A 57,671-nucleotide genomic window follows, 5' to 3' on the forward strand; every position below is an offset into this window, starting at 1 on the left:
CAAGGCCGGCACCCAGGCGATGGCCCGGACCCGGACGGTGAAGAGCTACGACGAGGGCCGTCCGACCGACGGCACCGCGAAGGTCAAGGACCAGGCCACCACCACCGTGACGGGTGGTCAGCTCCGCTCCTGGCCGGACCTGTTCGTGGAGACCAGGACCGACAAGAGCGTCTACGACTGGGCGATCGGCGAGGTCACCCAGAAGGTGGAGGACGCCGGCGGGCTCAACCTGACCACCACCACCGGCTACGACACCCAGGGCCGGATCACCTCCACCGCGCTGCCGGCCTCCAACGGCTCGGACGCCGGCACCACCCGGACCACCTACTGGTCGGCCACCGGCACCGGTGCCTGCAACGGCCGCCCGGAGTGGGCCGACCTGGTCTGCCGCACCGCCCCCGGCGGGGACGTCACCGGCGGTGGCACCAACCCGGTCCAACTGCCCGCCAAGACCACCGAGTACGGCCAGTTCGGCCAGGTGGCCCGGACCGACGAGACCGCCAACGGGGTCACCACCACCACGGTGATCACCTCCGACCCGGCGGGCCGTCCGGTCACCACCACGGTCAGCGGCGGCCTGGGCGCCGCGGTGCCCAACACCACCGTGACGTACGACCCGGTGACCGGTGCGCTGACCAAGCAGACCTCGTCCACCGGCGGCACGATCACCAAGGCCTACGACGCGCTCGGCCGGGTGATCTCCTACACCGACGCGGACGGCGGGACCACCACCACCGAGTACGACGCGCTGAACCGGCCCACCAAGGTCACCGACAGCGTGCCGTCCACCACCACCTACACCTACGACACCGCGATCGAACCGCGCGGCGCGGTCACCTCCGTCACCGACTCGGTGGCCGGGACCTTCACCGCCCGGTACGACACCGACGGCGACCTGGCCACCCAGGGCCTGCCCGGCGGCTACACCCTGACGGAGCTCCAGGACCCGGCCGGCACGGTCGTCTCCCGGAACTACACCCGGGACTCCGACGGCACCGTGCTGGTCGCCGACGCCGTCTCGGAGAGCGTGCACGGCCAGTGGCTCGGCCGCACCGGGACGCCCGGGGTGACCGCCTCGCAGACCTTCTCCTACGACAAGGCGGGGCGCCTGACCAAGGTGCAGGACACCTCGGCGGACGCGATCTGCACCACCCGCGGCTACGGCTACGACCGGAACAGCAACCGGCTGACCAAGTCCACCGCGGCCGCCGCGCGCGGCCAGGAGTGCTCCGGCACCGGTGCGACCACCGTCACCAGCGGCTACGACAGCGCGGACCGGCTCACCGACGCCGGGTACGCCTACGACGCCTTCGGCCGGACCTCCGCCATGCCGGGGAGCTCCTTCTCGTACTACACCAGCGATCTGGTGCAGCAGCAGGTCGCGGGCACCAACCGGCAGACCTGGACCCTCGACTCGGCCCAGCGGCTGCGCGGCTGGACCACCGAGGCCAACAACGCCGGCACCTGGAGCGTCACCGGGACCAAGACCAACCACTTCGACGGTGACGGCGACAACCCGCGCTGGATCACCGAGGACGCGGCGGGCAACCTGACCCGCAACGTGGACGGTCCGGACGGCAACCTCGGCGCCACCACCACCAAGACCGGTGGCACCGTGCTCCAACTCGCCGACCTGCACGGCGACATCGCCCTCCAGCTGCCGCTGGACGGCTCGGCGCCGACGGTGCTCGACTACGACGAGTACGGCAACCCGCGGGCCGGCCAGGCCGCGAGCCGGTACGGCTGGATCGGCGGCAAGCAGCGCTCCAGCGAGACCCTGACCGGGCTCACCCTGATGGGCGTGCGGCTCTACAACCCGGCCACCGGGCGCTTCCTCTCCACCGACCCGGTGCCGGGCGGGAACGCCAACGCCTACGACTACTGCAGCGGCGACCCGCTCACCTGCTTCGACCTGGACGGCCGGTGGAGCTGGAAGAGCATCTCCAAGGTGGTCGGCAAGACCCTCGGCCGCGCCTCGGCGATCGCCGGGGTGGCCGGTCTGGTCTGCGTCCCGTGCCGGGCGGCCTCGGCCGTGCTGGGCGTGGCGGCGGCCGGGGTGTACGCCTCGGGCGGCCACTACTCGGCGGCCGGGCGGCAGCTGCGGTCCACCGCGATCAGCGTGGCCACCGGTGGCTTCGGCCGCTTCCGGGCCGTCACCGGGCTGGCCGGGCGGTACAACCGGGCCACCCGCTCCTGGCGCGGCGGCATCGCCTCGCACATCAAGCGCAGCCGCGCCGCCTACCCCAAGAAGAGCGGCCGGTACCGGTTCCACACCTACTCCGGCTGGGCGATCAAGGGCGGCGGCCAGTACATCAGCAAGTACGAGTACGTCCACTACGGTTGGTGGCGCAGGCCCATCGACCGGGCCCGCAGCCGCTTCCACCGCTAGGCGGAGGCACTGACCGGATGGCCGGGCCCGTCACGGGCCCGGCCATCCGGCCTCTCGCACCGTGGAGGTGACGATGGATCGGTACGGACCGCTGCGGCGGGACGGGGACCGGGCGGTGCTCGGCGGCCGCGAGCCGGCCGGGTACACGCCGTACTTCACCCCGGAGGGGGTCGGACGGCAGGCGTCGGGGCTGATCCCCTGGGCCGGGGTCCGCACCCTGGAGGTCGAGCTGGCGGCGAGCCCGTGGAGCAGGGCGCTGGAGGGCGCCCTCTCGGTGGCCGGCTCGCTGGGCTCCGCCCCGGCCGGGTCGCTGCTGCGCAGGGACTCGGTGCTCCGGATCGGGACGGCCGGCGGCGAGCGGCTGGCCTGGTGGTTCGGCGTGCCGCGGGTGGAGGAGCGCTGGCACCCCGCGGTGCTGGAGGAGCTGTTCACCGCGCTCGGGGCCGCGGGCCGGCTCGCGGCGCTCGGCGGACCGGAGCTCGCCGGGGTGCTGGCCGGGCTGCCGGGGGTGCGGCCCTTCCCGCCCGGCCGCCGCCGGAGCGGCCTCCGGGAGGTACTGGAAACGGCCCTCATTGGGCCTTCATGAAACGCGCGTAGCCTCGCCGGGCTATCGTCCTTCGGAGGACAACCGGGGGACAGGCAGACCGGGAGGCGGATCTACGGTGCACGGGACAGCGACCAGGGCCACGGGCCAGCCGGCCGGCACGACCGGCGGTGAGGCGTACCTGCTGGTGGTGGACGACGAGCCGAACATCCGCGAGCTGCTCTCCGCCTCGCTCCGGTTCTCCGGGTTCCGGGTGGAGTCGGCGGCCACCGGTGAGGAGGCGCTGGCCTCGATCGCGGCCGAGCGCCCCGACCTGGTGGTGCTCGACGTGATGCTGCCGGACCTGGACGGCTTCACGGTGGTGGAGCGGCTGCGCGAGCAGACGCAGTGGCCGCAGCCGGCCGACCACGTGCCGGTGCTGCTGCTGACCGCCAAGGACGGCACCACCGACAAGGTGCACGGCCTGGCGGCGGGGGCGGACGACTACGTCACCAAGCCGTTCAGCCTGGAGGAGCTGATCGCCCGGATCCGGGCGATCCTGCGCCGGGCCGGCGGCCCGACCGAGGACGGGCGGCTGACCGTCGCCGACCTGACGCTCGATCCGACCGCGCACGAGGTGACCCGGGGCGGGGAGGCCGTCGGCCTCTCCCCCACCGAGTTCAAGCTGCTGCACTACCTGATGGCCAACGTGGGCCGGGTGGTCTCCAAGGCGCAGATCCTGGACCACGTCTGGGCCTACGACTTCGGCGGCGACCTCTCCATCGTCGAGTCGTACATCTCCTACCTGCGCCGCAAGCTCGACGCCGGCCCGGCGGTGCACGGCCCCAAGCTGATCCACACCGTGCGCGGCATCGGGTACGCCCTGCGCAGGCCGCCGCAGTAGCCGCACCGCCGTGTTCTCCAAGGTCTCGCTCCGCACCCGTCTGCTGGTGCTCGTCCTGCTGCTGGCCGCCACCGGACTGGCCGTCAGCGACGTCGTCGTGCTCGGCACCGTCCGGGGCAACCTGGTCGGCCGGGCCGACCAGCAGCTGAAGCGGTTCGGCGACCAGGTCTCCCGGCGGCCGCCGGACAAGGTGCTGGACGGCGGCCGCCCCCTGGGCGAGCGCCGGGTCGCCCTGGCACTGCCCAGCCAGTACGCGCTCCGCTACCTGGAGGCGGACGGGCGGGTGCAGCCCGAGAACAAGATGCCGATGGGCGAGGACGTCCCGGGGCCCAGGGTGACGGGGCTCGGGACGGTGGGGCAGGCCTTCGACGCGCCCGCCCAGCGCGGGCACGGCAGTTGGCGGGTGCTGGTGCTGCCGCTCAGCAAGGCAGCGCTCGCCTCCTCCGCGTCCGGCAGCTCGTCCACCGGCTCGTCCGCCGGCTCCGAGGCACCGCGCTACGTGATGGTCGCCATGTCGCTGGACGACGTGGAGGACACCGTGGACCGCCTGGAGGCGGCCTTCCTGGCGATCGGCGCGGTGGTGCTGGTGCTGATCGCCGGGATCGGCGCGTTCGCGGTCCGGGCCGGGCTGAAGCCGCTCAGCCGGATCGAGCAGGACGCCGAACTGATCGCCGAGGGCGGGCTCTCGCACCGGATGGCCCAGCCGCCCGGCCGGACCGAGGCGGCCCGGCTGACCGCCGCGCTCAACAGCATGCTCGCCCAGCTGGAGGCGGCCTCCGCGGCCCGGGCCCGCTCCGAGGCGCGGATGCGCCGCTTCGTGGCGGACGCCTCGCACGAGCTGCGCACCCCGCTGGCCGGCATCCGCGGCTTCGCCGAGCTGCACCGGATGGGCGCGCTGCAGGACGTGGACCGGGCGATGGACCGGATCGAGTCCGAGGCGGTCCGGCTCGGCACCCTGGTCGAGGACCTGCTGACGCTGGCCCGGCTGGACGAGGAGCGTCCGCTCGACCTGGCGCCGATGGACCTGCGCACCCTGGCGGCGGACGCCCTGCACGACCTGACCGCGCTCGACCCGGGCCGTCCGGTCACCCTGACCGGCCCGGGCGGCGGCACCGTGCCGCGGCCCGCCCCGGTGCTCGGGGACGAGGCCAGGCTGCGCCAGGTGATCACCAACCTGGTCGGCAACGCGGCCAAGCACACCCCCTCGGGCACTCCGGTGCGGATCGGGGTGGGCCGGACGGAGGACGGCTGCGTGCTCGAAGTGGCCGACGCCGGACCGGGCCTGACCACCGACCAGGCCGAGCGGATCTTCGACCGCTTCTACCGGGTGGACGCCTCCCGGACCAGGCAGGAGGGCGGGGGAGCCGGGCTGGGCCTGGCCATCGCCTTCGCGCTCACCCAGGCCCACCGCGGCGAGCTGACCGTCAGCTCGGAGCCCGGTGAGGGCGCCGTCTTCCGGCTGCTCCTGCCCGCGGTCTGACCGAGCGTCAGTCGGTGTGACACCGACCACGTACCCCCGGTGTTCGAACCCCTGTAAGCATCGGGGATACTCACCTTGTGAACGTGTTCACGTTCACAAGCGGGCAAGCTTTGCCGGTTTTCCTGGGGCGACCTGGTAAAAGTGCCTTTTGTCCGTTATGTGAGCATCGGTCAGGAAGAAGGCGAAGTGGACCTAGCAGTCGCTCACGAGACCATCGCGCGGTGGCAGTTCGGTGTGACCACCGTCTACCACTTCCTCTTCGTGCCGCTGACGATCAGTCTGGCCGCCCTGGTGGCCGGTCTGGAGACCGCCTGGGTGCGGACCGGCAAGGAGAAGTACTTCCACGCCACCAAGTTCTGGGGCAAGCTCTTCCTGATCAACATCGCCATGGGCGTGGTCACCGGCATCGTCCAGGAGTTCCAGTTCGGGATGAACTGGTCGGACTACTCCCGCTTCGTCGGTGACGTGTTCGGCGCCCCGCTGGCGATGGAGGCGCTGATCGCCTTCTTCTTCGAGTCCACCTTCATCGGCCTGTGGATCTTCGGCTGGGACAAGCTGCCGAAGAGGATCCACTGCGCCTGCATGTGGATGGTGGCCCTCGGCACCGTGCTCTCCGCGTACTTCATCCTGGCCGCCAACTCCTGGATGCAGCACCCGGTCGGCTACGCGATCGACCCGGTGACCGGGAAGGCCCAGCTCACCGACATCGCCCGGGTGCTGTTCCAGGACACCACCGTGGTGGTGGTCCTGCACACCCTGACCGCCGCCTTCCTGACCGGCGCGGCCTTCATGGTCGGCATCTCCTCGTACCACCTCTGGAAGGCCAAGCGGACCGGGGAGAACGACCCGAAGAAGACCGCCGTGATGCGCACCTCGCTGCGCCTCGCCCTGGTGGTCGCGGTGATCGCGGGCCTGGGCACCGCGCTCAGCGGCGACAGCCTGGCCAAGGTGATGTTCCGTCAGCAGCCGATGAAGATGGCCTCGGCCGAGGCGCTCTGGGACACCGAGGCGCCGGCCCCGTTCTCGATCTTCGCGGTCGGCGACGTCAACGAGGGCCACAACAGCGTCGCGCTGGAGATCCCGGCCATACTGTCCTTCCTCGCCAACAGCGACTTCACCTCGGCCGTGCCCGGCATCAACGAGACCGCCGCCAGCGAGGCGGCCAAGTACGGCGGCCAGCCGCAGGACTACATCCCGAACATCTTCGTCACCTACTGGGGCTTCCGCCTCATGATCGGCTTCGGGATGACCTCCTTCGTGGCCGCGCTGATCGGGCTCTGGACCACCCGGAAGAAGTTCTTCCTGGACCGGGCCCACCGGACCGGCGACGAGGAACCGCCACGGCTGATGCTCTGGAAGAACAAGGAACTGGGCCCGTTCCTCACCAAGTGGAGCTGGCGGATCGGCATCCTCACCATGGGCTTCCCGCTGTTGGCCAACAGCTTCGGCTGGATCTTCACCGAGATGGGCCGTCAGCCCTGGGCCGTCTTCGGCCTGATGACCACCGCCGACGCCGTCTCCCCCAACGTCAGCGTCACCATGCAGGTGGTCGCTCTCACCACCTTCACCACCCTCTACGCGATCCTCGCGGTGATCGAGGTGAAGCTGCTGGCCAAGTACGCCAAGGCCGGCCCGGTGACCAGCGAGGAACCGCCGGCCAAGGACCCCACCCTGCGCGGCGGGGACCCCGAGGACGCCGACAAGCCGCTCGCCTTCGCCTACTGATTCGCTGACTGGGGATCTCGGATGCAACTCCACGACGTCTGGTTCGTGCTGATCGCCGTGCTGTGGATCGGCTACTTCTTCCTCGAGGGCTTCGACTTCGGCATCGGCGTGCTGACCAGGCTGCTGGCCAAGGACCGGACCGAGCGCCGGGTCCTGATCAACACCATCGGCCCGGTCTGGGACGGCAACGAGGTCTGGCTGCTCACCGCGGGCGGCGCCACCTTCGCGGCCTTCCCGGACTGGTACGCCACCCTGTTCAGCGGCTTCTACCTGCCGCTGCTGATCATCCTGGTCTGCCTGATCGTCCGCGGCGTGGCCTTCGAGTACCGGGTGAAGCGGGACGGCGAGCGCTGGCAGCGGAACTGGGAGCAGGCCATCTTCTGGACCTCGCTGATCCCGGCCTTCCTCTGGGGCGTGGCCTTCGCCAACATCGTGCAGGGCGTGGACATCGACGCCGAGAAGAACTACGTGGGCGGCTTCTGGGACCTGCTCAACCCGTACGCCGTCCTCGGCGGGCTGGTCACCCTGGCGCTCTTCACCTTCCACGGCGCGGTCTTCGCCTCGCTCAAGACCCTCGGCGACATCCGGGACCGGGCCCGTGGCCTGGCCGTCCAACTGGGGCTGCTCACCGCCGTGCTGGCGCTGGTCTTCCTGGTCTGGACCCAGGCCGAGGGCGGCAACGGCTGGAGCCTGGGCGCCATGGTGCTCGCGGTGCTGGCCCTGGTCGGCTCGCTGGCGGCGATCCGGACCGGGCGCGAGGGCTGGTCGTTCGCGCTCTCCGGCGTCACCGTCGCGGCGGCCGTGGCGATGCTCTTCCTGGTGCTCTTCCCGGACGTGATGCCCTCCACCCTGGACCCGGCGTACTCGCTCACCGTGGAGAACGCGGCCTCCTCGCCGTACACCCTGAAGCTGATGACCATCGTGGCGGCGGTCTTCACCCCGCTGGTACTGCTCTACCAGGGCTGGACCTACTGGGTGTTCCGCAAGCGGATCGGCACCCAGCACATCCCCGCCGCGCACTGACCCTTCCGCCCTCCTGGAGAGCCGAGCCATGCCGAAGGACCGCCGAGGGCCCGTCGATCCCCGACTGCTGCGGGAGGCCCGGGCCACCCGGGTCTTCCTGGCCGGGTCGGTCCTGCTCGGCGGGGTCGGGGCCCTCCTGACGGTGGCCCAGGCGAGCCTGATCGCCGAGATCGTGGTGCGGGCCTTCCAGCGGGGGGAGTACGGGCTGACCGGCCCGCTCCTCCTGCTGGCGGCCACCGCGCTGGGCCGGGCGCTGGTCGCCTGGCTCACCGAACTGACCGCCCACCGCTCGGTCGCCCGGGTCAAGTCCGAGCTGCGGCGGCGGCTGCTGGAGCACGCCACCGCGCTCGGCCCGGCCCACCTCTCCACCCGGCGCACCGGTGAGCTGGCCACCCTGGCCACCCGGGGGATCGACGCGCTGGACGACTACTTCGCCCGCTACCTCCCGCAGTTGGCGCTGGCCGTGGTGGTGCCGGCCGTGGTGCTGCTGCGGATCCTCGGCGCCGACCTCACCTCGGCCGCGATCATCGCCGGCACCCTGCCGCTGATCCCGCTCTTCATGGTGCTGATCGGGATGGCCACCCAGAGCCGGATGGACCGTCAGTGGAGCAGCCTGGCCCGGCTGAGCCACCACTTCCTGGACGTGGTGGCCGGGCTGCCCACCCTCAAGGTCTTCAACCGGGCCAAGGCCCAGGCCGAGACCGTCCGCCGGATCACCGACGAACACCGCCGGGCCACCCTGCGGACCCTGCGGATCGCCTTCGTCTCCTCCTTCGCGCTGGAACTGCTGGCCACCCTCTCGGTCGCCCTGGTCGCGGTCGGCATCGGCTTCCGGCTGGTGAACGGCTCGATGCCGCTGGAGACCGGCCTGCTGGTACTGGTGCTGGCCCCCGAGGTGTACTTCCCGATCCGCCAGGTCGGCGCGCTCTACCACTCCAGCGTGGAGGGCCTGAGCGCGGCCGACGAGGTCTTCGAGGTACTGGAGACCCCGCTGCCGGCCGGCGGCACCCGGCCCGCCCCCGACCTGCGCACCGCGGTGGTCTCGCTGGACGGACTGACCGTCAGGGACCGCCTGGCACCGGTCTCGCTCGCGCTGGAGCCCGGCACCGTGACCGCGCTGACCGGTCCGAGCGGGGCCGGGAAGTCCACCCTGCTGGCCGCGCTGCTCGGCTTCGTGCCGGCGGACGGCGGCACCGTCCGGGTCGGCGGCGTGCCGCTGGAGGAACTGGACCGGGCGGGCTGGCACGCCCAGATCGCCTGGGTGCCGCAGCACCCCTACCTGTTCGCCGGGACGGTCGCCGAGAACCTCCGGCTGGCCCGCCCCGACGCCACCGACGCCCAGCTGCGGGCGGCCCTGGCGGCCGCGTACGCCGCCGACTTCGCCACCCCCGAACTGGTCCTCGGCGAGCAGGGCGCCGGCCTCTCGGCCGGCCAGCGGCAGCGGCTGGCCCTGGCCCGGGCCCTCCTGACGGAGCGTCCGCTGCTGCTGCTGGACGAGCCCACCGCCAACCTCGACGGCGCGGGGGAGCAGGCCGTGGTCGACGCCCTCGCCACCCTCCCCGCCACCGGCCGCACTGTCCTCTTCGTCGCCCACCGCCCCGCCCTCCTCGCCATCGCCGACCGGCACCACCACCTGACGGCGGCTCAGCAGACGGCTGCGCCGGGCCGGGGTGCTCTGGACGAGGCTGCGCCGGGTGCGGGTGCGGGTGCGGGTGCGGGCGGCGTGGAGTCGGCCTCGGTCGTTCCCGCAGGGGTTGCGCCGGGCCCGGCGGAGCCGGTCGCCCCGGTCGGGGCGGGTGCCGTTGTTTCACGTGAAACCGAGCCCGCGCCGGAGGCGCCCGCGGAGCCCGTCCGGACCTCCGCCGTGCGGCCCCGGCTCACCCTGGCCACCGTGCTCGGCAGCCTCGCACTGGGCTGCGCCGTGGCGCTGATGGCCACCTCCGGCTGGCTGATCTCGTACGCCTCCGAGATGCCGCCGGTGCTCTACCTGATGATGGCCGTCACCTCGGTCCGGGCCTTCGGCATCGGCCGCTCCGTCTTCCGCTACGCCGAGCGGCTGGTCTCGCACGACGCGGTGCTCCGCGCCCTCGGCGCGGTCCGCACCACCGTCTACCGCCGCCTGGAGCGCCTCGCCCCCACCGGCCTGCCGGCCTTCCGGCGGGGCGACCTGCTCTCCCGGCTGGTGGCCGACGTGGACGCCGTCCAGGACCACCACCTCCGCTGGCGGCTCCCGGCCGCCGTGGCCGCCACCGTCTCCCTCCTGGCCTCGGTCGGCCTCGGCCTCTTCCTGCCCGCGGCCGGCCTGCTGCTGGCGCTCGGCCTGCTGCTGGCCGGGGTCGCCGTCCCCGCGCTGTCGGCCCGCCTGTCGGCCCGGACGGAGCGTCAGCAGGCGCCCGCCCGGGGCGAGTTGGCCACCGCCGTGGTGGACACCCTGACCGGCACCGCCGAGCTCACCGTGGCCGGGGCGCTCCCGGCCCGGTTGGCGGTGGCCCGCGAGGCCGACCGGAAGCTGACCGCGCTGGCCGCCCGGTCGGCCGCCGCGCTGGCCCTGGGCAGTGGCCTGATCGCCGCCGTGACCGGCCTGACCGTGGCGGCGGCCGCCGCCGTCGGCGTGCACGCGGTCTCCACCGGGGCGCTCGCGGGCGTCTGCCTGGCCCTGGTGGTGCTCACCCCGCTGGCCGCCTTCGAGGCCGTCTCGGGCATGCCGCTCGCCGTCCAGGCCCGGGCCCGCAGCCGGGGCGCCGCCGCCCGGTTGGACGAGCTGCTGAGCGCCGAGCCCCCGGCGGCCGAGCCCGCCGACCCGGTGGTCCCGGCCGCGCCGGGCTCCCGGGTGACGGTCCGCGGTCTGACGGTCCGTTGGCCCGGCCGGGACGGGGCGGCCCTCGACGGCGTCGACCTCGACCTGGCCCCGGGCCGCCGGGTGGCCGTGGTGGGGCCGTCCGGCTCCGGCAAGACCACCCTGGCACTGGCCCTGCTGCGCTTCCTGGAGCCGGCCGCCGGCCGGGTCGAGCTGCACTGTCCACAGCCTGTGGACACCCGGCGGATGGACTCCGACCAGGTCCGCCGCTCGATCGGCCTCTGCGCCCAGGACGCCCACCTCTTCGACAGCTCGCTGCGCGAGAACCTCCGGCTGGCCCGCCCCGGTGCCACCGACGCCGACCTGCGCGCCGCCCTCGCCGCGGCCCGGCTGCTGGACTGGACCGAGGGCCTCCCGGACGGCCTGGACACCATGGTCGGCGAGCACGGTGCCCGGCTCTCCGGCGGCCAGCGGCAGCGCCTCGCGCTGGCCCGGGCGCTGCTCGCCGACTTCCCGGTGCTGGTGCTGGACGAGCCGGCCGAGCACCTCGACCTGCCGACCGCCGACGCCCTCACCGCCGACCTGCTGGCCGCCACCACCGACCGGGCCACCCTGCTGATCACCCACCGGCTGGCCGGGCTCTCCGAGGTCGACGAGATCCTGGTGCTGGACGGCGGCGAGGTCGTCGAGCGCGGCGGCTGGCGGGAGCTGACGGCCGATCCGGACGGTCGGCTGACCGCCATGTGGCAGCGCGAGCAGCTGGCCGACGGGGCCCCCGCGCGGATTCCCGGGACCCGCCACGAGCCTGCGCACACCGCTCTGCAAACCGCCACAAACTAGTCTCAAACCATGGAGAATCCGGAGCAGAGCACCGACCCGACCGCACACCGCGTGCCCGAGATCGCCTCCCTCGGTCTGGACACGCTGGTCACCGAGGTCTCCGAACGCCTCCAGTCGGCCGCCGCCGTCACCGACCGGATGCAGCGCCTGCTGGAGGCGGTCGTCTCGGTCGGCGCCGGGCTCGACCTGCACGCCACCCTGCAGCGGATCGCCACTGCCGCGGCCGAGCTGGTGGACGCCCGGTACGCCGCCCTCGGCGTGATCTCCCCGCACGCCGACGGGCTCTCCGACTTCATCCACGTCGGCATCGACGACGAGGACGCCGCCGCGATCGGCGAACTCCCGGCCGGGCGCGGCATCCTGGGCGCGCTGATCGAGCAGCCGGAGTCGCTCCGGCTGGCCGACCTCTCGGCCGACCCGCGCTCGGTCGGCTTCCCGCCGCACCACCCGCCGATGAGGTCCTTCATCGGCGAGCCGATCCGGGTCCGCGGCGAGGTCTTCGGGAACCTCTACCTGACCGAGAAGAAGTCCACCACCGGCGCCTTCACCCCCGAGGACGCCCAGGTGGTGCACGCCCTGGCGGCCGCGGCGGGCGTCGCGATCGAGAACTCCCGGCTCTACGAGGAGGGCCGCCGCCGCGAGCGCTGGATCGCCGGCGCCTCGGCCGTCACCACCGCGCTGCTCTCCACCGACCGGGCCCAGGTCGCGCTCACCGTGGCCGCCGAGCAGGTCCGCGAACTGGCCGACGCCGCGCTCGGGATGATCCTGCTGCCGACCGGCGACGGCCAGATGCGGGTGGCGCACGCCTCCGGGGAGAAGGCCGAGTTCGTCCAGGGCGAGCTGCTGCCGCCCAGCAGCTTCGCCGCCGAGCTGCTGCGCGGCGAGAGCGTCCACCTCGACGACATGTCCACCGACCCGACCGTGGTGATCCGGCTGGCCCGCTCCTTCGGGGCCTCGATGGCGGTGCCGATGATCGCGGCCGGCCGGGTGCTGGGCGGCCTCTCGGTCTGGCGCAGCGCCGGGGTTCCGCCGTTCACCGAGTCCGAGAAGCAGCTCGCCGAGGCCTTCGCCTCGCAGTCCGCGCTGGCCCTGCGGCTGGCCGAGGGCCAGCGCGACCAGCAGCGCCTCGCGGTCTTCCAGGATCGCGACCGGATCGCCCGCGACCTCCACGACCTGGTCATCCAGCGCCTGTTCGCCACCGGGATGATGCTGGAGGGCGCCGCCCGGCGGGCCCTGGTGCCCGAGGTGAAGGTCGGCATCGGCAAGGCCGTGGACGAGCTGGACGCCACCATCCAGGAGGTGCGCACCACCATCTACGCCCTCCAGCACGACGACCACGGCGACGAGCCCGACAACCTGCGGACCCGGGTGCTGCGGGAGGGCAGCCAGGCCGCCGCCGCGCTCGGCTTCAAGCCCTCGATGACCTTCACCGGCCCGGTGGAGAGCCTGGTCGGCGAGAAGACGGGCCGTCAGCTGCTGGCCGCCCTGCGGGAGATGCTCTCCAACGCGGCCCGGCACGCCCGGGCCTCCCGGGTCGGTGTGGAGATCGACGCCACCGTCCACCTGGACGCCGAGGGCCACCCGCTCTCCGGCGACCCGGAGGCGGCCGACCGCCCCGGCTGGCCCGCCGTCCTGCTCACCGTCACCGACGACGGGGTGGGCATCCCGGACGGGGGGCGGCGCAGCGGGCTGAAGAACCTCACCCGGCGGGCCGAGGTGCTCGGCGGCGACGCCTGGCACGAGCCCGGCCCGGACGGCCGGGGCACCCGGGTCCGCTGGTCGGCCCGGCTCTGACACCCGGATCCGACGGGCCGTCAGCCGAGTCCCAGCAACTCCTCCACCACCCGGGCCACGCCGTCCTCCTCGTTGCTGAGGGTGTGCCGGGCGACCGAGGCCAGCACGTCCGGGTGGGCGTTGGCCACCGCGTAGGAGCGGCCGGCCCAGGCCAGCATCTCCAGGTCGTTCGGCATGTCGCCGAAGGCCACCACCTCGCTGCGGTCGATGCCCTGCTCGGCGCACCAGCCGGCCAGCGTGGTGGCCTTGGTGACCCCGAGCGCGCTGATCTCCAGCAGCGCCACCGGGGCGGAGCGGGTGATCTCGGCGTACCGGCCGGCCACCGCCCGGGCCTTGTCCAGGAAGACGTCCGGGTCCAGCTCGGGGTGCTTGACCAGCACCTTGAACAGGCCGTCCACCCGGCCCTCGGCCAGCAGCCGCTCGGCCGGGGCGACGGGGTGCTCGTTCTGCGAGTCCCACATGAAGAGCGAGTACTCCGGCTCCCGGGCGAAGCCGCCGGGGAACTCGAAGGCGAAGGCGCTGCCCGGCAGTTCGGCCCGGAGCAGCTCGACCACCCGGAGGGTGTCGGCCGGCGCCAGCGGGAAGCTCCGCAGCAGCTCGCCGCGGTGGACGTCCACCACCGCCCCGCCGTTGGAGCAGATGGCCACCCCGTGGCCGCCGATGTGCGGGCTGACCTGCTCCATCCACCGCGGCGGCCGGCCGGTCACGAAGACCACCTGCACCCCGGCCCGCTCGGCCGAGGCCAGCGCGGCGGCGGTCCGTTCGGAGACCACCCCGCCCGAGCAGAGCAGCGTGCCGTCCAGGTCGGTGGCGATCAGCCGGGGCGGGCGGGGCAGCGGGCGGGAGGAGTCGGTCACCGCTCCATCTTCGCTCACCGCCCGCCCTGCCCGCCCGCCCCGGCCGATCGCCCTGCCCGCCCAGCCGCTCCCGGGACTACGGGTGCCAGACCTCGCGGATCTGGGTGATCTTGCCGCTGCCGTCCAGCGCGATCTCGTAGATGCCGCCGGAGCAGCTGTACGGGTCCTTCACCTGGGCCCGCTCCACCAGGCAGTCCCCGATGTGCTGCCACAGCTCGCCGACCGGCACCGTCTTGGCGTTGCCGGCACCGGTGGAGATCTGCGCCTTCACCGTGGTCGCGAACATGTAGGTCTTCTCGGCCCCGGCGCCCTCGTAGTGCCCGTCGTTCGGGTCACAGACGAACTTGGCGTCCTTCACGTAGAGGGTGTCCTGCTTGGGCGGCTTCACCGCCTGGACGTACTTCCAGTTCGGCTTCGGCGCGGGCGTGCTGCAGCCCTCCACGTCCTCCCCGGCGTCGGTGCTCGCCGCGGCGGTCGGGCTCTTGCTCGCGCCCGCCTTCGGGGTGGCCTTCGCACTGCCGGTGGCGGTGCCCGCGCCGGTGGCGCCCGATGCGGCCGAGGGCGCGCTGCTCGCCGTCTCCGGGGCGGCGGCGACGGTCTTCCCGGCGCCCTCGTCCTTCTTCTGGCACCCCGTCAGCCCCAGCACCAAGGCCGAGACCACCGCAACACCCGTCACCAGTCCACGAGCTGACATACCGACGACTCCCCCGTACTTCCATCCACGACGTCCGACGACCGGACAGGCTACCCACCACCCCGGACGCCCGCGTCCGGACCCCCGGTTCTGCCTCAGCCGATGTGTGCGGAGACCACGATGTTGTCGACGGCCCTCACCCGGAGCCGCGTGAAGTTCAGGTCGTAGGTGATGCCCTGCCCCGGGACCAGCACTTCGAGTTTGAGACCTTCCTGCGCGGCCAGCGTGCGTGCGGCGTCCAGGGTGAGGCCCAAGTAGTGGCAGGAGCTGCCGCGGAATCCGAGGCTGGGCGCGTTGGCCGGGATGCCCACGGCAGTGCTCCAGCAGGGCATTTCCACGACGCTGGGGCCGACCGGGGCGGGGCCGGCAGGCGGTGCGGCGGCCGGGGTCACGGACCCGGCCGGGCCGAACATCAGCAGAACCGCCGCGGTCGCGGCGCAGAGGGTGACCAGCCCGGCCGCGCCGGTCCGGGCCCGGCGACGCCTTCGGATCCGCGCGACGATCAGGTTCGTATCGGCTTCCAGTTGGCCGGCCTGCTCCGCCGCGTCGGACAGCAGCTGCCGGGTCGTCGTCGACTCACTCACCTTGATCCACCCCTTCGAGACGGGCGGGCCCCAGGGCCTCGCCCAGTTTTGCTGCGGCGTCGCTCAGGTGCCGCTTGACCGTTCCCGTGCTGCATCCCAGCCGCCCCGCGACCTCGGGCACTGTCAGGTCTTCGTAGAACCGCAGGACCGTGCAGGCGCGCTGACGCGGCGTCAGGATGGAGAGGGCGCTCACCACGTCCAGCCGGTCGCCGGTGGCCGGGCTGAAGTCGGCGGTGGTGTCCGGTGCGGCGAGGCGCGGGAGCAGAAGGCTCCACCGGGACCGCCTGCGGTGCTGGTCCAGGTAGCGGTTGAGCATCACGCGGCGGACGTACGGCTCCGCGGCGTCGACCGTCCAGTCGCGCCGGGGCTGCGTGAACACCCGGACCAGGGCGTCCTGCACCAGGTCGTCCGCCTCGCTCCGGTCGCCGCACAGCAGGTACCCGTACCGCTTCAGCGCGGATCCCCGGGTCTCCAGCAGGTCGGACAGCACGTCGTGCCAGCTCACCCCACACCTCTTTCGCTCTCACCGGTTCCCACGAACGAGTGCACGGTTTCGTTGGGGTCGGCTTCGCGGGTGGGGGACGGCCGGGCGGAGGGTCACGGGGCGGGGCGCCCTCCGCCCGGGTGGGTCAGCCGAGTTGGGCCAAGCCCTCGGTGGCGATCCGTTCGAAGACCGCGAGGTCGTTGGCGAAGATCGAGTCCGGCACCGGCCAGTGGATCACCAGCTCGGTGATGCCGATCTCCCGGTACCGGCCCGCCCAGTCCACGAAGGCGTCCAGTGACTGCAGCGGCTTCTCCGCCGTCGACCCCTGGAGCAGCACCTTCTCCAGCTCCGCGACGTCCCGCCCCTTCGCCTCGCAGGCCGCCGCCAGCTTCGCCAGCTGACCGGCGATCACCTCGGGTGCCTGCTCCACCGGCACGTCCGCCGGCCCGCGCGGGTCGCCGTACGTCACCCAGCCCTGCCCGTACTCGGCTGCCAGCCGCAGCCCGCGCGGCCCGGTCGCCGCCACGTAGAACGGCACCCGGGGCGTCTGCACGCACCCGGGGACGTTCCGCGCCTCCACCGCCGAGTAGTACGTCCCCTCCCGGGTGGTGGCGTCCTCCCGCAGCAGCTCGTCCAGCAGCGGCACGAACTCCCCGAACCGGTCCGCCCGCTCCTTCGGCGACCACGCCTCCTGCCCCAGCGCCGTCGCGTCGAAGCCCGACCCGCCGGCCCCGATGCCCAGGGTCAGCCGCCCGCCGGACACGTCGTCCAGCGTGATCAGCTCCTTCGCCAGGGTCACCGGGTGCCGGAAGTTCGGCGACGTGACGAGGGTCCCCAGCCGGATCCGCTCGGTCGCCGTCGCGGCCGCCGTCAGCGTCGGCACCGACCCGAACCACGGCTCGTCGCGGAAGGACCGCCAGGACAGGTGGTCGTAGGTGTAGGCGGCGTGGAAGCCGAGGTCCTCGGCCCGCCGCCAGATCTTCTGCCCCTCGCTCCACCGGTGGATGGGGAGGATCACCGTGCTCAGTCGCATGCCTGCGACCCTACGACGGCGAAAGCCCGACAGGGTCGCATACCGGCAGTATGCTTGCCTCATGGCGGCCACCACGCGCATCACGGTCACTCTGCCCACGGAGCAGGTGGCCGAGCTGAAGAAGCTCACGGACAACATCTCCGGCTACGTCGCCGAGGCGGTGGCCCGGCAGATCAGGCACCAACTGCTCGGTGAGGAACTCCGCCGGTACGAGGAAGAACACGGCGCATTCACGGAAGAGGAACTCGCTGCCGCACACACGAGGATCTTCGGTTCGTCCGAGCCGGGCAGCGGAGCAGCCGCCGCGTGAGTGCGCGCATCGAGACCGTCGTACTGGACTCCCAGGGAATGTCCGCCTGGATCTCACAGGACCGGCACGTGCTCGCGATGATCAAGGCTTTCCACTCGATGGGGGCCGGCCTGGTGATCGGCGCCAACACCATCGTGGAGATCTCGCACGCCAAGGCGAACACTGCCCGGCTGAACTGGGTGCTCTCGCAGGTCAGGATCGAGCCCGTGACCGAGCACGCGGCCAGCGTCTCCGCGGCGTTGCTCAAGCAGGCCGGTCTACACGGTCACAAGTACGCCATCGACGCCACTGTTGCCGAGATGGCGCTTCGCCAGCCGGGGCCGGTGGCCATGCTGACCTCGGACGTCGACGACATGGCCAAGCTCTGCGGCAGCCGGATTCGGCTCATCGCGATCTGACTCCGAGCGGAGCCGGAACGCTTCTGGTGGGTGTCTCGGCAGGTCAGGCTGCGATAGGTGAACGAGGCTTGACTGACGTGACGAGGGTCCCCAGCCGGATCCGCTCGGTCGCCGTCGCCGTCGCCGTCGCGGCCGCCGTCAGCGTCGGCACCGACCCGAACCACGGCTCGTCGCGGAACGACCGCCGGCTCAGGTGGTCGTAGGTGTAGGCGGTGTGGGAGCCGAGGTCCTCGGCCCGCCGCCAGATCTTCTGCCCCTCGCCCCATCGGTGGATGGGGAGGACAACGGTGCTCAAGCACATGGGACGACGACACGCACGCCTTTCGGCGGACCTTCGCACCGCTCGCGCATCGGCACGGGCAGGTTGGCTAACGTGGCGCCATGGGCACGTTGAGCAGGCGAGAGCTGGACGCGTTGGTCGATGAGGCGACGGTCGACACCTACGACGAGCACGAGCAGGTGTCGGCTCTGTTCGCCGCCGTCGAGGAGAACCTGGCGGTGCCGTTCAGCACTTCGGTGCTGGGCGTCGAGGTGACCGTGCACGGCATCGACCTCTCACAGGACGGAAGGATCGTTGCCCTGTGCACCCGCGGCGGGGCCCGGCAGGCGATCGGGCTGCTGGACCTTCCACTGCCGGACCCGGCTCCGGACGGAGCAGAGTGGGTCGAGGCGTACCGTCACCACTGGGCGCAGTGAGCGTAGGAACGTTCGTGTCCGGGAGGGGTCACATGGCTGTGGGCGTACGGAGCGAGGACGAGGCGTCGTTGCGAGATCTGATCGAGCGCTGTGCCGAACTGAAGGGCGAACTGGTCGAGTTCGCCCAGAGTGCGCGTTTCGACCGGTGGTTGACGCCCCTCCTGCTGGAGGCGGCAGGCCCTGAAGGGCTGCTGGACGAGGGTGACGCGATCCGGATCATCGACAACTTCATTCTCCGTTACCACCTGCCGGACGGTGCGACCGTGGTGGACCGGTTCGTCGCCGGGCGAAGGGACTTGAGCGAAGCCGATCGGGCGATGCTGCTGGGCTGGCGTGACCCGGTCGAGGGCGTCTTCGAGATCCGGCGCAAGGACGGGGAAGCCGTCGTCCTGCTGAACCTCGTCGACGACCTGGAGTACCGCACGTATTCGAACGTCGGGCGGGCGGCCTTCCGCGGAGTCTCCAAGGGCGGATTCCTCCTCGCCTGCCTGGTGCCCGTCCACCAGGCCGACGGCGTGTGGCTGGTTTCCGGGATGATGTCGTCCTACCCGAAGTCCAGCGCCACCGAGATCGCGCAGGCCGCACTCCAACTGGCCACCAGCTACCCCGAACTGGTCTTCCGCAACCCCGAGAAGATCCAGCGGGGATGGGAGTCGATGCGGGAGGACCGGGCCGCGTTCGTCGAGTTCTGCGGCAGCGACGAACTGGTCCTTTCCCCGGCCGAAGCCGAGGAGCGGCTCAACGCCTACTACCGGCACCGGCAGGAGGCCGCCATCGCCCAGCACCCGGAGTGCACGCGGGGCAGGGAGCTTCCGGACCTCGACTTCCCGGCCTTCGAACTCCTGCAGGACCTCGCGGACTCGGACACCGTCGGTGTCATCTACGACGAGGTCGACGGACTCAACTTCTACGCCGACTACGGGAAGCTGCGGGACCTCTTCGCCGACCCGGCCCTCGCGGGCCGCAAGCAGCACCAGGACCTGCTGCGCGTGTACCTGCGCGAGGAGTCGATCGCGCCACTGCCGATCCGCCGACTGGCCGCCGCCTACCCGGAAGCCGCTGACGCGGTGTTCCGGAAGCTGCTGCGGAAGCCCGGATTCACCTGGACCGAGCACGGTGAGGAACTGCTGCGCCGGCGCAAGCCCTGGTACTACGAGAGCGAGCCCCGCCCTGGCGTCTCCGTGATCGGCGAGCGCCTCAGCGAACTCGCCGCCGGCGGCCGACGGCCGAAGCTCAGCAGAGCGCGGCACGTACCGCACCGGCCCGATCACCGGTAACCGCACACCCGGCCTGCGGCGATCAGTAGCGACCCGTGTGCGGCATGGTCCTCTCCGCCGGCTCGACGATCGCCTGTACTTTCGGAAAGTCTCCCCTGGCCTCCTCGGGGGAGACCGGCGGAGCTTCGGCAGATCGGTGTTCGCCCTCGTTCCGGCGGACACGCATGCGACCGAACGGCGGAGGCCAAGTGCTGCCGCGCCCGGGCCAGTTGCGCCTCTGCGTGTTCTGTCGGGGAAGGACCGCCAGGACAGATGGTCACAGGTGTGAGCGGTGTGGAAACCGGTCCGGCGGGACGGGAATCCGGGCAGCCGGGGTTGGCAACGGTCAAGCGGAGGTAGGGAATCGGACAGTGCACAGGCCACCACGGCTTCTGCACAAGGGACTTGATGACGTCGGTGCCGGGCCGGACCGGCCCGAGCTGCGGGTATACCGGTTCTGAACCCTCAGCGAACCTCCGCACAACTACCCGGTGTCAGGCTGTGTCACGCGGGTGCCGTGCTCGAACGGGGGCGGACCGAACGGACGGGGGTGGGAGATGGCACCGGCAGAGCTGGTCGGGCTGCGCCCCGTCCCCCGTGCCGGGCCGCCCGCCGGCCTCGCCGTTGCGGGGGAAGGCCGGGAGCGGGCACGGCAGTTGACGCCCTCTCCGGCCGCCGCGGGACGGTCCCAGCCCGTGGGGCGAAGGCGGTGCCGTACCGCGGCTTGACCGCTGCCCGATGCACCGCTGCCCTACGCACCGCGCCCACCGTCTTTCCGGCGGCCACCGCCGGGGCCGGTCCCCTTCGGAGGAGGAGATTCCTTGTTCGACGCGATGTCCGAGGCCTTTGCCGACGAGCAGTTCTACGCTCCGCTCGGCACGATGGCCGACCCGGGCCGGCGCTTCGCCCCCGCCCGGGTGCCGGACGGCTGGCGCGGCACCGACCGGGACATCTGGACGGGGTGGAGCCGCCCCGGTGTCCGCCGGGCCGGGCAGGGCTGGAAGATCCACGTGTCGGCGCGGCTGGAGCGGGCCCAGGAGGTCCTCGACGTGGTGGCGGCCAGGTGCTTCGCCGAAGGGGTGCCGTTCAAGCACGTGTCGGCGCACTTCTTCTACCTCGCGCTGCACCACAAGCACGCGGCCCGGCCCCAGTCGGGCAAGTTCTGTGCCGTCTACCCGCCGGACACCGAGGCCGCCGGGCGGCTCCTCGCCGCCCTCGCCGAGGACCTGCGCGGCGAGGAGGGCGCGTACGTCCTCACCGACCGCCGGTACCCCGACTCGCGGACCGTGCACTACCGGTACGGCGCGTTCGGCCCGCTGAGCCGGCTGCTGGCCGACGGCACCTCGGAGCCGCTGGTGCGGGACGGGCACGGCCGCGAGGTGCCGGACGTCCGACTGCCGTTCTTCACCCTGCCCGACGGGATCACCGACCCCTTCGTGGCCCAGGAGCCGGCCCCGCACCGGGGTGCGATCCGCATCCGGGACTACGAGGTCGTCAAGGTGCTGCAGCCGAGCAACGCCGGCGGGGCCTACCAGGCCCGCGACACCCGGACGGGACGCCTGGTCCTGGTCAAGGAGGCCCGTCCGCACAACGGCTACACCTGGGACGGGGTCGGTGCCCAGGAGCGGTTGCGGCGGGAGTACGAGACCCTCACCGCCGTGCACGCGGCCGCTCCGGGCGTGTGCCCCGAACCGCTGGACCACTTCACCGAGTGGGAGCACGACTTCCTCGTCATGGAGCTCGTCGAGGGGCTCCCGCTGGTGAAGTGGATCAACCGCAGTTCGCCCGCCCTGCTGGCCGGCCGGCCCGCCGAGGACTTCGACCGGTACCACGCCGCCTGCCGCCGCCTGCTCGCCTCGCTGGACGGGGCCCTCGGCCGCCTGCACGAACTGGGGCTCCGGTTCGGCGACATGAACCCGGGGAACGTCATCGTCACCCCCGCCGGGGACGCCAGGCTGGTCGACTTCGAGACGGTGAACCCCGCGTCCGCCGCCCCCGTCCGGATGGGCACGCCGGGCTTCGTACCGCCCCGGGACCTCGTCGCCGGGCACCCCGACCCCCTCCTCTCCGACCACTACGGCATGGCGGCCGTGGCGCTCACCCTGCTGGTGCCGTTCCCCAACGCGCCGCAGCTGACCCCGGCCAACTTCGCGCTGCTGCGCCGCGACCTGGCGGCCGTCTCGCCGGTGCCCGACGACCTGTGGCGACGGGCCACCGCCTTCCACCGGCCGGGCACGGACGCGGCCGCGGGCCTGCCCGACCCCGAGGAGGTGGAGGCCGACCCGCTGGGCTGCCTGGCACGGCTCGCCGAGCGGACGGCCACCGGCCTGCTCGACCTGGCGGCCCCCGAGCGGACCGACTGGGTCTTCCCGCCGTCGCCCTCGGCGTTCGGCACCAACACGGTGTGCCTGGCCTACGGGACGGCGGGTGTGGTGCACGCCCTGCACCGGGCCGGCCTGCCGGTCCCCGAGGAGGTCGGCAAGCGGCTGCGGCGGGACGCGCTCGCCACGGCGGACGCGCTGCCGCCCGGGCTGGCGGTCGGCTCGGCCGGTGTCGCGCGGGTGCTGGCCGAGGCCGGGCACCTCGACGAGGCGGCCGACCTGCTGCGCACCGCCGACGACCACCCACTGACGCGGACGACGAGCACACTGGCGGGCGGTCGGGCCGGGGTGGGCCTCGCCTGGCTCGCCCTGCACCGGCGCACCGGAGACCCACGCCACCTGGACCGGGCGGTCGCCGCCGGGGACGCGGTCCTGCACACCGCCGACCCGGTGCCGACGCTCGGCGCCCACGACGCCCGCGGCCTGTTCCACGGCCGCTCCGGGCCGGCGCTCTTCCTGCACCACCTGGCCGACGCCACCGGTGAGCAGCACTACCGGGCGGCCGGACTCGCCCTGCTCCACGAAGAGTTGGACCGCGCGGTGGAACTGCCGGACGGCTCGCTGTCGTTCGCCGACAACGCGGTGAACCGGCGGGTCATGCCCTACCTGGCCACCGGGTCCGCCGGCATCGGAACGGTCCTGCTGCGCTACGCGGCCGGCCCGGCTGCCGACGAACGCTGCGCCACCGCCCTGCCCCGGGTCGTCGCGGACGTCCGCAAGGTCAGCGCGGTGCAGCCCGGCCTGCACGACGGCTTCGCCGGCCTGGTCCACCTGGCCGTGGAGCACGCCGACTTCACCCGGGACGACGCCGACCGCGGGCACGCGGTGCGGCTGGCGACCGGGCTCCTCAAGTACGCCGTCCCGCACGGGGACGGCGTCCGCTGGCTCGGAACGGGCTCGCTCCGGTTCAGCGCGGATCTGGCCAGTGGCAGCGCGGGGATCCTGCTGGCACTGTGCCGAGCCCTCCATGGCCCGGGTGACGACTGGTTCACCCTGGATCCCGCCAATCGATCGCAGAGAGAAGGGAGTTGACGATGACCGAGGTTCTCGCCCTGCAGCAGCTCGCATTCGAGGACGAGGAGGAGTCGGAGGACCGACTGTTCCCCTGCTTCAGCATCTACGAGAGCACCATCACCCAGTCCGACTTCTGATCACCGGGGTCGGCCCCGTCCCTCCCGAGAGGAGTCCGTCCGATGACCGAGGTCCTCGCCCTGCAGGTGCTCGCGCCCGAGTCGGAGCCCGAGACCGAGCTCGACGCGAAGTACCCGTGCTTCAGCGTCTTCGCCAGCCACTACTACGAAACCATGTAGTACGGCTCTGACCGCCGCGCCGCCGACCCCCAGGGGCCGGCGGCGCAGCGGTGCCCGCCGGGCCGCCGGCCCCTGCCGTCCGCGTGACCCGGGCCGGGGCGCCGGCGGGCGGGGGTCCGTTGCGGTTCGGTCACGGGGTGTCCGGTTGGGTGGGCATTGTGACGGATCGTCGGGGAAAACGGATTGGGGGGTGGGGGGAATGCGAACCATAATCCGTGCTGTCACACGCGAGGGCCGGTATCGGTGGGAAGCCGGGGTCCCGCGTTCCGTTCTTCCGGGGGAGTGCCTTGTCCGCGTCCGAGCACGCGTCAGCACCCGTGCCCGAAACCGCCTCCGTGGAGGCGGCCGGGCCTGAGGGTGGATCAGGTGGGACGGCCGGTGGCCGGGTGCCGAGGGCGCTCGGGGTCGGTCTGGCGGTGGCCGGGCTGGTCGCGGTGACCGCGGCCAGTGCCGCCGTCACCGTGGCGGTCGGGAAGCCGAAGGCGGTCGTCGCCGCGGCGGCCCCGGCGAGCCCGAGCCCGAGCGCGAGTCCGACGGTGAGCCCGAGCCCGAGTGCGTCGGCGACTCCGTCCGCGAGCCCGACGCCCACGCCGAAGCCCACGCCGTCGTCGACCCTGCACGGCACGGTGGACGGTGCCACCCACGGTGGTGACCTGCGGTTCTTCCTGCTGCCGATGCCCGAGGGCGCCGAGTCCTACGGCCCGGCGGAGGGCGTGAAGCTGAGCACCGAGGAGGTGTCGGCGCAGTTCTCCAACGCCGACGAGATGGGCGAGGTGCTCGCCTCCTACGGCTACAAGAACGACGCGGCGACGCGCCGCTACCGCACGGCCGACGGCCGCCAGGAGGTCAACGTCCGGCTGCTGCGCTTCAAGTCCCGGCAGATGGCGAAGGACTTCGCCGAGGGCATGAAGATCAGCAAGGGCGACAGCTTCGGCATCGAGGGCGACCCCGACGGCCGCGGCATCATGCTCAAGCCCGAACAGGAGGCGTGGACCGGGAAGATGGTCGGCATCTCCTCCGTCGGCGACGTCGAGTACCAGGTCACCGTGTACGTGAAGGGCACGCCGGACAAGGCCGCGCTGCACGATGCGATGAAGCGTCAGCGAGAGAGGTTGTCCTCCGGTGGCTGAACCGATCAACACGCCCGAGGGCACCACACCCGAGACCGCCGCGGCCGAGGCCACCACGCCCGGGACCGCCGCAGCCGGGACCACCGAGGTCGAGCTGCTCGGGGCCGGCGGCGAGCCGGAGCCCGCCGCGCCGCGCCGCCCGGTCTCCACCCCACGCCTGCTGCTGGCCGCCCTGCTGGTCGGCCCGCTGCTGGGCGGGGCGGTCGGCTACGCCGTCCAGGCGGGGAGCCCGCCCACGCCGCTGCCCGCGCTGGCGGTGCCGTCCCCGACCTACCCGGCCACCCCGGCGGACCCGCAGGCCGTGGCCGAGGCGGCGGTCGCGCCGCTGAAGATCGACGGTGACCTGCGCACCCTGCTGCTGCCCCGGCCGCAGGGCACGGAGGAGTGGGACTACGACTACGCCTCCGGCTCCGGCTGGTTCACGGTGGGCGGGAAGGCCCTGTCGGTCGGCAACTCCGCCTCGTACTTCCAGTCCATGCTCCAGGACGGGTTCCGCCGCGACGCGGTGGCCACCTGGCGCAAGGGGGACGTGAAGTGGCGGGTGGAGCTCATCCAGTTCCACTCGGACCGGGCCGTCGCCGCGCAGCGCGAGGTGGAGGACCACGGGCCGGGCGCCCTGCCGCTGGCGGGGGTCTCCGGTGGCGTCTACCAGACCGACACCAAGGCGCAGACGTACGTGGACAGCACCGAGCAGTACTACTCCGGGGAGGCGCTGGCCCGGCGCGGTGACGTGGTGATGCGGATCGTCGTGTTCTCGCCCTCCCAGGTCGACCGGGACGAGCTCGCCGGCATCGCCAAGCAGCAGTGGGAGCGGCTGGTATGAGCATTCTCGAGAACTCCGGAACCCCGGAGCAGGACGAGCGGGTGACGGACCGTCCGGCGGGGCGGAACCCGGGCCCGGCCCGGCGCACGGCACTGCGGGCCGGTGCCGCCGTGGTGGCGGCCGCGCTGCTGGGCGTCGGCATCGGGATCGGCATCCTGCGCACCCAGTACCCGGAGGGCGGGGCCGTGGCGGCCGCGCCGTCCGGGCAGCCGTCCGGAACGGCGGCCGCCTCGCCCTCGCCCTCGGCCTCGCCGAGCCCGTCCTTCGGCACCAGGGAGAACGGCAGCCACTTCGGCTCGCTCCGCGACCTGCTACTGCCGCTGCCGGACGACCACCGGGTCGGCCCGGACGCGGGCGCGTACGGGAACGACACCGAGCTGACCGAGGACCAGCGCAAGGGCTGGGTCGAGGACCAGCTGCACGGCCTTCCCGAGAAGCTCCGGGACGCGCTGCGCAAGGAGTGGCAGGACCAGCCGCTGACCGGCGCCGGCGTGCGCAGCTACGTGGCGTCCGACCGTTCGTACGTGGTGACGATCTGGCTGCTGAGGTACCACCAGGAGGCCATCAAGGCGGACACCGCCTGGCAGAACGTGCTGGGCTCGGACTCCGGCCTGTACCGGATCGGCCCGAGCGTGCCGGGGCACGACAAGGCGCGCTGCTTCCTGCCGTACGCCGCCCCCGGGGCGAAGATCGACCGGCTGGTCTGTTCGGCGGCCGAGGGTGACCTCCGGGTGGAGATGGAGGTGGAGGGGATCGCCCCGCTGCCGAAGGAGAAGACCGTGGAACTGTTCAGCCGTCAGCTGGACCGGCTGGCCCGCCCGGGAGCGTCCGCATGACCGAGCAGAACACGCAGCCGGAGCAGCCGGAGCAGCCGGTACGGACCGAGCAGCCCCTCGCCCCGCCGCCCGCCCCGCCGCTCGTTCCGGAGGATTCCACCCCGCCGCTCACTCCGGAGGAGTCCGCCCCGGCGGAGTCCCCGGCCGCCACCGAGGTGCTGGTCGCGGAGCAGCTGCGCCGCCCCCGCCGCAAGGTGCGGGCCCGCTGGGTGGCCGCCGTGCTGGTGGCGGTGCTGACCGGCGGCGGTACCGCCGCCGCGGTGATCGCCCCCGAGCGGACCGAGCTGCCCGGGCTGGAGACGCCGAACGACGGCCGGTACGCCTTCCCGCAGTTGGCGCTGCCTCCGCTGCCCTCCGGCAAGCCCGCCCCGAGTGCCAGTGGTGCGGGCAACCGGCACCACGCCGACCTGCGGCAGCTGCTGCTGCCCGCGCCGACCGGGGTGACGGCGGCGGCCGACCGGAAGAGCTGCTCGGACTACGCCGAGCTGGAGAAGGAGCCGGCCGAGGCGCGCGCGATCCTGCTGGAGAACGCCTGCCGCGACGCGGTCCGCCGGGTCTGGACGGCGGCCGACGGCACCCGGACCGAGCTCTGGCTGCTCCGGTTCGGCTCCGAGGACGAGGCCAAGGGCCACTACCTGAAGATGAACTACGGCTCGCTGAAGGAGCCGGCCGGGCTGGAGGCCTCGGTCGACACCATCGACCCGGAGATGGACCGGCACAGCACCGTCAAGGCCAGTGCCGCCAAGGCGGGCAAGCCCGGCCAGGACCCCCAGCCGGTGGCCCGGGCCGCGTACTTCCAGCGCGGTGACGTGACGGCGCTGGTGCTGACGAGCAATCAGGACGGCGTCCCCGTCCAGGCCTTCCGCCAGGTGGCGATGGGCCAGTACGGGATGCTGGGCTGACGCACGCGTCCGGTGCCGGGCCGTCCGACCCCTAGGGGGAGGGCGGCCCGGAGTCATCCTGGGGTAGGGGGCCCGGTTCCTCTCGCCAGCTCATTCCGCGTGCCGGGCGGGGCCACTAGGTTGGGACGGTGTCCACCACTGTCATCAAGACGGACGCCCTCACCAAGAAGTTCCCCCGGGTCACCGCACTGGACCAGCTCACCGTAGAGGTGCAGCCCGGTGTGGTCGGTCTGGTGGGGGCGAACGGGGCGGGCAAGTCCACACTCATCAAGATCCTGCTCGGGCTGGCCCCGGCGACCTCCGGCACGGGCCGGGTGCTCGGCCTGGACATCGCCACCGAGGGGTCGGCGATCCGCGAGCGGGTCGGTTACATGCCCGAGCACGACTGCCTGCCGCCAGACGTCTCCGCGACCGAGTTCGTGGTGCACATGGCCCGGATGGCCGGGCTGCCGCCGGCCGCCGCGCGCGAGCGGACCGCCGACACGCTGCGCCACGTCGGCCTGTACGAGGAGCGCTACCGCCCGATGGGCGGCTACTCGACCGGCATGAAGCAGCGGGTGAAGCTGGCCCAGGCCCTGGTGCACGACCCGCAGTTGGTGCTGCTGGACGAGCCGACCAACGGCCTGGACCCGGTCGGCCGGGACGAGATGCTCGGCCTGATCCGCCGGGTGCACACCGACTTCGGCATCTCGGTGCTGGTCACCACCCACCTGCTGGGCGAGCTGGAGCGCACCTGCGACCACCTGGTGGTGATCGACGGCGGCCGCCTGCTGCGCTCCTCCTCCACCGCCTCCTTCACCGAGGCGACCCAGCTGCTGGCGGTCGAGGTGACGGACCGTCCGGACGACCCGGCCTTCGACGCCGACGAGGCCGTCCGGGAGCGACTGGCCGCCGCCGGGCTGGTGGTCCGTCAGGACGGCGCCAAGATCCTGCTGGTGGAGATCGCCGGCGACGAGACCTACGACACCGTCCGGGACACCGTGGCCGACCTGGGCCTCGGCCTGGTCCGGCTGGAGCAGCGCCGCCACCGGGTCTCCGAGATCTTCACGACCGACTCCGCCGCGACCACGGAAGGCCGTGCCGATGTCTGAGCAACTCCCTTCCGGGGCCGGGCCCGCCGACGGCGGGGTCATCCACAACATCGGCTACCGCAGCTACCAGGGCCCCCGGCTCGGCCGCGGCTACGCCACCCGCTCGCTCTACGTGCAGAGCCTGCGCGCCGCCTACGGCCTGGGCCGCTCGGGCAAGTCCAAGGTGCTGCCGATGCTGGTGGCCTCCGGGCTGACGGCCGCCGCCGTGGTGATCGTCGCGATCGGGCTGTTCCTCCAGGGGCCGGTCAAGACCGACCTGTTCCCGGTGGACTACCCGCAGTTCCTCTCCGCGTTCGGCGTGCTGGTGCAGATCTTCGTGGCCGCCCAGTCCCCGGTGCTGATGTCGCGGGACCTGCGGCACCACACCGTGCCGCTGTACTTCTCCCGGCCGATCACCCGGGGCGACTACGTCCGGGCCAAGTTCGCCGCGATGACCTCGGCCATGCTGCTGATGACCGTCGTCCCGCTGCTGGTGCTCTACCTGGGCTCGATCCTGGGCGGGCTGCCGCTCGGCAAGAACACCGGGCACTTCCTCCAGGGCCTGGCCGTCGCGGTGGTCACCTCGCTGGTGTACGCCGCGCTGGGCCTGGCGATCTCCGCGCTGACCCCGCGCCGGGGCTTCGGCGTGGCCGCCATCATGGGTGTGCTGCTGGTGAGTTCGGTGCTCGCGGGCATCGTCTACCTGCTGCTCGGCGGCGACCGGATGGACCCGCCGGAGTCCGCGCACTGGGCCTTCCTGCTCTCCCCGAGCTCCGCCACCGAGGCGCTGCTGAACCAGGTGCTGGACATCCGGACGGCCGGTCAGCTGACCGCCCCGGACGGGATCGGCGTGGTGGTCTTCGCGCTGGCCGTGGTCGCGATGATCGGCGGCTCGTACTGGGCGCTGCTGCGCCGCTACCGGAAGATCTGAGGGAACGTCATGGCCGTCATCACCATCGACAAGGTCTCCCGCTGGTTCGGCAACGTGGTCGCCGTCAACGACGTCAGCATGGAGATCGGGCCGGGCATCACCGGTCTGCTCGGGCCGAACGGCGCGGGCAAGTCCACCCTCATCCACATGATGAGCGGGTTCCTGGCGCCCTCCGCCGGAGCGGTCACCCTGGACGGGGTGCCGATCTGGCGCAACCAGGAGGTCTACCGCAAGATCGGCCTGGTGCCGGAGCGGGAGTCGATGTACGACTACCTGACCGGTTGGGAGTTCGTGCTGGCCAACGCCGAACTGCACGGCCTGGCCGACCCGGGCGCGGCCGCGAAGAAGGCGCTCGGGCTGGTCGAGATGGAGTACGCCCAGGACCGGAAGACCGGGACGTACTCCAAGGGCATGAAGCAGCGGGTCAAGATGGCCTCGGCGCTGGTGCACGACCCCGAGGTGCTGCTGCTGGACGAGCCGTTCAACGGCATGGACCCGCGTCAGCGACTGCAACTCATGGAGCTCCTGCGGCAGTTCGGCTCGGCCGGGCGGACGGTGCTGTTCTCCTCGCACATCCTGGAGGAGGTCGAGCAGCTGGCCCGGCACATCGAGGTGGTGGTGGCCGGCCGGCACGCCGCCTCCGGTGACTTCCGGAAGATCCGCCGCCTGATGACCGACCGCCCGCACCGCTACCTGGTCCGCTCCAGCGACGACCGCCGGCTGGCCTCCGCGCTGATCGCGGACAGCTCCACCGCCGGCATCCAACTGGACTGGCACGAGCGGGCGCTGCGCATCGAGGCGATCAACTTCCCGCAGTTCACCACGCTGCTGCCGAAGGTCGCCAAGGAGGCCGGGATCCGGCTCTACACCGTCTCCCCGGCCGACGAGTCGCTGGAGAGCGTCTTCTCCTACCTCGTCGCCAACTGACGCCCCACCGCCGACGCTCCGTCGCTGACGCCCCGTCGCACCCGAAAGGCTGACCCCTGTGAACCTGACCGTCGCCAGGCTGACCGTACGCGGCCTGCTGGGGCGCCGCCGCGGCCTCCTGCTGCTGGCCGCGCCCGTGCTGCTGCTGGTGATCTCCGTGATCGCCCGCAGCGGCAGCGGGGACAAGCACGACCTGGCCACCACCATCCTCGGCCAGCTCTCGCTGGGCACCCTGGTCCCGCTGCTCGGCCTGATCGTCGGCACCGGCGTGATCGCCACCGAGATCGACGACGGCTCGATCGTCTACCTGCTGGCCAAGCCGCTGCCGCGCTGGCAGATCATCACCACCAAGCTCGCGGTGGCCGTGGTGACCACCTGGGTCTTCGCGGCCGTCCCGACCCTGGTCGCCGGGCTGGTCCTGGTCGGCACCGAGGACCAGCTCGCGGCCGGCTACGCGGTCGGCACCCTGGTCGCCGGTGCCGTCTACAGTGCGGTCTTCCTGCTGCTCTCGGTGGTCACCCGCAACGCGGTGGTGGCCGGCCTGGGCTACGCCCTGATCTGGGAGAGCCTGATCGGCAACTTCGTCGACGGCGCCAAGACCCTGAGCATCCAGCAGTGGGGCCGCAGCATCGCCGAGTCGGTCGCCGCCGAGGGCGCCATCGACGCCACCGTGGCCACCTCGGTCGCCGTCCCCCTGCTGATCGTGGTCATCCTCGGCGCCACCGCCCTGGCCGCCGTCAAGCTGGCCGGCCTCACCCTGGCCTCCGAGGAGTAGCCCGCACCACCCCGCACCGAGAACGAGGAGGGCCCCGGCGACCGCCGGGGCCCTCCTCGTTCTCGGGCACCCACCCGGAACCCTTCGGGGGTGGCCCAGGCCACCTCCCCCGACGGCCGTGCCGCACCCCCGAAGGTGACCACATGCTCACACCGCGTGGATCACCCGCACCACCCCCGTTCGGCGGGGTGTGCCCCGGGCCGCCCCGTGCTAGACGGGCTGTCAGCTAGTGGTGGCCGCATTTCCCGTGGTCCAGCGCGTGCTGCCGGGTGCGGGTGCCGGCGAGCGCGGCCCCGCCCGTCGCCCCTGCTCTCCGGGCCGGTCGCCCGAGGGGCCGGCCTGCATGTCCACGGCTACCCCACGTGACCACAAGTCCTTTGCATCGTCTGCGATTTGATTCAGGTTTGCCAGGATTGCCCGCTCCGAAGGCTAGGTCAGAAGGAAAAACTTCGGATATTCTGACGCTATGCAGCCACCAAACGGCCCCTCGCGGGCATCCATCCACATCGACGACCCGAAGGTCATGCGGGCGCTGGCCCACCCGGCACGGCTGGCGATCATGGCGCGCCTCTCCGAGGTCGGCCCGGGGACGGCGACCGAGTGTGCGGAGGTCACGGGCCTTTCCCCCTCCGCGACCAGCTACCACCTGCGAGCGCTCGCGGACGCCGAACTCATCGAGGAGGCGGAGCACACCGACGGGCGCAAGCACCTGTGGCGGGCCAGGGCGTCGCGGATGGTGGTGGGCGCGAGCGAGGACGACGGCGGTGTGGCCAGCCGGCACCTGCTGCGCGAACTGCTCAACCGCAGCGACCGCCAGCTGGAGCAGTGGCTCGACGTCGAGGAGTCGCAGCCGCAGGAGTGGCGCGAGGCCCTGTCGATCGTCAACGCCCGCGTGGAGGTGCACCCCGCGGAGCTGGCGCAGCTGATCGGCGACATCAACGCCCTCTTCGAGGCGTACACGGGCAAGGCGCGAGAGGGTGCCGAGTCCGGGCGTCGACCGGTGACGATCTCGCTGAGGGCCGTCCCGGAGGCCAAAACTTCGAAGTAGAAGTTTCGAAAAACGCTTGCCACTGCCAACTTCGAAGTAATAACTTCGAAGCATGACTTCGGCCGCCACAAGCGACCGTCTCCCCGGTCACGTGACGGCGATCGCCGTCACGTTCCTGGTCTCGTGTCTGGGGGACGGGCTCGCCATCACAGCCTTGATGCTCGACTTCCACGACCGGGGGACCGGGGGAACCGGCATCGCCGCACTCTTCGCGGCGATGTCCGTACCGGCGATCCTGCTGGCCGGCCTCGCCGGACGGATCGCCGACCGCCACCCCGCCGGACGGACCCTCCTGCCACTGGGGGTGGCTCTGGTCGCGGTCTGCGTCCTGATGTCCTTCGCCCGTACGGTCCCCTTGCTCGTCGCCGGACTCGCGGTGCTCTCGGGACTGATGGCCGTCGCGGGGCCGGTCTTCGTGAAGGCCGTGCTCGACGCTTCACCGGGGCCCCTGATGAGCCGGGCCGGCGCCCGGATCTCGATGGCCTCCAGTCTCGGCTTCCTGATCGGCCCGGCTGTCGGTGCCGTCCTCATGGACGCCGTCGGCCTGCGGGGCGTGCTCCTGGCCGACGCGGTGACCTACCTGGCCGTGCCCCTGGTCGCGCTGTTCCTGCCCCGGTCCGCTGCGTCGGCCGAGGCCCCGGAGAGCGGGGGCGGCGCGCCTCCGTCCGGCGCGTCGGGCCTGCTGCCGGGGCTGCGGCTCCTCCTGCGACAGGCCGCGGAAGCGCGGATCGTGGTCGTCGGAGCGGTGCTGACCTTCACCCTGCAGGTCACCAACGTGGTGGAGGTCTACCTGGTGCGCGACGGCTACGGTGCCAGCGCCACCGTCTTCGGCCTGGTGACCATGGTGTGGGCCGGAGCGCAGATCATCGGCACCGGCGGCGCGGGCCGAGCCCTCTCGGAGCGGCCCACCGGACGGACCGCCACCTTCACGGTCCTGACCGTGGCCGTGGCCCTGCTGGCCATCGCCGTTCTCGACAGCCTGCCCGGACTGTTCGTCCTGACGGTGCTCGCGGGCGCCGCCAACGGAGCGTTCGGCGTCGCCCGTCAGACGGCCCTCGGGCGGGCCATCGACCCGGCCGGACGAGGCAGCGCCGCGGCTGCCCACTCGGCAGTGCTGAGCACCGCCACGGTCCTCGCCCTGATGAGCGCCGGCCTCGTCTCCACCCTCGTGGCACCACGCACCGTCTACGCCGTCGCGGGCGGCGTCCTGCTCGCGGCCCTCGTGGCCGTGCACCTGTACCGGCCTGTCCGCCAGGAGGAGAGGCCCCCGGCACGCGCCGCGCGCGGCCGGACCACGACGCCGGTTCCGGCGTCACCCATGGACTGATCCGTTCGCCGTCCGGCGGCTGGATCTCGGCGGGCCTGGAGCGGTGCGTTCGCGCGCCCGGCAGGCTCTGCCAGCACCACCTTTCACGAATCATCAACTACCGAGAGAAAGAAGGGAGTTCAGAATGACGACTCTGGAGATGCGGCTGCAGGCGATGAGCGCGGAGCTCGCGCAGGGTGAGCCGGTCATGGTCCACGACGACAAGGTGGTCACCGCCGGTGACCTGCTGTCGGACGACAGCCTGCCGGGCCTGTGGAACATCCTCAACTGGGGCTGTGCCTGATCGCCTGCCCTGCGGGCTCTGTTGGTAACACCTTTTGCATCACGTCAACCACTGTGTAATGAGGGGGAGTTCAGAATGACGACTCTGGAGATGCGGCTGCAGGCGATGAGCGCGGAGCTCGCGCAGGGTGAGCCGGTCATGATCCACGACGACAAGGTGGTCACCGCCGGCGACCTGCTGTCGGACGACAACCTGCCGGGCCTGTGGAACATCCTCAACGGCGGCTGCTTCTAGTACGCCCAGCGCCGGGGGGTGCCGGGCACTTCGAAGTCCGGCATCCCCCGGGCCCCTCCCGTAGACCAGAGCCAGAGGAGATTCCCGTCATGACGATCGCACCAGCCGAGACGACCATCGACGCCCGCGTCCTGAAGGGCGTGGAGACGCTGTTCGACGGATACGCGCAGCTGAGCACGGACGACACGCTGATGGTCATCTACACCCCGGACTGCCGGGACCAGGCCTCGCTGCTCGTGCTCGCCGCCCAGGACAGGGGCGTCGCCGCCGGCGCGCTCGGCATGGCCCCCGTCGAGGACCTCGGGTTCCACGGGCGCCTCAAGGCCGCGCTCCCGTCCCCCGAGAGCCTGACCGGCCGACTGGTCGTCATCACGATCGAGCGCGACACCATGTCCCACGCGCACATCCTGCGCCACGAGATCGAAGCGTACGGCGACCGGGTCCTGCCGATCCGGATCATCAACGGCAGCTGGGAGTTCTTCCGGCTCGCGCTCGGGCCCACGCCCGCCGAGCTCAGCGCGATCAACGCCGGTCTGCTGCACCGCTTCCTGGCCGCCAAGCACCTCGCGGTCACCACCAGCTCCGGTAGCGAACTCGAGATCACCCTGGACAACGACCGCTACCGCTGGCTGAGCAACCGTGGTGTGTGGCGTCCCGGTTCCTTCGTCATCCTGCCCGCCGGGGAGGTCGCCACCTATCCCGCGTCCGTCTCGGGCCGGATCGTCGCCGACGGGGCGTTCAACGTCAACAAGGCCGTGCGGATGGACGCGCGTCTCGGTGAGAACCCCCTCACCGTGGAGCTGAAGAACAGCGACGTCGTCTCCTACTCCTGTGCCGACGAGAAGATCGCCACGCTGTTCGGCCGCTGCATCCAGAGCGACCACGGCAACCACGTCGGAGAGCTCGGGTTCGGCACGAACATCGGCATCGACGACTTCATCGGGATGAACTCCCACATCAACGAGCGTCACCCCGGCGTCCACCTCGGCTTCGGTCAGCACGGTCAACTCCTGGACGTCGTCGATTACTTCACCGACATCCACATCGACCTGATCACCAGTGACGCCACCATCCACATCGACGGCGACCCGGTCCCGCTGACCTCGCGCACCCTCACGCCCAGCGCCCTCCCGCACCCCGCCAACGTCAACGACGAGGACATCGACGGTGACTGCTGCGGTGCCCGGACCCCGCATGAGTGACCTGGCTCCCAGCCGCTACGCCGTCCACAGCGACAACGCCTACACCAACAGTGCGGGCAAGCGGCTGCGGCTGGTCTACGGAACCCGGCGCGCCGTCACCATGGCGATCGCCGAGGACACCGCGGACCTCCTGAGGGCGGGCCACGTCCCTTCCGGCGACCCGGAGTTGCTCCAGCGCCTGGTCGACGTGGAGCTCGTGGTGCCGGCGGGCAGCGACGAGCTCGGCGTCATCGTCGACCGCTCGCGCCGGGCGGTCAGGGACGACACCCACCGCTCCTTCACGCTGATGCCCACTTCCTACTGCAACATGGGTTGCACCTACTGCGGCCAGGAGCACACCAAGGGCCGTCTTCCCGGCAGCCACCGTGACGCGATCGCCGCCCGGGTGGAGCGGACCATCGCCGCGGACGGCATCCGTGACGTGCGGGTCCGCTGGTTCGGCGGGGAGCCGATGATGGGCTACGCCGTCGTCCTCGACCTCAGCCGTCGCTTCGTCGAAGCGGCCGGGGCGGCCGACGTCTCGTACGGGGCCACGATGGTCACCAACGGCTCCCTGCTCACCCTCCGCAAGCTCCGCCGACTGCAGGACGAGGCGCGGGTCTCACGGTTCTGCATCACGTTGGACGGACCCGAGCGGATCCATGACCGGAGCCGGCTCCTCAAGTCCGGCGGCGTCTCCTTCCGGCACATCACCACCGTGATCGCCCAGGCGCTGGCCGACGAGGACCTGGCCGGAGTCTCCTTCGAGCTCCGTACCAACGTGACGACGTCCAACGCGGACCACATCGACGAGTACCTGCGGCAGATGGCCGCGCTCGGCTTCGCGCACCCGCGGGTGTCCTTCGCGCTGGAGCCCGTCCACTCCTGGTCGAACGACGTCTCCGGCATCGCGCTCAGCAGTGCCGCGTACGCCGAGCGCGAGGCGGGCTGGCTCGCCACGATGACGGACCTCGGTCTCAACTTCATGGTCCTGCCGACCGCCTCCAAGCCCGTCGTGTGCGCCGCCGTCACGATGAACTCCGAGATCGTCAGCAGCACCGGGGCCATCTTCTCGTGCAGTGAGCAGCCGCTGGTGCCGGAGGCCGAGGCGAACCAGGTGCTGGCCCACATCACGGAGATCGCCCCGGACGACAGGCGCCCCACGGGGCCTTTCGACGACTGGCACGACCGGGTCCAGAGCGGGAAGGCCCCGTGCGCGGGCTGTCCCATGCTGGGGATCTGTGGTGGATCGTGTCCGAAGCTCTGGTCCGAAGGGGGTACCCCGTGCCCGAGTTACAAGCAGAACTTCCAGCAGCGCCTGGCCCTGGTGGCCCGCAGGTACCGGCTCACGCCGGCGACCTGACCTCCCGGAGGTGCTTCGTGCAGTGGGCGTGGGATCCGACCGGACCCCACGCCCACTGTCGTGTTCCCCGGCGCGCTCCGGGTGGGCCCGGCGGCGGGACGGAGCCTCCTGGGGGCAGTTGTAGGATGACCGGGCAAGAGGTTGTAGGATGACTGGCGTCCACTGCTGAGCGATCCCGGAAGGAGCCCCCCTGATGAGTGCGGACGGGCTGCAGGCCGCCGGGCGGCGCTCGCTGGTGGACGTGACGATCGAGCAGCTGCGGGAGCAGCTGAGTGCCGGGAGCTGGCCGGTCGGGGCGCGGATCCCGACCGAGCACGAGCTGGCCGAGCGGCTCGGGGTGGGGCGGAACACGGTGCGGGAGGCGATCCGGGTGCTGGTGCACGCGGGGATGCTGGTCTCGCGCCAGGGGGAGGGCACCTTCGTGACCTCGACCACCGACCCGGCCGCGGTGCTGCGCGGGGTGCAGCGCTCCGGCGTCCGGGACGTGCTGGAGGTCCGGGCCGCGCTGGAGGCCGAGGCGGCCCGGCTGGCCGCCGTGCGGCACACCCCCGAGGACGTCGCCCGGATGCGGGCCGCGCTGGCCCGCGAGGCCGAGATCATCGCCACCGAGCCCGACCGGGCCGGCCGCGAGGCCACCGTCGAGCACGACCTGGAGTTCCACACCGCGGTGGTCGAGGCCGCCCACAACCCGGCGCTGACCGAGGTCTACCGGTACTTCGGGGCCTCGGTGCGCGAGTCGATGCGGACGGCGTTCGGCGACCACGAGATGCCCGAGGTGGTCGTGGCCACCCACGAGGCGCTGGTGGACGCGATCGAGAGCGGTGACCCGGAGCTGGCCGAGGCGGCCTGTCGCCGGCTGCTCGCGGAGCCCACGGCCGCCGTGGAGCAGCTGCTCGCCGCCATCGCCGCGCGGAAGTGACGACCGTTCAGCCCAGGTCGTGACCCGCGTTCTCCGCCGCCCCCGGGCGGCTCCTTCCTCGTTCCTGCCTCGTCCTTGCCCGGAGAAGACACCACCGTCATGACGGTCACCCACGCCCAGCAGCAGCTCACCACCCCGACGGTCCGTACCCGTACCAGGCTCGCCCACCCCGCGCTGATGCTGATCGGCATCGTGCTGGTGGCGCTCAACATGCGGGCCTGCCTGGCCGCGATCTCCCCGCTGGTCGGCGAGATCCAGCGCACCTTCGGCCTCTCGGCCACCGCCAGCGGCCTGATCACCACGGTGCCGGTGCTGTTCCAGGGCCTGGGCGCGCCGCTGACGCCCCGTCTGACCCGGCGCTTCGGCGCGGAGAAGGTGGTGCTCGGGGCGGTGCTCACGCTGGGCGCGGGCGTGCTGCTGCGGGTGATGCCGCACGTGGCGGCGCTGTACGCCGGCTGCGTGGTGATCGGGGTCGCGATCGCGGTGCTGAACGTCTCCATGCCGGGCCTGGTGAAGCGGGAGTTCCCGGAGAAGGCCGCCACCATGACCGGCGTCTACTCCACCACCATGCTGGTCGGCGCGACCCTCGCGGCCGGTGCCTCGGTGCCGCTGGAGCGGGTGCTCGGCGGCGGCTGGCAGGGTTCGCTGGCGGCCTGGTCGGTGCTGGCCGTGGTGGCGGCGGTGGCCTGGCTGCCGCAGGTGCTGAAGTCCCGTCAGGAGAAGGCCGTGGTCGCGGCCGCGCCGACCGGGACGCCGATCGCGAACATCTGGAGGAACGGGCTGTCCTGGCGGATCAGCGTCTTCATGGGCGTCTCCTCGCTCATGGTCTACACGCTGGTGGCCTGGATGCCGACCATCCTGGCGGACCACGGCATGGACCGCGGCGAGGCCGGTCTGGTCTTCGCGTTCAGCAACCTGGTGCAGGTGGCCGGCGCCTTCCTGGTGCCGCTGATCGCCGGCCGGATGACCCGTCAGCGCGGGCTCGCGGTCGTGATGGCCGGGCTCAACGCGGTGGGCGTCACCGTCCTGCTGCTGGCCCCGGTCTCCGGTGCCTGGCTGGCCGCGGGCGTGCTCGGCATCGCCCAGGGCGGTTCGCTCGGCCTGGCGCTGGCCTTCATCGTGCTGCGCACCCGCAGCGCGCTGGGCGCGGCCCAGCTGGGCGGCATGACCCAGGCGGTGGGCTACCTGGTGGCGGCCGCCGGGCCGGTCGGCGCGGGCGCGCTGCACCAGCTGACGGGCGGGTGGGACCTGCCGCTCGCGCTGCTGCTGGCGCTCGCGGCGGTGGCGGCGGTGGCCGGCTGGGGCGCGGGGCGCAACCAGGTCCTCTGACCGCGGCCGCCCCGTCCCCGCGGTGCCTCGCCGCCCCGCCGCCGCGCCGTCCCCGCGACCTGACACAGTCGGGGTGCCGATCGGCCCGGGCAGCGCGCGAAGGGGCCCGCGACCACCCTCCGTGTCCCTACGGTTGGCGGCATGACAGCTGCCCCCTCCCTGGCCACCTCGCAGGTCTCGCTCGGCGATCCCGAGGTCCGGTACCCGCTCTGGCCCGCCCTCACCGCCGGGTGCCCGGCCACCAGCACCCCCGAGACCGCGTACCCGGTCGAGGTCGACTACGACTACGCGGCCGTCCCGGCCGGGCTGTTCGAGCAGCAGCCCGGCCCGGGGCTGGACCGCTGGGCCCCGCTGCTGCCCCCGCTGGACGCGCCCACCCTCGGGGAGGGCGGCACCCCGCTGCTCGCCCTCCCCGACTCCACGCTGGTCAAGGACGAGTCCCGGAACCCGACCTGGAGCCACAAGGACCGCCTCAACCGCGTCACGGTGAGCGCCGCCGTCCACCAGGGCGCGGGCGGCATCGTGGTCGCCTCCTCCGGCAACCACGGCGCCTCGGCCGCCGCGTACGCCGCCCGGGCGGGGCTGCGCTGCGTGGTGCTGGCCTCGGCGAGTTCGCCGCCGGCCGTGCAGTCCTTCCTGAACGCCTACGGGGCGGTGGTGCTGCCGGTGCCGGCCGAGGCCCGCTGGCCGCTGCTGCGGCTGATCGCCGAGCGGACCGGCCTGCACCCCGTCAGCAACCACACCCGCACCCACACCGGCCACGGCTTCGGCGCCGAGGGCTACAAGACGGTGGCGTACGAGCTGCACGCCGAGGTCGGCACCCCGGCGGCGGTGTTCGTGCCGACGGGGTACGGGGAGCTGCTGTACGGGGTGTGGAAGGGCTTCGCCGAGCTGTACCGGCTGGGGGTGGCGGCCCGGGTGCCGCGGGTCTTCAGCTGCGAGCCGGCCGTCGGCGGCCCGCTGGCGGCGGCGGTGCGGACGGGCACCCCGGCGGCGGTGGTGGAGGTCGGCCCGACGGAGGCGTACGCCATCGACGTCACCAACGGGGGCCACCGCGGGGTGCGGGCGGTGACCGCGAGCGGCGGTGCCCCGCTGCTGCTGACGGACCGGGAGGTCCGGGCGGCGCAGGGGGAGCTGGCGGCCCAGGGGATGTGGACCGAGTTCTCCTCGGCGATCGGGCTGGCCGGGCTGCGGCAGCTGGGCGGGCCGGCGGCCTTCGACGGTCCGGTGGTCTGCGTCTCCACCTCCAGCGGCTTCAAGGACCTGCGGGTGGGCACCGAGCGGGCCGAGGCGCTGGATCCGGACTGGGCGGTGGTGGCCGGCCGGCTGAAGGCCGCGGGGATCGAGGTCTGACCAGCCCGGTGCGCGGGTGGAGCACTTCGGAGGAACCGGGCCGCCGTCCCCTGCGTTTCTCCGTTCGCCGTTCCCCTCTTCCGGAGTTGGAGTACCACCCCATGGTGTTCAAGAAGCTGCTCGGTGCCCTCGGTGTCGGTGGCCCGACCGTCGACACGGTGCTGTCCACGCCCGTGGTGCGGCCCGGCGGCCTGATCGAGGGTCAGGTCCACCTGACCGGCGGCACCCAGGAGTCGAAGGTCAACGCGATCACCCTCGACCTGGTCGCCCGGGTGGAGATCGAGCACGCCGAGGGCGAGGCGAACGGCCTGGCCGGTTTCGCCCGGCACGTGGTCACCGGTCCGTTCACCTTGGCGGCGGGCGAGCAGCGCTCGCTCCCGTTCTCCTTCGCGGCCCCGTACGAGATCCCGGTGACCGAGCTGGCCGGTCAGCACCTGCACGGCATGGCGCTGGGCGTGCGGACCGAGGTGGACATCGCCGGGGCCCGGGACAAGGGCGACGCCGACCCGCTCGGGGTGGAGCCGCTGCCGGTGCAGCGCCGGCTGCTGGAGGCCTTCGCGGCGCTCGGCTTCCGTTTCCACGGCGCCGACCTGGAGGCCGGGCGGATCCACGGCACGGCGCAGGACCTGCCGTTCTACCAGGAGATCGAGTACCTGGCCGCGCCGCAGTACGCGGGCCGGTTCGGCGCGCTGGAGCTGACCCTGATCACCTCGGCCGAGCGGGTCGAGGTGGTGCTGGAGTTCGACCGGAGCGGCAGCGACGTGATCAACCACCACGTGGTGGAGCACGCGGCGGCCGAGCAGGACCTGACCGGGCTGGTGGACGGCTGGATCCAGGAGGCGCTGGCCAAGGGCTCGTACGGCCACGGCGGCGGGCACGGCCACGGCGACGGGCACGGCGGGCACGGCTTCGGCGGCGGCCTGGTGGCCGGGGCGGCGGTCGGTGCGGTCGGCGGCCTGGTGGTGGAGGAGTTCATGGACGAGGTGGTCGAGGAGGCGTTCGAGGACGCCTTCGAAGAGGCCTTCGAGGACTGATCCGGCCGATGGCCTGACGGGGTGTCACCGTCCGCCCGCACTGCCCCCGCGGTCCTGGCGGCGGTGACCGTGCGGCGCCGCCGGAAGGTCCGGCCGGGACGGTGGGGACCGTGGGGACGGGGTCACGGGGCTTGGGGGATCCTGCAATCGGGAGCCCGCCCCGTGACTCCGCAATGTTGCCTTTATATGCTCCGCAGAAGCTCTCTACGGCTGTATGCGGTCCTTCTCGGCCGCCGGGGCCCTGGGGCGTGAGCTGACGGAGTAGTACCTGGCTGCTGGTGGAGGGTGTGCGAATGTCTGGCCAGAGGCCGGGGTCCCCGGACCACGCCGAATGGTGGCGCGACGACGCCGCCCACGGGGGGGCCTACCAGGACCCCTACCAGCAGCAGGCGTACCCGCAGCAGCAGGGCCAGCAGCAGGGCCAGTACCAGCAGTACCCGCAGCAGGGCCAGCAGGGGTACTACCAGCAGCCGCAGTACCCGCAGCAGGACGTGTACCAGCAGCCGCAGTACCAGCAGGTGCCCCAGCAGGTCCCGCCGCAGGACCGGACCCACCGCGCCGCCCCGGAGCCCGAGCAGGTGCCGGAGCACTCCGACCAGGAGCCGGTGCCCCGGCAGCCCACCGGGGGCCGGGCCGAGGCGCGGCGGGCCCAGCAGGCGGCCGCCCTGGCCGCGCAGGGCCGCACGGGCGCCGAGGACGGCGTGCCGCCGGCCGGGCCCGGCCGGGCGGCGGCCAGGGCCGCCGCGGCCAAGGGGGCGCCCAAGCGCAACCGGAAGAAGGCCGTCGCCTGGGTGGCGGCCGGGGCGATGGCCCTGGTGGTCTGTGCCGGCGGCGCGCTCTACCTGAAGTTCAACGGCAACCTCAACACCTTCGGCAGCGACGGCCTGAACGAGGACCGCCCGGACGCCGCCGCGCCCGACGCCAACGGCAACACCCCGCTCAACGTGCTGCTGATCGGCTCCGACTCGCGGGCCGGCGACAACGCCAACCTGGGCGGCGGCGAGGAGGGCGGCGCGCGCTCCGACACCACGATCCTGTTGCACGTCTACGCCGACCGGAAGCACGCGGTGGGCGTCTCCTTCCCGCGCGACGCGCTGGTCACCCGCCCCAAGTGCAAGCTCCCGAACGGGAAGTGGACCAAGGAGGAGACCGGGGTCATGTTCAACTCCGCCTTCTCCGTGGGCGGCACCGAGGAGGGCAACCCGGCCTGCACCCAGAACACCGTGGAGAAGCTCACCGGTCTGCGGGTCGACCACACCATCGTGGTGAGCTTCCAGGGCTTCGCCGCCATCACCGATGCGGTCGGCGGCGTCAACGTCTGCCTGCCCAACGCCATCAACGAGGGCGACCTCAACCCGAACCTGCACCGCAAGGGCAAGCAGATCTTCCCCAAGGGCGAGCAGAAGGTCTCCGGCCAGAAGGCGCTGGACTACGTCCGGCTCCGGCACGGCATCGGCGACGGCTCCGACATCGGCCGGATGAAACGCCAGCAGGCCTTCCTCGGCTCGCTGATCAAGGACGTCAAGGCCAAGGGCATGGACGCCGGGACGCTGCTCCCGCTGGCCGACGCGGCCACCAAGTCGATCACCGTGGACGAGGCGCTCGGCTCCCCGGCCAAGCTGCTCTCCTTCGCGCTGCAGATGAAGAACATCGACCTGAAGAACATCAAGTTCATCACCCCGCCGTGGCGCTTCGAGGGCTCCCGGGTGGCCTTCCAGAAGCCCGACGTGGACGCCCTCTGGGCCGCGCTGAAGAGCGGCCGCACACTGGACGGCCAGGACGCCAACGCGCCCGCCGCGGGCGGCGGTTCGCCCGCCCCGGCCCCCTCGGCCCCGCCGTCGCCCACCGCCGTGCCGACCCCGGCCGCCCCGTCCGCGGTCAAGGGCGCCGGCGTGAAGGTGAACGTCTACAACGGCACCACCACGGCCGGACTGGCCAACGACGCGGTGACCAAGCTGAAGGACTCCAAGTTCACGGTCGGCACCACCGGGAACGCCGCCACCCAGAACCACACCGGGACCACCGTGCAGTACGGCCCGGGGCAGAAGGCCGGCGCCCAGCTGGTGGCCGACCTGTTCCCCGGGGCCACCCTGGAGTCCTCCACCAAGTCCGGGATCAACCTGGTGCTAGGCCAGGACTACGCGGCGGCCAACGGCGGCTCCACCCCGGGCGGCGCCGGTGCCACCCCGAGCGCGCTGCCCAGCAGCATCTCGCAGGCGGCCCGCTCCGCCGACGCCCCGGCCTGCGACGACCTCACCTACGGCTGACAAGCCGTCAGGGGCCCGGTGCGCGTGCACCGGGCCCCTGCTGACGGTCCGTCGGACGGGCCCCGCGGCCCTGGCTCCCGGCTCAGCCGTAGAGCCGCTCCAGGACGACGGCCACGCCGTCCTCGTCGTTGCTCGTGGTCACCTCGTCGGCCACCGCGAGCAGCTGCTCGTGGGCGTTGGCCATCGCCACCCCGTGCCCGGCCCAGCCGAACATCGGGACGTCGTTCGGCATGTCGCCGAAGGCGATGGTCCCGGAGCCCTTCACGCCCAGCCGGTGCGCGGCCACCGCGAGGCCGGTGGCCTTGGACAGGCCCAGCGGCAGCATCTCGACCACGCCGGGGCCGGCCATCGTGATGGTCACCAGGTCGCCCGCCAACCGCTCGGCCACGGCGGTCAGTTCGTCGTCGGTGTGGCCCGGGTGCTGGAGGTAGAGCTTGCTCACCGGCTCGGTCAGCAGCTCGTCCCGCTCCACCCTGCGGACGGGCAGCCCGGTGCCGATCTCCAGCGCGTAGCCGGGGCCGGTGATCACCTCGCCGTCCAGCCCGTCCTGGCTGGCGGCGACCGCCAGGGTGCCGGTCTCGGCCTCGATCTTGGCCAGCGCGGTGGCGGCCAGCCGCCGGTCCAGGGTGAGCGAGGTGAGCAGCCGGTGCTCGCCCGCGTCGTAGACCTGGGCGCCCTGCGCGCAGACCGCCAGACCCGTGTAGCCGATCTCGTCGAAGACCGTCCTGGTCCAGCGCGCTCCCCGCCCGGTCACGATGATGTGCCGCGCACCGGCCGCGCCGGCCAGGGCCAGCGCGGCGCGGTTGCGCTCCGAGACGGTCTCCGCCGAGTTCAGCAGGGTGCCGTCCAGGTCGGTCGCGACCAGGCGGGGGAGCGGGGTCACTTGACGGGTTCCAGGACGGAACGCCCGCCGAGGTAGGGCCGCAGCGCCTCGGGGACGACCACCGAGCCGTCCTCCTGCTGGTGGTTCTCCAGCAGCGCCACGATGGTGCGCGGCACGGCCACCAGGGTGCCGTTCAGGGTGGCCAGCGGGCGCACCCCGTTCTCGTCGCGCAGGCGGATGGCCAGGCGGCGGGACTGGTACTCGGTGGTGTTCGAGGTCGAGGTGACCTCGCGGTACTTGCCCTGGGTCGGGACCCAGGCCTCGATGTCGAACTTGCGGACCGCCGAGGCGCCGAGGTCGCCGGAGGCGACGTCGATCACCCGGTAGGGCAGCTCCAGCGCGTTCAGGAAGTCCTTCTCCCACTGGAGCAGGCGGCGGTGCTCGGCCTCGGCGTCCTCGGGCGTGGTGAAGACGAACATCTCCACCTTCTCGAACTGGTGCACCCGGATGATGCCGCGGGTGTCCTTGCCGTAGGTGCCGGCCTCGCGGCGGAAGCAGGAGGAGTAACCGGCGTACCGCAGCGGCAGCTTGTCCGCGTCCAGGATCTCGTCCATGTGGTACGCGGCGAGCGGGACCTCGGAGGTGCCGACCAGGTAGCGGTCCTCCTCCTCCAGGAAGTAGACGTTCTCCGCCGCCTGGCCCAGGAAGCCGGTGCCGTCCATGGCCGCCGGGCGGACCAGGGCCGGGGTGATCATCGGGATGAAGCCGGCCGAAGTGGCCTGCGCGATCGCCATGTTGACCAGGGCGAGCTCCAGCAGCGCGCCGACGCCGGTCAGGTAGTAGGAGCGGGCGCCGGCCACCTTGGCGCCGCGCTCGGTGTCGATCGCACCGAGGATCTTGCCCAGCTCGACGTGGTCGCGGGGCTCGAAGCCCTCGGCCGCGAAGTCGCGCGGGGTGCCGATCTCCTCGAGGGTGACGAAGTCCTCCTCGCCGCCGACCGGGGCGGCCGGGTCGATCAGGTTCGCCAGCCCGCGGGCGAGGCGGTCGGCCTCCTCGGTGGCCTCGCGGAGCTCGGCCTCGGCGGCCTTCACCTCGGCGGACAGCTCACCGGTCCGCTTCAGCAGGCCGGCCTTCTCCTCGCCCTGGGCCTTGGGGATCTGCTTGCCCAGGCTCTTCTGCTCACTGCGCAGCTCGTCGAAGCGCGTGGAGGAGGAGCGGCGCCGCTCGTCGGCGGCGAGGAGGGAGTCGACCAGGTCGACGTCCTCTCCACGGACGCGCTGCGAGGCGCGCACTCGGTCGGGGTCCTCACGGAGCAGGCGAAGGTCAATCACGGGGCCCAGCCTACCGGGGTGGGGGGCCCCGGCCGGAACCGGTTTCTCCGGTGTCGGACACTGTCCGGTTCGTTCTTTTATGTCTGTTTCTGTGGCACTATGTCCCCGCGCAGGTGTCAGGTCGGGCCCCGGACTGTGTCGGGTAGCTGGGGATAACCCCGCCGAGCCTGTGGATAACCGCTGTGGAGAACCGCTCCGGAGCCCGCTTTCCACAGGCCTGGCGGCCGTCCTGTGGATGGGGTGGATGTGACGGCTGTGATGCCGATCTGCCAAGGAATTGAGGTTTGAAACCTCGATACACCCACACGGGTAAGGGAATTTCCCCACTCGGTCGGGTGATTTGCCGGATCAGGGGTGACTCTGGTCCGATTAGTCGGCTCCGACCGGGAAGCAGATGATCTGACCAGCTCTCCCAGTGGATATGCCGGTTTGTCGACTCGTCCCCAGGGCTGTGGATAACCCGGTGGAAGACCGCCTGTGGAAGGCCCCCACGGGCCTGTGGACGAAGCGCGCCGCCCGCCCGGTGGGGCGGACGGCGGTCCGGGACGCTCACTGCACCGCGCGGGTGAAGCGTCTCGCGTGTCGGCAATGGCACCTGAACGGTCGAAAGCGGTCCGCCCGGATCAGTTCCGGGCAAAGACCGCGGAGAAGGGCCTCAGAGTTCCCCGCGCCCGTCCAGACAGCGGGAGAGCCAGTCGGCGGCCGCGCTGAAATCCCGGTCGGTGGTGCCCGGCCGGATCGCGGTCGGCGCCCCGTGGTCCGCCCGCGGATAGGAACCGAGGAAACGCACCTGCGGACAGATCCGCCGCAGGCCCATCAGCGCCTCGCTCACCCGCCGCTCGCTCAGGTGCCCCTCGCAGTCGATCAGGAAGCAGTACTGCCCGAGCCCCTCGCCGGTCGGCCGGGACTCGATCCGCATCAGGTTGATCCCGCGCACCGCGAACTCCTGCAGCAGCTCCAGCAGCGCGCCGGGGTGGTCGTCCGGCAGCCAGACCACCATCGAGGTCTTGTCCGCCCCGGTCGGCGAGGAGACCCGCCCCGGCCGGCCGACCAGCACGAACCGGGTGGTCGCGTTCGCGGCGTCGTGGATGTCCGTGACCAGCGGCTCCAACTGGTAGATGGGCGCCGCGAACTCCCCGGCGAACGCCCCGTCGAACCGGCCCTCCTGGACCAGCCGCGCGCCGTCCGCGTTCGAGGCCGCCGACTCCCAGCGGGCGTCCGGCAGGTTCGCCGCCAGCCACTTGCGCACCTGCGGCTGCGCCACCGGGTGGCTGGTCACCGTCTTGATGTCCTCCAGGGTGGTGCCGGGGCGCACCAGCAGCGCGAAGGAGATCGGCAGCAGCACCTCGCGGTAGATCATCAGCGGCCCGCCGTTGGCGAGTTCGTCGCTGGTCGCGGTGACGGCGCCCTCCACGGAGTTCTCCACCGGCACGAAGGCCCCGCTCGCCTCCCCGCCCCGCACGGCGTCCAGCACCGCCGGCACCGAGGCCAACGGCACCAACTCCCGGGTCGCCGCCTCCGGCAGCGTCCGCAGCGCCGCCTCGGTGAACGTCCCCTCGGGGCCCAGGTAGGTGTAGCGGGTGGCCGACATACCGCCTCCGAACGCATCGCATCAGCCCGACCGACCCACCTTAGCCAGTCCCGGGAGCCCCCACCGCCCCGTCCGCCGAGTGGGCATCCCGGGGCGCGGGGAACGCACGTGGTTACACCGGGGGCGCGAGGAACTGCGCGACTCGGAAGACCACTCACCTGCACCTGAGGGCACGTCAGCCAGTTGCAGGTGCTGCCGTTCCCCTGCGCGCAGTTCCTCGCGCCCCTGCGGGGCGCACTCCTTGCCCCGGGGGTTATCCCCACCTCGGGGAGGCCAGGGGACTCCATGGTCCGGAAGGCGCCGCGTTCCTAGGTTGGGAGATGCCGAAGCTCCCGCCCCGGAAGGACCGTGATGGCCGTCCAGCAAGACCGCCCCGCCCACCCCGCCGCCGCCGTCGAACTGCGCGGCGTGCAGCGCCGCTACGGCGCCGTGCAGGCCCTGCGCGGCATCGACCTGGTGCTCCCCCGGGGCGGCTTCACCGCGGTGATGGGCCCGTCGGGCTCCGGCAAGAGCACCTTCCTGCAGTGCGCCGCCGGCCTCGACCGCCCGGACGCCGGCCAGGTGCTGCTCGGCGGCACCGACCTGGCCACCCTCGGCGAGAACAAGCTGACCAAGCTCCGCCGCAGCCGGATCGGCTTCGTCTTCCAGTCCTTCAACCTGCTCCCTTCCCTGACCGTCCGTCAGAACGTCCTCCTCCCGCAGCGCCTGGCCGGCGTCCGCCAGGACCGCCGCCGCGCCGACGAACTCCTCGCCCGGGTCGGCCTACCGGAGCACGGCGGCCGCCGCCCGCACGAGCTCTCCGGCGGACAGCAGCAGCGGGTGGCGATCGCCCGCGCGCTGGTCACCGACCCGGAGGTGGTCTTCGCGGACGAGCCGACCGGCGCCCTGGACGCCCGGACCGCGCACGAGGTGCTCGGCCTGCTCCGCCGGGCGGTGGACGAGCTGGGCGCCACGGTGGTGATGGTCACCCACGACCCGGTGGCGGCCTCGCACGCGGACCGGGTGCTCTTCCTCGCCGACGGCCTGCTGGTCTCCGCCCTGGAGCGTCCCGACCCGCAGACCGTCGCCGACCACCTGCTGCGCCTCACCGCCCGTGCCACCGGCGCCGGTTCGGCGGTGGCGGCATGAGCAGCCTCGGTCTGGCGGCCGCCTCGGTGCGGGCCCGCCCGGCGGCCTTCGCCGGCAGCTTCGTCGCGCTGCTCTTCGGCGCCGTCGTCACCATCGCCTGCGGCGTCCTGCTGCAGACCGGCCTGACCGCCTCCCTCCCGCCGGTGAAGTACGCCGGGGCGCCGGTAGTGGTGGCGGCCGAGGCCGTCGCGGAGGTGGCGGTCCAGGTGCCGGGGGAGCAGCCCGAACCGGTCCGCTCCACCCTGCCCGAACGGGCAAGGGTGGACCTGGAGTCGGTGGGCCGGATCGCCGCGCTGCCGGGGGTGGCCTCGGCCGTTCCGGAGCTCTCCTTCCCGGTCTCCGCCCCCTCCGGCCCGGAGACCGCCGCCGCGCTGCCCACCACCACCGGCCTCCAGGGCCGGGCCCCCGCCGCCGGCGAGCTGGTGGCCGGCGCGGACACCCCGTACCGCACCGGCGAGCGGATCGCCGTCGGCACGCCCAGCGGACAGCGGAGTTACCTGGTCACCGGCACCCTGCCCGGCCGCACCGGCCTCTGGCTGGACCCGGCCGAGGCGGCCCGCGCGGCCGGCCACCCGGGCCGGGTGGACGCCGTCGCGGTGCAGCCGAAGCCCGGCGTCAGCACCACCGAACTGGCCGACCGGGTGAGGACGGTGGCGTCCGGCGCCCAGGTGCTAACCGGTGACGACCGCACCGCCGCCGAGCAGCCGCAGCTCCTGTTCACCCGCGAGATGCTGACCGCCCTCGGCGGCTCCTTCGGCGGCATCACCGCGCTGACGGCGGTCTTCGTGGTGCTCGGCACCGTCGCCCTGGCCACCAACCAGCGGGCCCGGGAGTTCGCCCTGCTGCGCGCGGTCGGCGCCACCCCGGGGCAGATCCGCCGCACGGTGGCCACCGAGGCCGCGCTGCTGGCGCCGGTGGCGGGGGCGCTGGCCGTGCTCCCCGGATTCGGCCTGGCCCGTTGGTGGTTCGGGCAGATGACGGACCGCGGGATGGTGGCCGAGGGCGTGCGGCTGAGCACCGGGCCGGTCCCGGTGCTGGCGGCCGTCGGTGCCGGACTGTTCTCCGCCCTGCTGGGCGGCTGGCTGGCGGCCCGCCGCCCGGCGAAGCTGCGGCCCGGCCTGGCGCTCAGCGAGTCGGCGGTCGAGCAGCCCCGGCTGGGCCGGGTCCGGATGCTCTGCGGCCTGCTGGCCCTGGCCGGTGGCATCGCCCTGGCCGGCGTCGCGGCCGGGCTCGGCGGCGCGGACGCCGCCAACACCGCGCTGGGCGTGGTGATGTGCCTGCTGCTGGCGGTCGGCCTGCTGGGCCCGCTGCTGGCCCGGATCTCCGCCGCGGTCCTGGGCGGACCGCTCCGCCTGCGCGGCGCCGCCGCCTCGCTGGCCGCCGACAACACCCGGGCCAACGCCCGCCGGCTGGCCTCGGCGATCACCCCGATCGTGATGGTCACCGCCTTCTGCGGCACCCTGCTCTTCCTGCAGAGCACCCTCACCCACGCCGCGGGTGACCAGGCCCGCCGCGGCCTGCTCGCCGACCACGTGGTCACCTCCACCGGCCCGGGGCTCTCCCCGGACACGGCCGCCCGGGCGGCCCGCCTGCCCGGCGTCGGCACGGCGGTCGGCGTCCTGGACACCGCGGTCGCCTACCGCTCCGGCGACGCCCCGGTCACCGCCACCGCGCTGGGCCTCTCCGGCGACCCCGCCGGCTACGGCCGGGTGCTCGACCTCGGCCTGCGCAGCGGTGACCTGGGCGGTCTGGCCCGCCCCGGCACGGTCGCCCTGGACGCCGGGGTGGCCGAGGAGCTCGGGGTGACGGTCGGTCAGCGCGCCGAGCTCTGGCTGGGCGACGGCACCCCCGTCGAACCGCTGGTGGTGGCCACCTACGAGCGCGGCCTCGGCCTCGGCCAGGCCGTCCTGCCCCGGGCCGACCTGGCCGCCCACGTCACCACCGGCTACGACGGCCGGCTGCTGGTCCGGGCCGCGGACGGGGCCGACCGCGCCACGGTGGCACGGGAGTTGGCCGGGCTCGGCGGGGTGACGGTGACCGACGCGGCCGAGCACGGCGCGCAGGCCGACCGCGACCGCGAGGCCAGCGGCTGGGCGAACTCCGTGATGGCAGCGGTGCTCGGCGGCTTCGCGGCCGTGGCCGCGGCCAACACCCTGGTGATGACGGTCCTCGACCGCCGCCGCGAACTCACCCTCCTCCGGCTGGCCGGGTCCACCCGGCGCCAGATCCGCGGCATGCTCCGCTGGGAGGGCCTCCTGGTCGCCTCGGCCGGCCTCCTGATCGGCGGCGCCATCGCCTGGGCCACCCTCACCCCCATCGCCCGCGGCCTCACCGGCGGCACCCCGTACGTCCCCCCGGCCCTCGCCCTCCCCCTGGCCGCCGGTGTGGTCCTCCTCGCGGTGACCGCCACCGTCCTCCCGGGTCGGGCGATCACGTCGCGGCGCTGACGAAAGCGGTCACGCCGGGGCGCGAGGACGTACATGGTGATGCCGGGGGCGCGGGGAACTGCGCTCAGTGGAAAGGCAGCACCGGCAACTGGCCGACGGTGGTTCAGTTGCCGGTGGGCCGCCTTCCGACCCGCGCAGTTCCCCGCGCCCCTGAAGGCGTAGCCACTTCCCGTCAGCCCTCGAGTAGTTGCTGCCCGACGTAGCCGCCCTCGGGGGCGCCGGGCGGGACCGCGTACAGGCCCGAGCTCTCGTGCCGGAGGAACCGCGAGAGCCCGTCGCCCCGGGCCAGTTTCCGCTGCACCGGGACGAACCCCCGCAGCGGGTCGGCCTGGTAGGCGACGAAGAGCAGGCCCGCGTCCGGCGACCCGTCCGCGGTCACGCCGTCGGAGTAGGAGAACCCCCGCCGCAGCATGGTGGCACCGCCGTTGGCGGCGGGCGCCGCCACCCGGACGTGGGCGTCGGCGGGGATCAGCAGCCCGCCGTCCGGGCCGGTGGCGGTGAGGTCCACGGGGGTGTGTTCGCCGCCGCCGGAGAGCGGGCCGCCGTCGGACTTCCGCCGTCCGATGACCCGTTCCTGACGGTCCGTCGGCAGGTTCTCCCAGTTGTCCAGCAGCATTCGGATCCGCCGCACCACGGCGTACGTCCCGCCCCGCATCCAGTCGGTCCCGCCCGCGAACACCTTCTCCCCGAAGCCGGCGTCGGCCGGCTTCGGGTTCCCGGTGCCGTCGATCTGGCCCATCAGGTTGCGCGGGGTCATCGGGCGTTCGGTGGCGCCGGGCGTGCGGCTGAAGCCCGCCATCTGCCACCGCAGCGAGGCGGTTCCGGCCGCCTGCCGCTGGAGCACCCGGAAGGCGTGGAACACCACCAGGGCGTCGTCCGCACCGATCTGCACCCAGAGGTCGCCCTCGCTCCGCGCCGGGTCGATCGCGTCCTCCGGGAAGGCCGGCAACGGGGTCAGCGCCGCCGGCCGACGGTCCGTCAGACCGGCCTTGTCGAAGAGCGACGCCCCGAACCCGAAGGTGAAGGTCAGCCCGCACGGGCCGGCGTCCAGCGCGACCTGGTTCTCCGCCGACTCGGCCGTCTCCCCCCGGGCCAGCCGGGCGGCGGTCGCCGACCACCGCCGCAGCAGCTGCCGCAGCCCGTCCCGGCCGGCCCCGGGGGCCAGGTCGAAGGCGGCCAACTGCACCCGGGCCTGGCCGGGTTCGACGATCCCCGCCTGCCGGGTGCCGAAGAACGGCACGGCCGCCCGGCCCAGCGCCCCGGCCGGGGCCGGGTCGTCGGGGCCGTCGGTCAGCGTCTGCCGCCCCAGGGCGCCGCCGGCCACCCCGACGGTCAGCCCGGCGGCGCCGACACCGCCCAGGACGGCACGGCGGGAGAGGGGGGTCGCGGTCATGGTGCTCAGCCGATCTTCAGGGGTTTCACCTCGGTCACCTGGTCGATGTCGGAGGACCGTACGGTCACCGACACCACCCAGTTGCCCGCCAGCGGGAGTTGGGCCTGCCCGGTCCACTTGCCGGGGCCGGCGGCCTGGAGGGTCACCGGCAGCGGGCCGAGGTCGCGGTCCGGCAGGGTGACGGCCAGTTGGATCTCCGGCACCTCGACCGGCTGCCCGGCGGTGTCCGTCAGGGTCAGCGTGGCCGTGTTGAGCCCGACCCCGGCGGGGTTGAGCGTGACGGTGGCGGTGCCCTTGGCGTTGGGGGTGCGGCCGCCGGTGTCGTACGGGAGCTTGAGCTCCACGGTCCGGCCGGGCACCGAGCCGTCCCGGACCGGGTTGCGGTCGGTGGTCTGCGCGGCGCTGGAGCCGCCGCCGGGGGAGGCGGCCACCGCCTCGGCGACCTTGCCGGGCGGGGTGTTGGTCAGCATCGTGGTGACCACCAGCACGGCCACCGCCACGGCGGCCTCCACCAGCACCGAACGGCGCAGCCCGGCCCGGGCCGGTGTGCCGGCCCGTTCCTGACGCTCCGTCGCCTCGGCCCGCGCGGCCCGCTGCAGCGCCAGCTGCGCGGCCCGCACCGGGTCCTCCTCCTCGGCCCCGCCACCACCGGAGGCCCCGGCACCGCCGGCCGAGGAGCCGCCCGTCGAGGGCACGCTCTCCCGGACCGCGGCCTCGACCTCGTTCTCGGCCTCGACCTCGCTCCGCTCCTCCGCAGCCGTCTCCACCGCGGCGTCGGGCTCGGCCCGCAGCCGCGCCACCCACCCCCGGGAGAACCAGGCCACCCCGACCATCGCGACCACCACGCCGGTCTTCACCAGCAGCAGCCGCCCGTACTCGGTGTCCACCAGCGCGGCCCAGCCGCCCAGCCCGCGCCAGGACTGGTACAGCCCGGTGGCCACCAGCGCCGCGACCGACCAGAAGGCCAGCCGGGAGAAGAGCTCGACCGCCCGCACCCCGACGCCGGCCCGCAGGCCGATCAGCAGGGCCGCCAGCCCGCCCAGCCAGAGCGCCATCGCCAGCAGGTGGACCATCGCGCTGGGCAGGGCCAGCCAGACCTGCTCGCCGACCGAGGCGTGGTCCGCCCCGGCCCAGGTGGCGGAGAGCGCCACCGCGAGCACCAGACCGGCCACCCCGAGGCCCAACCGGGCGTCCCGGAGCGGACGTTCGGCGGCCTTGCGCTCCAGCCGCCGCAGCTCGTCCTCCTCCGCGTCACCGTCACCGTCACCGCCACCGGCGCCAGTGGCGGCCACGGCCACCGGCACGGCCGGCCGGGCCTGGCCCAGCTGCCCGACCAGCAGCGAGAGGAAGACCCCGGCGGCGGCGAGCAGCAGCAGCCGCACCGAGAGCGCGGTGCCGATCCGCTCGTCCAGGGTGGCGCGCACCAGCGAGAGGTCCAGCGCCTGCCCGATCCCGGTGCCCCGCTCGTACGGGCCGCGCAGCAGCAGCACCCCGACGGTGGAGACCAGCAGCGCGACCCAACCGCCCATCAGCAGCCGCTGCACCGCCCGCACCGCGACCCCGGCGGGCCAGCAGATCAGCACGAACGCGGCCGCCCCGGCCAGCAGCGCGAAGGCGCCGTAGGCGATCGCCCGGCCGGTGCCGTAGAAGAAGGCGACGGTGGAGTCGGCGTCGGCGTTCTGGAGGGCGCTGGCGGAGACGGTGGTGGCGGAGGGGGCGCCGATGGAGAAGACGAAGGCGCCGCCGATCGGGTGCGAGTCCTCGGAGACGGCCCGCCAGGCGACGGTGTAGGTGCCGTTCGCCAGGCCGCCCTTGAGGCCGACCCGGGCGGTGGCGGCCTTGCCGTCCACGTGGCCGGGCGCGCCGTTGTCCACCGACGCCCCGTCAGGGCCGAGCACCCGCACCGAGTCGGGCGAGAGCGAGACGCCCTCGCTGAAGGTCAGCGTCACGGCCGCCGGGGCGTCGTGCAGCACCGTGTTGGCCGCCGGGTCGGTGGTGACCAGCGCGGCGTGGGCGGAGGCCGTCCCGGCCCCGCCGATCAACAGCACCAGAACAGCACCCGCCACCGCGAGCAGAGCACCGAGCCTCTTCATGGGTCGTCAGCTTCCCGGTCGGTAGGTGAGGGGCTGGACCGGGACCTTGACGGCCACCGTCCCGCCCTTCTTGAAGGTGAGGTCCAGTTCGAGCTGGTCGCCGACGGCGGGCGCCTTCTCCCAGCCCATGATCATCAGGTGGTTCCCGCCCCGGGCCAGCTGCAGCTCGCCGCCGGAGGGCACCGGGAAGGACTCCACCTCCTCCATCGTCTTCTCGGTGGAGCGGTGCATGGTGACCGACTTGGCCGCCGGGCTGGAGACCTTCACCAGCTCGTCGGCGCCGCCCTCGTTGCGCACCGTCAGGTACCCGGCGCCCATCCCGTTCGGGCTGGCGGGCATCGGGATGTAGGAGTCGACCACGCTGAGCCGGGGAGCGGCGTCGGCCGACGGGGCGTCGGACCCGCAGCCGACGAGTATCGTCCCGGCGGTCAGCGCGGCGGCCACGCCGGCGCCGAGCAGGGCGCTGCGGCCGAAGCCGGTCACGCGGCCACCCCCTTGGCCAGCAGCGGGAGGTCGTGCGCGAAGGTCTGGGTGGAGGTGCTGCTCAGGTAGAGCAGGTGGGCCTTGTCGTCGGAGGGCAGGAAGCCCAGCACCTGGGCGCCGTGCGAGGAGGTGACGGTGCCGTCCTTGTTCACGATCGGGTCCTCGACCAGGACGCCGAGGGTCTTGGCGGCGGCCTTCACCTTCTCCAGGTCACCGGTCAGGCCGGTGAAGTTCTTGCCCATCGAGTCCAGCCAGGTGCGCAGCACCTTCGGGGTGTCCCGCTCGGGGTCGGTGGAGACGAAGACCACGTCGATCTTCTGCTGCTCCTCCGGGGAGAGCTTGGACATCGCCACGCCGATGTCGCCCATGGTGGTCGGGCAGACGTCCGGGCAGCTGGTGTAGCCGAAGAACAGCAGGGTGGCCCGGCCGGCGGTCTTCGCGCGCAGGTCGTACGGCTGGCCGGAGGTGTCGTTGAGCACCAGGTCGGGCTTGTCGAAGTGCTTGCTCAGCACGGTGGCCTGGTACGGGGACTTGCTGCTCTCCTTGGAGACCTTGAGCGGGCCCCCGGCGTCGGAGCCGGAGGAACCGGAGGAGCCGCAGGCGGTCAGGGTGAGGGCGGCGGTCAGCGCGAGGGCGGCGGCGCCGAGCAGCCGGGGGGAGGTCCGTCGGGTGGTACGGGGTGCCATGGGGATCCGTTCGTGGGACGTGCTGCGGCCGGGTCCGGGCCGCCGCCTGGCGTGCGGCGGCCCGGACCGGCCCTGACTCAGGAGGCGCTGCTCTTGCGGCGCAGGCCGAGGACGCCGAGCGCGGCGCCGATCACGCCGACCACGATGCCGACCACGCCGAGGGTGCGGGCGGTGGAGTCGTCGGCCTTGGCCACAGCAGTCCCGGTGGCCTTGTCCTTCGCCGCGTCGGCCGAACCGGCCGCGTGGTGGTCGGCGCCGGCGGCGGCCGGGGCCTTGGTGAGCTTCAGCACCGGGGCGGGCTTGGCCGGCTCCGGCTGGCCGTCCTTGGCCTCGTCGATCCAGCGGACCACGTCGCCGTTGTCGTAGGTCTGGAGCGCCTTGAAGGTGAGCTTCTCGGTGTCGGTCGGCAGCGCGCCGAGCGAGACCTTGAACTCCTGGAACTGGCCGGGGGCGATCTTCGCGCCGCCCTCGGCGGTCCAGGTGATCTTGGAGACCGCCTCGGTGATGTCCTTGCCGTGCGAGTTCAGCGGCTTGTCGAGCTTGGACTTCTCCAGCACGGCGGTCCAGCCCGGCACCGGGAGGACGCGGACCGAGGCCATCGGGTGGTCCAGCGGGAGGTTGACCTCGAGCTTCACGGTCGAGGCGGTGTCGCTCTCGTTCGGCACCCGGAAGTCGACGGCGGTGTAGCCGCCCTGCTGGACCGAGCCCGGCTGGACGGTGACGTGCGCGAACGCGGGGGCGGCCAGGGCCAGCACGGAGGCGGCGGCGACGGCGGCGGCACCGGCGAGACGACGGGCAGGAGAGATGCGCATGGGTGTGGGCTCCAGACGGAGACGGCGGGCGGCCGCGCCGGCCGTGGTCGACGGCGCGCGGGCCCGGAGTACGGGAGGTCGGTGGGCTGACGGGCGGTCGGCCCCGATGGGCTGACGGGTGGTCAGCGCTCGTCGCACGCCGTACGGAGCCCCGTGGGGCCCTCGGTCAGCGCGCGAACCCGTACCCGGGAGGGCCGCGCCGGAGCAGACTGTGCCGCAGCGAGACGGCGGCGGGCAGCCGCCAGTCACCCGCCCGGGGCGCGCGCAGGGCGCGCGGCGCGGGCAGCGGGCCGAGCAGCAGCGCCAGCACCAGGGCCAGCGCCGTGCGGAGCGGGGCGGCGCACTCCTGCGCCGCCCGGGCGGTCAGCCGGAGCAGCCGCCAGAGCGCGGCCTCGCCCCGGCGCAGCCACCAGCCGGCCACCACGGCGGCGGCCAGGTGGCCCAGCAGCATCGGGACGGTCATCCCGAGGAAGCCGCCGGTGGGGGCGGGGGCGGGCAGCGCGTAGGCCATGGGGTCGAGCCCGGCGGCCCGGACCAGCTGGGCCGGGTCCCCGGCCAGCGGGAGCCCGGTCTCGTTGCAGACCAGCCGCCCGGCCACCTGAGGCAGCGTCAGCCCGTCGTGGTGCATGCCGGCCATCCCGGCCGCCGTCCCGGCGAGCCCGCCGCAGGCGGAGTGGAAGAGCAGGTGCAGCCCCAACTGCCCGGCGCCCAGCGCCCCGGCGATCGACCCGAGCGAACGCTCCCGGCCGCCGAGCGCGGCGGCCACCGCGCAGACCAGCACGAAGCCGAGCGCCAGCGTCGGCAACGCCACCTCGCCGCTGCCGACCAGGGTGTGCCCGGCCGCCGCGATCACGGTGCAGACCAGCGCGAACGGCACCGCCCGGGCCAGCCGCAGGTCCCACGCGGCAGCGGGAGCGGCAGCGTCCGGGGCGCGGCGGCTCCCGGTGGCGGCTCCCGGTGTCCGGGCGGGCTGATGGCTGGTCATGGCTGCCCCATCCTCTCACCGCCTACACGGACGCCACGGAGAGGGGCGGAAAATACATCACATTGCCCCGTTCGGCCCCGGCGTGCGCGCCGTGCAGTGCGCTGCCCGGCACACCCCGCTGCACCAGTCCATCCGCCGAACGGGCGGTCCCGGGGCTCGGGCACGGTTCACCCGCGAATGTGCCGGAGATACCTAGTTGTATGTGGAGCCGCAGCCAGGAGGGACCTCCCGTGGACATCTGGTGGACTCTGCACCTCAAGCGCGACCCGGCCAGCGTGCCGCTCGCCCGCCGCATCCTGCTGGGCGCCATGGACTCGGCCGGGGTCGACCCCCAGATCGCCTTCGACCTGGGCATCGCCCTCACCGAGGCCTGCGCCAACGCCGTCGAGCACGCCGCCTGCGCCCGCCCCGACGAGGGCTTCCAGGTGACGGCCTCCATCTCCGGCGACACCCTGCGCATCGAGGTCACCGACTCCGGCCCGGGCCTGCCCCCGGCCACCGTGCCCGTCCGCACCCCTCCGCTGCCCGCCGTCCGCCGGGCCGCCGCGCCCGCCCCCGTGCGCCCGCGCGGCCGCTGTCGCACCCGCCGCGGCCGCGCCACCCTCCCGGCCCCCGTCCTCACCCCCCACCGCCCCCGCGGCGACGGCCGCCCGGCCCCCTACGACACCCACGTCCTCCCGGCCGGCCGC

49 protein-coding genes and 1 pseudogene (2 of these 50 running past the window's edge) are annotated in these 57,671 nt (G+C 73.1%); 35 read left to right on the plus strand and 15 right to left on the minus strand.

Translation table 11 applies throughout. The features are described 5' to 3' along the window. The 8 genes from ACIA8O_RS10540 to ACIA8O_RS10575 form a co-directional block, all read left to right on the plus strand. On the plus strand, positions 1–2,389 hold the 3' end of the coding sequence (locus ACIA8O_RS10540) for an RHS repeat-associated core domain-containing protein (protein WP_396293596.1). Its footprint begins 3,965 nt before the window's first position; only the last 2,389 of its 6,354 coding nucleotides appear in the window; its start codon lies off the left edge, out of view; its stop codon occupies positions 2,387–2,389. Positions 2,390–2,462: 73 nt separating this feature from the next. Beyond that, positions 2,463–2,975 (plus strand): hypothetical protein, encoded by a 513-nt coding sequence (locus ACIA8O_RS10545; protein ID WP_396293258.1) that lies wholly within the window; start codon positions 2,463–2,465, stop codon positions 2,973–2,975. Positions 2,976–3,051: 76 nt separating this feature from the next. Continuing rightward, positions 3,052–3,816: a response regulator transcription factor gene (locus ACIA8O_RS10550; RefSeq protein ID WP_396293259.1), complete on the plus strand. Its 765-nt coding sequence runs from the start codon at positions 3,052–3,054 to the stop codon at positions 3,814–3,816. 10 nt (positions 3,817–3,826) lie between these two features. Next, positions 3,827–5,296 carry an ATP-binding protein gene (locus ACIA8O_RS10555; protein ID WP_396293260.1) on the plus strand — a complete coding sequence of 490 codons (1,470 nt, stop codon included), beginning with the start codon at positions 3,827–3,829 and terminating at the stop codon, positions 5,294–5,296. A 186-nt stretch (positions 5,297–5,482) separates the two neighbouring features. Continuing rightward, positions 5,483–7,021, plus strand: coding sequence for a cytochrome ubiquinol oxidase subunit I (locus ACIA8O_RS10560; protein WP_396293261.1), 1,539 nt, complete (start codon positions 5,483–5,485; stop codon positions 7,019–7,021). A gap of 21 nt (positions 7,022–7,042) precedes the next feature. Beyond that, on the plus strand, positions 7,043–8,044 hold the full coding sequence (gene cydB, locus ACIA8O_RS10565; protein ID WP_396293262.1) for a cytochrome d ubiquinol oxidase subunit II: 1,002 nt from the start codon (positions 7,043–7,045) through the stop codon (positions 8,042–8,044). A gap of 28 nt (positions 8,045–8,072) precedes the next feature. After that, the gene (gene cydD / locus ACIA8O_RS10570; RefSeq protein WP_396293263.1) at positions 8,073–11,681 is read left to right on the plus strand and encodes a thiol reductant ABC exporter subunit CydD; all 3,609 of its coding nucleotides are present in this window, start codon (positions 8,073–8,075) and stop codon (positions 11,679–11,681) included. Between the two features lie 9 nt (positions 11,682–11,690). Next, positions 11,691–13,475 (plus strand): GAF domain-containing protein, encoded by a 1,785-nt coding sequence (locus ACIA8O_RS10575; protein WP_396293264.1) that lies wholly within the window; start codon positions 11,691–11,693, stop codon positions 13,473–13,475. Positions 13,476–13,495: 20 nt separating this feature from the next. Here ACIA8O_RS10575 and ACIA8O_RS10580 read toward each other — a convergent pair whose 3' ends face one another. From ACIA8O_RS10580 to ACIA8O_RS10600, 5 genes are all read right to left on the minus strand, one after another. Next, on the minus strand, positions 13,496–14,332 hold the full coding sequence (locus tag ACIA8O_RS10580) for an HAD family hydrolase (protein WP_396293265.1): 837 nt from the start codon (positions 14,330–14,332) through the stop codon (positions 13,496–13,498). A 76-nt stretch (positions 14,333–14,408) separates the two neighbouring features. Beyond that, the gene (locus ACIA8O_RS10585; RefSeq protein WP_396293266.1) at positions 14,409–15,026 is read right to left on the minus strand and encodes a hypothetical protein; all 618 of its coding nucleotides are present in this window, start codon (positions 15,024–15,026) and stop codon (positions 14,409–14,411) included. 95 nt (positions 15,027–15,121) lie between these two features. Beyond that, positions 15,122–15,610: a hypothetical protein gene (locus ACIA8O_RS10590; RefSeq protein WP_396293267.1), complete on the minus strand. Its 489-nt coding sequence runs from the start codon at positions 15,608–15,610 to the stop codon at positions 15,122–15,124. Next, complete coding sequence (locus tag ACIA8O_RS10595) at positions 15,603–16,115, minus strand: SigE family RNA polymerase sigma factor (protein WP_396293268.1); 513 nt, start codon at positions 16,113–16,115, stop codon at positions 15,603–15,605. The genes ACIA8O_RS10590 and ACIA8O_RS10595 overlap by 8 nt, the downstream gene beginning before the upstream one ends. 124 nt (positions 16,116–16,239) lie before the next feature. Beyond that, positions 16,240–17,127 (minus strand): LLM class flavin-dependent oxidoreductase, encoded by an 888-nt coding sequence (locus tag ACIA8O_RS10600; RefSeq protein WP_396293269.1) that lies wholly within the window; start codon positions 17,125–17,127, stop codon positions 16,240–16,242. A 61-nt stretch (positions 17,128–17,188) separates the two neighbouring features. Here ACIA8O_RS10600 and ACIA8O_RS10605 point away from each other — a divergent pair, with 61 nt between their 5' ends. Beyond that, positions 17,189–17,437, plus strand: a complete 249-nt coding sequence (locus ACIA8O_RS10605) for a hypothetical protein (protein WP_396293270.1) — start codon at positions 17,189–17,191, stop codon at positions 17,435–17,437. Beyond that, positions 17,434–17,835, plus strand: a complete 402-nt coding sequence (locus ACIA8O_RS10610) for a DNA-binding protein (RefSeq protein ID WP_396293271.1) — start codon at positions 17,434–17,436, stop codon at positions 17,833–17,835. Before ACIA8O_RS10605 ends, ACIA8O_RS10610 begins: the two co-directional genes overlap by 4 nt. Before the next feature lie 52 nt (positions 17,836–17,887). On the opposite strand, the pseudogene ACIA8O_RS10615 reads toward ACIA8O_RS10610, so the two are convergent. After that, a pseudogene (locus ACIA8O_RS10615) lies at positions 17,888–18,175 on the minus strand (hypothetical protein); the annotation flags it as partial. 41 nt (positions 18,176–18,216) lie between these two features. Between ACIA8O_RS10615 and ACIA8O_RS10620 the strand changes: the two are divergent. From ACIA8O_RS10620 to ACIA8O_RS10725, 22 genes are all read left to right on the plus strand, one after another. Next, on the plus strand, positions 18,217–18,531 hold the full coding sequence (locus tag ACIA8O_RS10620) for a hypothetical protein (protein WP_396293272.1): 315 nt from the start codon (positions 18,217–18,219) through the stop codon (positions 18,529–18,531). 32 nt (positions 18,532–18,563) lie between these two features. Beyond that, on the plus strand, positions 18,564–19,808 hold the full coding sequence (locus ACIA8O_RS10625) for a hypothetical protein (RefSeq protein WP_396293273.1): 1,245 nt from the start codon (positions 18,564–18,566) through the stop codon (positions 19,806–19,808). An 800-nt stretch (positions 19,809–20,608) separates the two neighbouring features. After that, a complete protein-coding gene (lanKC, locus tag ACIA8O_RS10630; protein WP_396293275.1) occupies positions 20,609–23,200 on the plus strand; it encodes a class III lanthionine synthetase LanKC in 2,592 nt (863 codons plus the stop codon). Between the two features lie 664 nt (positions 23,201–23,864). Next, positions 23,865–24,608, plus strand: coding sequence for a hypothetical protein (locus tag ACIA8O_RS10635; protein WP_396293276.1), 744 nt, complete (start codon positions 23,865–23,867; stop codon positions 24,606–24,608). After that, a complete protein-coding gene (locus ACIA8O_RS10640) occupies positions 24,601–25,431 on the plus strand; it encodes a hypothetical protein (protein ID WP_396293277.1) in 831 nt (276 codons plus the stop codon). The genes ACIA8O_RS10635 and ACIA8O_RS10640 overlap by 8 nt, the downstream gene beginning before the upstream one ends. Continuing rightward, a complete protein-coding gene (locus tag ACIA8O_RS10645) occupies positions 25,428–26,267 on the plus strand; it encodes a hypothetical protein (RefSeq protein ID WP_396293278.1) in 840 nt (279 codons plus the stop codon). Before ACIA8O_RS10640 ends, ACIA8O_RS10645 begins: the two co-directional genes overlap by 4 nt. Then, positions 26,264–27,169 carry a hypothetical protein gene (locus tag ACIA8O_RS10650; protein ID WP_396293279.1) on the plus strand — a complete coding sequence of 302 codons (906 nt, stop codon included), beginning with the start codon at positions 26,264–26,266 and terminating at the stop codon, positions 27,167–27,169. The genes ACIA8O_RS10645 and ACIA8O_RS10650 overlap by 4 nt, the downstream gene beginning before the upstream one ends. Positions 27,170–27,297: 128 nt before the next feature. Next, positions 27,298–28,260, plus strand: a complete 963-nt coding sequence (locus ACIA8O_RS10655; RefSeq protein ID WP_396293281.1) for an ABC transporter ATP-binding protein — start codon at positions 27,298–27,300, stop codon at positions 28,258–28,260. Further along, positions 28,253–29,170 (plus strand): ABC transporter permease, encoded by a 918-nt coding sequence (locus tag ACIA8O_RS10660; protein WP_396293282.1) that lies wholly within the window; start codon positions 28,253–28,255, stop codon positions 29,168–29,170. The genes ACIA8O_RS10655 and ACIA8O_RS10660 overlap by 8 nt, the downstream gene beginning before the upstream one ends. A 9-nt stretch (positions 29,171–29,179) precedes the next feature. Then, on the plus strand, positions 29,180–30,097 hold the full coding sequence (locus tag ACIA8O_RS10665) for an ABC transporter ATP-binding protein (protein WP_396293283.1): 918 nt from the start codon (positions 29,180–29,182) through the stop codon (positions 30,095–30,097). A 58-nt stretch (positions 30,098–30,155) separates the two neighbouring features. Then, complete coding sequence (locus tag ACIA8O_RS10670) at positions 30,156–30,872, plus strand: ABC transporter permease (protein WP_396293284.1); 717 nt, start codon at positions 30,156–30,158, stop codon at positions 30,870–30,872. A 466-nt stretch (positions 30,873–31,338) separates the two neighbouring features. Beyond that, positions 31,339–31,920, plus strand: a complete 582-nt coding sequence (locus ACIA8O_RS10675; protein ID WP_396293285.1) for an ArsR/SmtB family transcription factor — start codon at positions 31,339–31,341, stop codon at positions 31,918–31,920. A gap of 52 nt (positions 31,921–31,972) precedes the next feature. After that, positions 31,973–33,247 carry an MFS transporter gene (locus ACIA8O_RS10680; RefSeq protein ID WP_396293286.1) on the plus strand — a complete coding sequence of 425 codons (1,275 nt, stop codon included), beginning with the start codon at positions 31,973–31,975 and terminating at the stop codon, positions 33,245–33,247. Between the two features lie 124 nt (positions 33,248–33,371). After that, positions 33,372–33,530, plus strand: a complete 159-nt coding sequence (locus ACIA8O_RS10685; RefSeq protein WP_396293287.1) for a hypothetical protein — start codon at positions 33,372–33,374, stop codon at positions 33,528–33,530. A gap of 75 nt (positions 33,531–33,605) precedes the next feature. Continuing rightward, positions 33,606–33,764 carry a hypothetical protein gene (locus ACIA8O_RS10690; RefSeq protein WP_396293288.1) on the plus strand — a complete coding sequence of 53 codons (159 nt, stop codon included), beginning with the start codon at positions 33,606–33,608 and terminating at the stop codon, positions 33,762–33,764. Between the two features lie 89 nt (positions 33,765–33,853). After that, the gene (locus ACIA8O_RS10695) at positions 33,854–34,966 is read left to right on the plus strand and encodes a hypothetical protein (protein ID WP_396293290.1); all 1,113 of its coding nucleotides are present in this window, start codon (positions 33,854–33,856) and stop codon (positions 34,964–34,966) included. Next, on the plus strand, positions 34,959–36,308 hold the full coding sequence (locus tag ACIA8O_RS10700) for a radical SAM protein (protein WP_396293291.1): 1,350 nt from the start codon (positions 34,959–34,961) through the stop codon (positions 36,306–36,308). The genes ACIA8O_RS10695 and ACIA8O_RS10700 overlap by 8 nt, the downstream gene beginning before the upstream one ends. A gap of 193 nt (positions 36,309–36,501) precedes the next feature. Continuing rightward, a complete protein-coding gene (locus ACIA8O_RS10705; protein ID WP_396293292.1) occupies positions 36,502–37,227 on the plus strand; it encodes a FadR/GntR family transcriptional regulator in 726 nt (241 codons plus the stop codon). Between the two features lie 99 nt (positions 37,228–37,326). Further along, on the plus strand, positions 37,327–38,556 hold the full coding sequence (locus tag ACIA8O_RS10710) for a CynX/NimT family MFS transporter (protein ID WP_396293293.1): 1,230 nt from the start codon (positions 37,327–37,329) through the stop codon (positions 38,554–38,556). A gap of 141 nt (positions 38,557–38,697) precedes the next feature. Beyond that, on the plus strand, positions 38,698–39,909 hold the full coding sequence (locus tag ACIA8O_RS10715; protein ID WP_396293295.1) for a pyridoxal-phosphate dependent enzyme: 1,212 nt from the start codon (positions 38,698–38,700) through the stop codon (positions 39,907–39,909). A gap of 101 nt (positions 39,910–40,010) precedes the next feature. Continuing rightward, positions 40,011–40,943: a sporulation protein gene (locus tag ACIA8O_RS10720; protein WP_396293296.1), complete on the plus strand. Its 933-nt coding sequence runs from the start codon at positions 40,011–40,013 to the stop codon at positions 40,941–40,943. Positions 40,944–41,236: 293 nt separating this feature from the next. Further along, positions 41,237–43,210 (plus strand): LCP family protein, encoded by a 1,974-nt coding sequence (locus tag ACIA8O_RS10725; protein ID WP_396293298.1) that lies wholly within the window; start codon positions 41,237–41,239, stop codon positions 43,208–43,210. An 82-nt stretch (positions 43,211–43,292) separates the two neighbouring features. Here ACIA8O_RS10725 and ACIA8O_RS10730 read toward each other — a convergent pair whose 3' ends face one another. The 3 genes from ACIA8O_RS10730 to pheA all read right to left on the minus strand — a co-directional run bounded on the left by ACIA8O_RS10730 (position 43,293) and on the right by pheA (position 46,955). After that, positions 43,293–44,093 carry an HAD family hydrolase gene (locus ACIA8O_RS10730; protein ID WP_396293299.1) on the minus strand — a complete coding sequence of 267 codons (801 nt, stop codon included), beginning with the start codon at positions 44,091–44,093 and terminating at the stop codon, positions 43,293–43,295. After that, positions 44,090–45,364 (minus strand): serine--tRNA ligase, encoded by a 1,275-nt coding sequence (gene serS, locus ACIA8O_RS10735; protein WP_396293301.1) that lies wholly within the window; start codon positions 45,362–45,364, stop codon positions 44,090–44,092. Before serS ends, ACIA8O_RS10730 begins: the two co-directional genes overlap by 4 nt. Positions 45,365–46,019: 655 nt before the next feature. Further along, complete coding sequence (pheA, locus tag ACIA8O_RS10740; protein WP_396293302.1) at positions 46,020–46,955, minus strand: prephenate dehydratase; 936 nt, start codon at positions 46,953–46,955, stop codon at positions 46,020–46,022. 351 nt (positions 46,956–47,306) lie between these two features. On the opposite strand from pheA, the gene ACIA8O_RS10745 reads away from it, so the two are divergent. Together ACIA8O_RS10745 and ACIA8O_RS10750 are read left to right on the plus strand one after the other, a co-directional pair. Then, a complete protein-coding gene (locus tag ACIA8O_RS10745; protein WP_396293303.1) occupies positions 47,307–48,083 on the plus strand; it encodes an ABC transporter ATP-binding protein in 777 nt (258 codons plus the stop codon). Continuing rightward, the gene (locus tag ACIA8O_RS10750) at positions 48,080–50,530 is read left to right on the plus strand and encodes an ABC transporter permease (RefSeq protein WP_396293304.1); all 2,451 of its coding nucleotides are present in this window, start codon (positions 48,080–48,082) and stop codon (positions 50,528–50,530) included. Before ACIA8O_RS10745 ends, ACIA8O_RS10750 begins: the two co-directional genes overlap by 4 nt. A 172-nt stretch (positions 50,531–50,702) precedes the next feature. Here ACIA8O_RS10750 and efeB read toward each other — a convergent pair whose 3' ends face one another. The 6 genes from efeB to ACIA8O_RS10780 form a co-directional block, all read right to left on the minus strand. Beyond that, complete coding sequence (gene efeB / locus ACIA8O_RS10755; protein ID WP_396293305.1) at positions 50,703–51,923, minus strand: iron uptake transporter deferrochelatase/peroxidase subunit; 1,221 nt, start codon at positions 51,921–51,923, stop codon at positions 50,703–50,705. 5 nt (positions 51,924–51,928) lie between these two features. Then, positions 51,929–54,016, minus strand: coding sequence for a FixH family protein (locus ACIA8O_RS10760; RefSeq protein WP_396293306.1), 2,088 nt, complete (start codon positions 54,014–54,016; stop codon positions 51,929–51,931). A 6-nt stretch (positions 54,017–54,022) separates the two neighbouring features. After that, on the minus strand, positions 54,023–54,499 hold the full coding sequence (locus ACIA8O_RS10765; protein WP_396293307.1) for a copper chaperone PCu(A)C: 477 nt from the start codon (positions 54,497–54,499) through the stop codon (positions 54,023–54,025). Then, positions 54,496–55,185 (minus strand): SCO family protein, encoded by a 690-nt coding sequence (locus ACIA8O_RS10770; RefSeq protein WP_396293308.1) that lies wholly within the window; start codon positions 55,183–55,185, stop codon positions 54,496–54,498. The genes ACIA8O_RS10765 and ACIA8O_RS10770 overlap by 4 nt, the downstream gene beginning before the upstream one ends. A 77-nt stretch (positions 55,186–55,262) precedes the next feature. Further along, positions 55,263–55,997, minus strand: coding sequence for a YcnI family protein (locus ACIA8O_RS10775; protein WP_396293309.1), 735 nt, complete (start codon positions 55,995–55,997; stop codon positions 55,263–55,265). Positions 55,998–56,163: 166 nt separating this feature from the next. Beyond that, complete coding sequence (locus tag ACIA8O_RS10780) at positions 56,164–56,982, minus strand: hypothetical protein (protein ID WP_396293310.1); 819 nt, start codon at positions 56,980–56,982, stop codon at positions 56,164–56,166. Positions 56,983–57,212: 230 nt separating this feature from the next. Between ACIA8O_RS10780 and ACIA8O_RS10785 the strand changes: the two genes are divergently transcribed. After that, positions 57,213–57,671: the 5' portion of an ATP-binding protein gene (locus tag ACIA8O_RS10785; protein ID WP_396293311.1), read on the plus strand. 192 nt of this gene lie beyond the right edge of the window; only the first 459 of its 651 coding nucleotides appear in the window; its start codon is at positions 57,213–57,215; its stop codon lies off the right edge, out of view.

Origin of the sequence: Kitasatospora sp. NPDC051853, assembly GCF_044452665.1 — a bacterium.
GTDB lineage: Bacteria > Actinomycetota > Actinomycetes > Streptomycetales > Streptomycetaceae > Kitasatospora.

Bases quoted from the DNA above. Each gene is read 5' to 3' on its own strand.
- ACIA8O_RS10545 (WP_396293258.1), top strand. From the start codon at position 2,463: ATGGATCGGTACGGACCGCTGCGGCGGGACGGGGACCGGGCGGTGCTC.
- cydB (WP_396293262.1), top strand. From the start codon at position 7,043: ATGCAACTCCACGACGTCTGGTTCGTGCTGATCGCCGTGCTGTGGATC.
- cydD (WP_396293263.1), top strand. From the start codon at position 8,073: ATGCCGAAGGACCGCCGAGGGCCCGTCGATCCCCGACTGCTGCGGGAG.
- ACIA8O_RS10575 (WP_396293264.1), top strand. From the start codon at position 11,691: ATGGAGAATCCGGAGCAGAGCACCGACCCGACCGCACACCGCGTGCCC.
- ACIA8O_RS10585 (WP_396293266.1), bottom strand. From the start codon at position 15,026: ATGTCAGCTCGTGGACTGGTGACGGGTGTTGCGGTGGTCTCGGCCTTG.
- ACIA8O_RS10600 (WP_396293269.1), bottom strand. From the start codon at position 17,127: ATGCGACTGAGCACGGTGATCCTCCCCATCCACCGGTGGAGCGAGGGG.
- ACIA8O_RS10605 (WP_396293270.1), top strand. From the start codon at position 17,189: ATGGCGGCCACCACGCGCATCACGGTCACTCTGCCCACGGAGCAGGTG.
- ACIA8O_RS10620 (WP_396293272.1), top strand. From the start codon at position 18,217: ATGGGCACGTTGAGCAGGCGAGAGCTGGACGCGTTGGTCGATGAGGCG.
- ACIA8O_RS10625 (WP_396293273.1), top strand. From the start codon at position 18,564: ATGGCTGTGGGCGTACGGAGCGAGGACGAGGCGTCGTTGCGAGATCTG.
- ACIA8O_RS10645 (WP_396293278.1), top strand. From the start codon at position 25,428: ATGAGCATTCTCGAGAACTCCGGAACCCCGGAGCAGGACGAGCGGGTG.
- ACIA8O_RS10650 (WP_396293279.1), top strand. From the start codon at position 26,264: ATGACCGAGCAGAACACGCAGCCGGAGCAGCCGGAGCAGCCGGTACGG.
- ACIA8O_RS10660 (WP_396293282.1), top strand. From the start codon at position 28,253: ATGTCTGAGCAACTCCCTTCCGGGGCCGGGCCCGCCGACGGCGGGGTC.
- ACIA8O_RS10665 (WP_396293283.1), top strand. From the start codon at position 29,180: ATGGCCGTCATCACCATCGACAAGGTCTCCCGCTGGTTCGGCAACGTG.
- ACIA8O_RS10675 (WP_396293285.1), top strand. From the start codon at position 31,339: ATGCAGCCACCAAACGGCCCCTCGCGGGCATCCATCCACATCGACGAC.
- ACIA8O_RS10680 (WP_396293286.1), top strand. From the start codon at position 31,973: ATGACTTCGGCCGCCACAAGCGACCGTCTCCCCGGTCACGTGACGGCG.
- ACIA8O_RS10685 (WP_396293287.1), top strand. From the start codon at position 33,372: ATGACGACTCTGGAGATGCGGCTGCAGGCGATGAGCGCGGAGCTCGCG.
- ACIA8O_RS10690 (WP_396293288.1), top strand. From the start codon at position 33,606: ATGACGACTCTGGAGATGCGGCTGCAGGCGATGAGCGCGGAGCTCGCG.
- ACIA8O_RS10695 (WP_396293290.1), top strand. From the start codon at position 33,854: ATGACGATCGCACCAGCCGAGACGACCATCGACGCCCGCGTCCTGAAG.
- ACIA8O_RS10700 (WP_396293291.1), top strand. From the start codon at position 34,959: ATGAGTGACCTGGCTCCCAGCCGCTACGCCGTCCACAGCGACAACGCC.
- ACIA8O_RS10705 (WP_396293292.1), top strand. From the start codon at position 36,502: ATGAGTGCGGACGGGCTGCAGGCCGCCGGGCGGCGCTCGCTGGTGGAC.
- ACIA8O_RS10710 (WP_396293293.1), top strand. From the start codon at position 37,327: ATGACGGTCACCCACGCCCAGCAGCAGCTCACCACCCCGACGGTCCGT.
- ACIA8O_RS10715 (WP_396293295.1), top strand. From the start codon at position 38,698: ATGACAGCTGCCCCCTCCCTGGCCACCTCGCAGGTCTCGCTCGGCGAT.
- ACIA8O_RS10720 (WP_396293296.1), top strand. From the start codon at position 40,011: ATGGTGTTCAAGAAGCTGCTCGGTGCCCTCGGTGTCGGTGGCCCGACC.
- ACIA8O_RS10725 (WP_396293298.1), top strand. From the start codon at position 41,237: ATGTCTGGCCAGAGGCCGGGGTCCCCGGACCACGCCGAATGGTGGCGC.
- pheA (WP_396293302.1), bottom strand. From the start codon at position 46,955: ATGTCGGCCACCCGCTACACCTACCTGGGCCCCGAGGGGACGTTCACC.
- ACIA8O_RS10745 (WP_396293303.1), top strand. From the start codon at position 47,307: ATGGCCGTCCAGCAAGACCGCCCCGCCCACCCCGCCGCCGCCGTCGAA.
- ACIA8O_RS10750 (WP_396293304.1), top strand. From the start codon at position 48,080: ATGAGCAGCCTCGGTCTGGCGGCCGCCTCGGTGCGGGCCCGCCCGGCG.
- efeB (WP_396293305.1), bottom strand. From the start codon at position 51,923: ATGACCGCGACCCCCCTCTCCCGCCGTGCCGTCCTGGGCGGTGTCGGC.
- ACIA8O_RS10760 (WP_396293306.1), bottom strand. From the start codon at position 54,016: ATGAAGAGGCTCGGTGCTCTGCTCGCGGTGGCGGGTGCTGTTCTGGTG.
- ACIA8O_RS10770 (WP_396293308.1), bottom strand. From the start codon at position 55,185: ATGGCACCCCGTACCACCCGACGGACCTCCCCCCGGCTGCTCGGCGCC.
- ACIA8O_RS10775 (WP_396293309.1), bottom strand. From the start codon at position 55,997: ATGCGCATCTCTCCTGCCCGTCGTCTCGCCGGTGCCGCCGCCGTCGCC.
- ACIA8O_RS10780 (WP_396293310.1), bottom strand. From the start codon at position 56,982: ATGACCAGCCATCAGCCCGCCCGGACACCGGGAGCCGCCACCGGGAGC.